Here is a 55,770-nt window from a genome sequence, read left to right on the forward strand (position 1 = left end):
AACCTCGGGGTGATGGTCTCCAGCTGCGGGACGGTCTTGGTGGCATTGGCAAGCTGCCGGGCGGCAAGCGCGCCAAGTGCCTGCGATTCGTTCTCGGCCGACGTCATCCAGGTCTCCTCCACTTCTCGGGGTGGGGCCAATCATCGTTGCTCTCTCGCGGGCGTGCACAGGTTTGGAAGTCAGCGTGATGCGAACTCGGTTACAAGTTTGTCTCCGCCGTGCCGTATGGTATTGGCATGCAACACCACGCACAGCCGCGCTTTGGTTTCACGCGCTGCCTCGACGTGCGTTTCTGTTGTTGTTGATTCTTCTGACGCCGTAATTCCTTGCGCTCAGCCCGCCGCCTTCTTGGCGCGATGGCCTGCGCTCTTCGACGCACTCAGAGAGATCAACCCGATGCCAACCGTGTCATTGCTCACATCTGCACCCTCGCGTGTGGCCGCCCGCCGGCGCACCCAGCCGGTCGCGGCCACCAACCTTTCGCGGATGACCCGTTACCGCGCCGGCACGTACTCGCACACCGTCGACACCATCGTTTTCACCGACGGCACGTCCGCGCGTACTGACCTGATCCGCCTCAATCCCAACATCGAGGCCTACTCGCTGGACTTTGCCGGGGTCGCGCCGACCAGGCCGTCGCACTACCGCGCCGACACCTGGTCGGCGGTGCCACATCTGCAGGCCCGTGCCTATGAGGCCGAGGTCGCCTGGATCCTGCGTAACTCCTTCCCGGCGCTCTCGACCACCGAACTCAGCCGTGACCTGCGCGCCGCCGGATATGCACTGGGGTCCCGCAACATCAACGAGCACGAGGCGATCGCCGGAACCCAGGCCGCCATCTGGTACCTGACCAACGGGCTCGAGCTCGACAACCGTCCGCTGAACATCCCGGCCCGGACCATCGAGCGCGCTGGGGAGCTGCGCGTCGAGTTCGACGGGGAGCGCCAGCTGGGGGGCTACTCGGCGGATGTCGTCACGCTCGCCGGCGCGGTGCTCACGTTGCAGAAGTCCCGCGACGGCAAGGTATGGCAGGACGTGGCGGCCTCCAGGGTCACGGTGCCTGCCGGCGGTGGCCGGGTCAGCAAGTCACTGGGTGTGGGCAGCACGGTCGCCCATCACCGCTACGGCCGCACGGGCGGCGGCTACCCCCACTACCGACTGCTCGTCGACGGTGACGCCACCATCGCCGACGTGAGCTTCCGGCTTGCCGGCTCGGGTCTGTACCGCAACACCGCACCCGTTGTGCACCTCTACGACTATCTGTTGGCCGGCGCCCGCGCGGCGCGACGCGCTGCCGTCGCCCCGGCGCTGATCGCATCCGAGGCGGTGGTGGCCCACGGAGACATCGTCGGGCCGTTCCAGCTGGTCACCGCGGACGCCGCGAAGGTCGTGGCCGGCGACGGGTACGCGATTGTCGATGCCGACGGCGCCACGATCACGAAAGCGGTTGCGCCGCATCAGCAGTTCTTCCTGCGAGTGGCCTCCGGCGCCGGTGTCACCACGCTGACCGTCGAGATCCCTGGCGATCCACGGGGTTTCGGTGGGCGAGTAGTGACCGGGGTGGCCCGCGACGAGGTTGCCGGCACGTTCACCCCACTGGCCCTGGCGGTTCCGGTCGCCCAGGTGGTCGAATTCGAGATCGAGTGGGCCGGCTCAGATAGCTGATTTCAGGGTGTGAGTCCTGGCGGTCATGTCGCTTCGGTCGCCGCGGCTTTGACGGCCCGGCTGACTTCCTGGCGCAGCCGGGTGTATTCGGTGCTGCGACGCAGCTCGTCGGCGTCGACGCCGGTGCGGGGCAGGTCGACGGAGAGGTCCAGGGCGACCGTGCCGGGCCGGTGGGTCAGCACCACGATGCGCGATCCGAGGAAAGCCGCCTCGTCGGCACTGTGGGTGACGAACACCGTGGTCCGTCCCGACTCCGCACTGACTTCGCGGATATCCTCCTGCAGCCGCTCCATGGTCAGCGCGTCCAGCGCGGCGAACGGCTCGTCGAGCAGCAGCAGCGATGTCTCCGGGCGCTCGGATGCCAGGGCCCGCGCGATCGCAACGCGTTGCTGCTGACCGCCGCTGATCTCCCAGATCTTGCGGTGCGCAATATCTTTCAATCCGACACGGTGGAGCAGCTCGTCGCGGCGCCGGGCCCGGTGCTCACGGGGAGTGCCGGCGTACTTGAGCGCCAGTTCGACATTGCCACCGACGGACCGCCACGGGAACAGCCGGGGCTGCTGGAACACCACACCCGCGGTCTGTCCGGGAACAGGCTGTCGACCCGACACCCTGATCTCACCGTCGCTCGGCGACTCGAACCCGGCGATCAGGCGCAACAAGGTGCTCTTGCCGCACCCCGATGCGCCGACCAGGACCAGAAACGAGCCGGGTTCCACGTCGAGATCAACCGGTCCCAGTGCAGTCGTCGTACCGTAGCGGTGCTCGACACGGCGGATCTGGATGCCGCCGTCGTTGTGCGCCGCCGAGGACGGGGCCACTTCGGATGCGTCCGCCTTACTGGGTGATGACATCAGGCAAGCCCTGGGTGTAGATGGCGTCCTGGAACGTCTTCAACGGTGCGGCCGAGGGAATCTGCTTCTGGTCGGAGAGGAACTGCGACGCGCTTTGCAGGTTGATCGCGATGTTGCCGGGGCTGCCCTGGCTGCCCAGCCACTGCGGGGATGCCACCTCCTGCGGCGTCAGATACACGCCCTGCCTCAGCTGGCCCTCGACATCGGCTGGCGACAGACCGATTTCGGCGGCGATTGCCTTGGCCGCCGCAGCGGGGTCGTTGTGGATGACGGTCAGTGCCCTGGCTTCCTGCTTACGCCAGACGTCGACGACCTCGGGGTGGTCCTTGGCGAACGAGTTGGACACCGCGGCCAGATCCAGAGTCGGCTTGCCGTCCTTGGCCAGCTGCCGGCTGGTGATGAGGTCCTTGCCGGTCTTACGCAGCTGATCCAGGGTCGGCAACCAGGTATAGGCGGCCTCGATGTCACCGCGCTCCCAGGCCGCCAGGATAGCCTGTGGCTGCAGGTCGATCAGCTGAACGTCGCTGGGCGACAATCCATTCTGAGCCAAGGCGGCGAGCAGACTGTAATGCGCGGTCGAGGCGAACGGAGTGGCCACCCGCTTACCCCTGAGGTCGGCGATCGAGTTGATACCGCTGCCGTTGCGAGCCACCAGTGCCTCGTTGTCACCGGCCACGTCGAGCAGGAAGGCGACGCTGTAGGGAATGTTCAGCGGGGCCGAGAGTCCGCGGGCGACCGGGCTGGAGCCCAAGGACCCGAAGTCGAGTTCCTTGGCGATGAACGCGGTGTTGACGTCGGCACCGGAGTCGAACTTGACCCACTTGATGTTGTAGTCCGGCAACGCATCTTCCAGCCACCGATTGTTCTTCACGATCAGGTCGCCGCTGGGGAAGGTCTGGTACCCGATGCGAAGCGTGGGCTTGCCCGCCTCCGACTTGGAGTGATCAACCGAGCAGCCGGCCATGCCGATCACGGTGATGGCGGCGGCAGCCAGGGTTACGAGCTTCTTCAGGGTCATGCCTTTCCTCTCCAGGGGACGGTGCGACGCTCGACAGCGCGCAACAGACCGTCGATCACGAGCCCCGAGATACCGATCGCGAAAATGCCGACCAGCACCACGGGGGTGTTGTTGTAATTGCTGGCGTCCTTGACCAGGCCGCCGATACCGGGGACGCCGTTGAACAACTCGGCGGCGACCACCGAGGAGTACGCCATGCCGTCGGCCAGCCGGATCCCGGTGAACGTCTCGGGAAGTGCTGACGGAATCACGATGTCGCGCAAGGCATCACGCCGGGACGCGCCCAGTGCCCTGGCCGCCTCGACCAGGCTGACCGGCACGGCCACGACGGCCGCGGTGGTGGCTACCGCGGCAGGCGGCAGAGCCGCCAGTGCCAGCAGGGTCACCTTCGGTGCCTCGTCAATGCCCAGCCAGATCACCAGCAGGAAGAAGTACGCCAGCGGAGGCAGCGCCCGCAAAAAGGTCAGCCAGGGCTCCAGCACGCTGCGGACCCACGGGATCGAGCCCATCAATAAGCCGAGCGCGAGGCCGCCGGCCACACCGATGACAACGCCGGCGAAGACCCGGCGCAGTGTCATGTACAGGTGTTCCCACAACAGGTAGCCGGCGTAGCCGCGGACACCGTCATGGGTGGTCGACACGTCGATGAACGCTCGCCATACCGTGCTCGGGTAGGGCACGAAGGTCTGATTCCAGATCCCGCTCGCCGCCGCCAGCTGCCAGACGGTGAAGAACACCAGCAGAGACAACAGGGGAAGAGCGACGCGGGCCAACCACCCTGGAAATCTCGTCCCACCGGGCGGACGGGTGGCGTCGGGCGGCGCGACGTCGACGAATACAGACACGCGGAACACCTTTGCTTGCTGTTAACCAGCTGTGAATGTCTACGCTCAGTGCGAGTCGAATTCTCCGCAGGTAGTTGCGCTCACGCCGACGCTAAACCTATCTCCGCTGTGAGCCCGCGAGGGAGGGTGATGGCCACCCGTCCCAATTCTCACGCCCCAGGAGGCCCTCGCTGTGACGCAGGTGGAAGATCCCGAGTCCGAGCTGCTACGCCGCCTGCACGACGGCTCGCTGACCGAGATCGAGGTGGCCTGGAGCGACCCCTTCGGCCATGCGGCCGGGAAGCGAATACCCGCAAAGCAATTCATCGACCGCGCCAAGCACGGCTTCGCATTCTGCGAGGCGGCGCTGGGCTGGAACACCGACGGAACGGTGATCGACGGGCTGCGGCTGACCAACTGGGACGACGGATATCCCGATGTGCAGGCCATCCCGGACTTCTCGACGTACAAACCGCTGCCGTGGCGTGCCGGTGTGGGCCACGTGATTTCGGACATCGTGCGCCCGGATGGCTCGCCGTCGCTGCTCGACCCGCGTGGCGTGCTGCGGCGGGTCATTGCGCGGCTGGCGTCGCTGGGCTTCACCGCGAAGGTCGGCGTCGAGTTCGAGTTCTATCTGCTGCAGCCGGACGGCTCGCCGATCCAGGAGGAAATCCAGGCCTACTCGCTGCAGAACGCCAACGGCCTGGATCCGCTCCTGTCGGACCTGCACGACACCCTCGGCGCGTTCACCCGCCTGGAAGGAGTCCAGACCGAGTACGGGCCGGGTCAGGTGGAGACCAACCTGGTGTACACCGACGCGCTTGCCGCCGCTGACGACGGCGCACGGTTGAAGTACGCCGCCAAAGAGGTTGCGCGCAAGCACGGCAAGGTGGCCAGCTTCATGCCCAAGCCGTTCTCGGAACACTCGGGAAGCTCAGCGCACTTGCATATTTCGTTGTGGCGCGGCGACGATCCGGCCTTCGCCGCGGCCGGCGGCGAGGAGGGGGAGCTGACTCTGCTGGCGATCGCCGGTCTGCTCGAACACCTCTCAGCGATCACTGTGTTCGGGGCGCACTCGGTCAACGCCTATCGGCGCTACACCCCGGACTCGTTCGCCCCCGATACCGTGAACTGGAGCCGGGACAACCGCAGCGCGGCGATCCGGTCGCTGGTGGAGGAGTCGCCGAGTGCGTCGCGTATCGAATTGCGTTCGGGTGCTTCGGATGCCAACCCATACTGGCTGATCGCCTCGGCGCTGGCCGCGGTGGTGGCGGGGCTGGAAGCCGGACGCCCGCCTGCAGCCGCCGGAAAGGGCAACCTGTACGGCAAGGGCACACCGTTGCCGGACTCGCTGGGCACTGCGCTGGCGTTGACCGAGCAGGACGACACGATCCTGGAGATCCTGGGCCGGGACTCGGTGCTCGATTTCCTCGCGATCGCTCGCAGCGAGTGGCAGGCGTACACCGGTCACGTCAGCGACTGGGAGCGCCGACGCTACCTGACCACGTCGTGAGTGGGCCACGCTTCGGGGTGTGGGCCCCGGTGTACGGCAACCACGGTGCCCGTCTGCACCCCGACGATCTGCCGGACGCCAGCTACCGGCGCACCCGTGATCTGCTGGTGCACGCCGAGAACCGTGGTTACGACGCGACTTTGGTAGCCCAGCATGTGATCCATCCCAGCGACACCGAAAACGATGTCCTGGAAACCTGGTCCACCCTAGCAGGATTGGCTGAGGCGACCGAGCGTATCGAGCTGATCGGCGCTATCAAACCGCTGCTGTTCAATCCGCTGGTCTTCGCCAAGGTCGCCGCGAACATCGCCGACATCTCCGGCGGCCGGTTGTCGATCAACGTAGTCAGCGGCTGGTTCCTGCCCGAACTCGAAGCGCTGGGCATCGATCCGCTGGCCCATGACGATCGCTACGCCTACACCCAGGAGTGGTTGCAGACCGTTCTGGACCTCTGGAGCGGTCAGCACGTCGACATCGGTGGCCACGGCGGACCACCGGGCAGACAGCAGGCCTTGGTGCGGCCCGTCCCGAAGCACGTCCCACCGGTATACGTCGGCGGGGAGTCAGAGCCGGGCCGCGCGCTGGGCGCCTCGCACGGCGACGTGTACTTCATCAACGGCAGGCCCCTTGCCGATACCACCGCGCTGATCGAGGACCTACGGGCGCGGCCTCGCGACCGTGGGCCGTTGCGATTCGGTTTGTCGGCCTTCGTGATTGCGCGCGAGACCGAGGCCGAGGCCAAGGCGGAGGAAGCGCACCTGCAGGCGTTGATCGACGCGGAGTCGCGTCCCGAGATCTCCAGCGGTACCGATCCCAACACCGCCATGTACAAGGTGCTCGCGGGGACCCAGCGCATCGGCTCCAACGGTGGCACGCTGGCCGGCCTGGTCGGCAGCTACGACCAGGTGATCGAACGGATCGACGCCTTCCACGCGGCCGGGATCGAGTTGTTCATGCTGCAGTTCCAGCCGATCGAGTCGGAACTGGACCGCTTCGCCGACCACATCATCAGCCATTACCGCTGAAAGGCTTTCGTCACGTATGACCGCGCAAACTTCTGAAGCGTCCTCCCCGGTCGCTCCGCGCCCCGGGTTCACCAGTGAGCCCCTGGGCGGCACGGTAGCCGAGCGGCTCGACCGGCTGACCGCGGTCGTCGACGATCTGCGGCACAGCGATCCTGCCGCCGAACGCGGCCGGGTGCTGCAATACGACGCCGTCGAGGCCATCCGTCGCACCGGGGTGCTCACCCTTCGGGTGCCGGCTCAGTACGGGGGACCGGGCGGTTCGGTGCGTGACGTGCTGACCGCGGTCATCCGCATCGCACGCGGCAGTTCCAATGTGGCTCAAGCACTTCGGCCGCACTTCGGCTTCGCCGAGCGGTTGCTGAGCAACCGGGCCACCGAAGCGGAACGGGAGGAATGGTTCCCGCGGGTCAACACCGGAGTGATCATCGGCAACGCGATCACCGACGCGAAAGGCAAGACGCCTGCCGGAGCCGATACCACGCTGCTGGCCGACGGTGACGGCGTGCTGCGGCTCAATGGCTACAAGTTCTATTCCACCGGAACGCTTTTCGCCGACTTGATCGCGGTATCGGCGAGCGACTCCGAAGGTCGGGACCTTCAGGCGATAGTGCCTGCCGGGCGCGAGGGTGTGGAACTCTTCGACGACTGGGAGGGTTTCGGCCAGCGCACCACCGCCAGCGGTGGCACCCGCTTCACCAACGTGGAGGTCCAACCGCACGAGGTGACCACCGTGTCCGACGGTAAGCATCTGGGCCACAGCACCGCGTTTCTGCAGCTGTATCTGGCCGCGGTCGCTGCTGGGATCGCGGCGGCCGCCCGTGACGACGCTGTCTGGTACGTGCAGACCAAGGCGCGTCCCGCGTCGCACTCGCTGGCCGACACGGCCGCCCGTGATCCGTTCACTCTGCAGGCCGTCGGCGAGATCTCGGCGAATGCCTCCGCGGCCGAGGCGCTGGTGCTCGGTGCCGCTGACGCACTCGACGCGGTGGTGGACTCCGGTCGCATCGCCGACGCCGATGAACTGGCCCGGGTGGCGATCGTCGTCGCCGAAGCCCAGCTGATCGCCGAGCGGCTGACCCTGGCCGCCGCCGAGCGGCTCTTCGACACTGGTGGGGCCTCGGCCACAGCCCGTGCGCTCAACCTCGACCGGCACTGGCGCAACGTCCGCACGGTCGCCACCCACAACCCGCTGGCCTACAAGGCTCACGCCTCAGGCAACTACCTGGTCAACGGTGTCTGGCCGCCGGCGAACGGCTACTTCTGATCCAGGCTGCCCAGGTCGTCTGGCACGTCGACGGCATACTCCTGCAATGTCTCCAGGGGCACCACATCCAGCGTCCGTTCGTGGGTGCACGCCAGCACCACCGGTGCGGCATGCCCGTCGGTGTGGGCGCGTAGCCAGTTCAGCGCGGTGACGCACCACCGGTCGCCGGGCGTCAGGCCGGGAAACCTGTACTGCGGCATCGGGGTCGACAGGTCGTTGCCGATCGAACGCTGGTGCTCGAGGAACTCGGCGGTCACCACCGCGCAGATCGTATGCCTGCCGGCGTCTTCAGGCCCCGTCGAACAGCAGCCGTCGCGGTAGAAACCCGTCATCGGGTCAGTCCCGCACGGTTCGAGGGGACCGCCCAGCACGTTGCGATCAGCCATCGTGTCAGTATCGCGTGACGCGGGAAGCGACGCGGCCCCTCAGCCGTTATTAACGTCGATGGTTAATGTGCTGAGGGGCCGAGACGGCGAATTGGCCGGCGTGGCGACACTGCTGCGGCGGGCCAGCGGCGAGGGCCGAGGCGCGTTGATCTGCCTGCGCGGTGAAGCGGGCATGGGCAAGACTGCCTTGGTGCAGGCCATCGCCGCCGAGGCGGTCGACGCTGGTTTCGCCGTCGGATTGGGCAAGGCCGAGGAACTCCATCAGATCGCGGCGGGGGCGCCGCTGCTGGTCGCGCTGCGGTCAGGGCCGAACCCGCTACTCGACGCCGACAGCTTTGCCGCGCTCGCGCCCCTGCATCACCAGCCGTTGTGGCTCGTCGACCGCATCGCGTCGCTGCTGGCCGATCTCTCCGCACGCACACCCGTACTGATCGTGATCGACGACGCGCAGTGGGCCGACCCGGTGACCCGCTTTGCGCTCGACACACTGCCGAGCAGGCTGGCCGGATCCCCGGTGGTATGGCTCGTCGCGAGCCGCGACATTGCCGCCGACGTCATGGACACCGTCGACAACGTCGAGCGGCATCGGCTGGTGCTGGGCCCGCTGAGCGACGCCACCCTCGATGTGCTCGCCCGCGACTACCTCGGTGGCCCGGCCGAAGGGTTGACCCGTCGCCGCCTGTACGCCGTCGGCGGCAATCCCTTCCTGGCCGTACAGCTGCTGGCGGGTGCGGCTAAGGCCCGCGAGGCTGGGGACAGCGCCGACGACATTCCGGCCTCCTTCGCCGCCGCGATCGACGGTCGCCTGCGTTCGCTCAGTGCGCGCACGGGCGAGTTGGTCGAGCTCGCGGCGGTCTGGGGCCGGCCGCTCGACCTCTCCGATGCGGCCGAATTGCTCAGCGAACCCGCCGTCATGGTGATCGCGGCCTTACGCAGGGAGGCCCATGCACACGGCCTGCTGGCCGACGACCGCGACCACATCGTCTTCGCGCACGATCTGATCCGCGAAGCGGCCTACCAGAACGTGCCCGCCGCGGCGCGGCGTGAGTTGCATCTGCGCTGTGCCAAGTATCTGGTGGCATCGGGCAAGGGCGTGGTGGCCGCGGCGCCGCACGCGCGCGTCGGGGCGAGGTTCGGTGATCTCGAGGTGGTCGAGATTCTTCGCGGGGCCGCCGCCCAGACCTCGCTGACCATGCCCGCGGTGGCCGCGCCGCTGATCGTCGAGGCCTTCGGACTGCTCGGCCCGGACCACAGCCAGCGAGCGGAGATCGGCGAGCAGTGCGCCGAGATCCTGATCCGCGCTCAGCGCGGCAACGATGCGGTGGCGGTCATCGACACGCTGCTCGCCGCGACATCGGAGACCGACGACCGAGCCCATCTGCAATCACTTGCTGCCCAAGCGCTTTGGTTGACGGGTCAGCTGGGTGAGATCGACCGGCGCCTTGTCGATGCGCGGACCCGGCCTGACTTGTCGCCGCGTTTTCAGGCCCGTCTCGCCGCGGTCGAGGCCCTGGTGCTCACCCGTGCCGGGACCGCGCAGAGGGCCATCGAGGCCGCCGAGGCGGCGCTGTCGCGGGGGCGCGCGCTCGGTGACGAATGCACGCAACTTCTGGCCTTGCAGGCGCTGGCCGAGGCGGGCACCGCAGAGGGTAGGCATGCGTCGGCACGCGGGCACTACCGGGCGCTGCGCGCGTTGGGCGGCACCACGTATCTGGCCGGTGAGATCTTGGCGCTGCAGCAGTTGGACCGCTTCGCAGAAGCCGAAGAGCTGCTGACCCGGGCCCATCATGGGGACCAGGGGCGTCCCGGCGAGCACAGCCTGCCGTCGCTGGTGTTCGCTCAACTGTTGCAGGACTTCAAGCTCGGGCGGCTGGCCGAAGCGGAGGTCGGCGCGCTGACGGTGGTCCGCCTCTGCGACGAGATCGGCACCTACGTCCACAAATTCGAGGCGTGGCTGATCGCCAGCATCGTCGCGGTCATCCGCGGCGATCTGGCACTGGCCCGCGAACGGTTGCAGTCGGCCGAGGAGACGGGCCTCACCGACGATGCCGTGCGGCAGCCGCCGGTGCTGTTGATCAAGGGTCGAATCGCCGGTGCGGAAGGGCGATTCGACGAGAGTGTACGAATCTTCAAGCCGCTCATGGCATCACTGGCACAGTCCCGGTCGTGGTGGCCGAGGAACCCTGAGCTGCTGCGGGTGCAGGCCGGTATCGCCGTCGCGGCTGCCGACCACGAATTCGCCCGCGAGACAGTTGAACGCGCGAAGCTCGCGGCCGAACGCAACCCCGGTGTCGCCAGTTTCGAGGGGGTGGCGCTCCAGGTCGAAGGATTCGTCTCACGCGACGCGGCCACCCTGCGCAGCGCGGTCAAGATCCTGCGCGAGTCACCGCGATCCCTCCTGTTGGCCGGTGCGCTGGCCGATTACGGCGCCGTGCTGGTCGACAAGGGCGACCGGCACACCGGCGTCGGTGTGTTGTCCGAGGCACACGATTTGTTCGCCGGGCTCGGCGCGAACCACTACCTGCGCGGTGTGGAGCGGGATCTGCGCCGGGCGGGCGCGCCCGCCGACGAGCGCGAGGCCCTGACCAAGGCGGAAGAGCGGGTGGCACAGCTGGTGAGCGAGGGTCACACCAACCAATCCGTAGCCTCCGCTCTCGGCGTCTCGGTCCACACCGTCAACACCCATTTACGTGCGGTTTTCCGCAAAATGGGGGTCCGGTCGCGGGTCCAGCTCGCCAATGCGATGAGCACCAGAACGTCCCGACGCCACTGATTCCGTAGCCGCAAAGCGGCGGGGTAGCCCTGACGATCTCATCAATTTGTGCGATGGTCACCCAAACTTACTCAGCAGTAGGTTCCCGATTGTCAGTACATACCTCAACATTTCGGGACCCCTCATGCAACGTGCAGTTCGTTCTTCCGTCACGGCTGGTGTGGCGCTCCTCGGTGCCGGCGTCATCGCCGCCTCGCCGATCGCGCCACCGGTGCCTGATATCCACCTGCCGGCGATCCACGTCGACGCGACGACCCTCGCGGCGGCGGTAAGCCCGATCGACACCTACAAGCAGGTCTTCGAGACCGCGAGGGCCAACCTGCAGGCTTTGGTCGACGCCGCTGAACCCGGTGCGGTGCTCAAGCAGATCCTTGCCAACCAGGCAGCCAGCTTCACCGCACTGGGTGACGCGTTGGGCACGAGCGGCGGCGAGTTGTTCACCGCCCTCACCCGGACGGCGCCTGAGCAGCTGCAGAACGCACTGACCGCGCTTGCGGCAGGCAATGTTGAAGCGGCCACCAACGCCCTGCTGTTCGTCCCGCTGGCCGTCGGCCAGCCGCTCATCAACCTGCTGCCAGCGATTCAGACGTTCACTGCCCAGCCGATCCAGAGCCTGCTCAACGTGGGCAAGATCTTCGACGATCCGGTCTACGACGCCCTGGTGGTCGTCGGCCTGCTCGGTCCCGTGATCACCGGCCTCGGCGCCACCGGGGCCGCCATACAGAACGTGATCGACGCGGTGCACACGGGCGATCCACAGCAGGTCGTCAATGCCATCCTCACCGGCCCGGCGACGATCATCGACGGCGTGCTCAACGGCGGGTACGGCCCCGACCTCGACCCGCTGGTCGGTATCGGCGTCAAAGTGCAGGCTGGTGGTCTGTTCAGCCCCGGCGGGTTCGACTTCACGAACGGCACCGTGCTCAACATCGCCGGCCCGATCGGAACCCTGGAGACGCTGGCCCAACAGATCGTCAGGGCGCTGAAGCCTTCCGCGGCAGTCACCGCGGCGGTCCTCCCCAAGGCGCTGCCCGCCGCATCAACGACGACCGAGACCACGCCCAAGGCGTCGGCAAAGCCGGTGGGGCACACGCCGCCGGCGCCCTCGGCGACGAAGAACGGCAACGGCAACGGTGACTCGGCCAGCGGCTCGACGCACGAGCACAAGGCCACCGGCCGCGGCCACAGCGCGCGCTAGACGGCGGCCGGGTCCCTCCTCACTCGGTGGGGAGGGACCCGTCGTTGTTCCGGCCACGCCGACGCCATCCGCGATATCCACGGTGTGCGGCGAACGCTCCGATGATCGCGGTGATGCACCACACCGCGACCGCGGCGTAGGCCAGCGGTGAGGATAGATCTGAGATCGACGCTCCCAGTGCGGTGTACACGAACGCCCGGGGTGCGGATCCGATGAACGCTCCGATTGCCATCTGCCACAACGGTATTCCGAAAGCGCCGAATGCGTACGACGCCATGGCGTCGGAAATGCCCGGAACGAACCGCTGACCCACGACCGCCCACAACCCGCGGCGCTGGATCTGGGCGTCGATGCGCGCAGACCAGTCGGGCCCGAGTAGGACCCGGGCGCTGTCGCGTCCGGCTCGCCGGCCGAGCAGGGCGGCGATGATCGCCGTGGTCGCCGTCGAGCCCAGCGTCACGAACGTGCCGAGCAGCGGCCCGAACAACACGCCGCTGCCGGCGGCCAGCAGTGCACCGGGGACGAACACCGCGGCCAGCAGCGCCGAAACCGTCAGATAGACCAGGGGAGCCAGCGGGCCGGTCGCGGCTACCGCATCACGAATCTGCCCCACGTCGATCAGCCGGGACACCGCCACCAGATAGAACATGCCCAGCAGGAACGCGAGGAACAGCCCGAGTCGCAGGACATGCGGCCACCGGCGGGCTACCGGGGGATCGGTGTTGTCGGCCATTCACTCTTTGTAGTAGACGATCTGGTGACTGGTCGCCAACAGCGTCCCGTCCCGGCCCCAAATCTGTGCGGTCTGGTCGAAATAACCGCGGGCAAACCGCTGGGCGAGCGCACTCGCGAGGACGTAGTCCGTGCCTTGTTTTCCAAGTTCGGCACCGTCGACATGGAAGTACGTGGTCAGCGAGATCGTGCCGGCCGGCAGCATGCGTCCGCGGCGGAGAAACACCCGCGGATAGAACACGTCGCTGAGCGCAGTGAGCGCGGCGAAGTCGAGCTCGCGGGCCGGACGTTGACGTACCCACAGCGTTGTCGTGGACGACGCGCTTTCCGCCGGCTCGGTCGGCACACCGCCCTCGACGTAGTGCATATCGTAGTTGCGCATCCAGGGCACCGGCCCGGGAACCGTTGTGTGCAGCAGACTTTCGGGATCGGGTGCCTCCGGCATCGTGGCCTCGGTGTCGGACCAGACGTCGCGGCGGACACCGAAGACGGCGGTGGCGGTCGTCGTCAGACCATGCTCCTGACGCACTTCGGCGGTCCAGTGCTGATTGGTCCGGTTGGTCCGCGCCGCACGCACGACGACATCGAAGGGGCCGTCGTTGACCGGGGCGAGATAGTTGACCGTCAAGGCGACGGGTTCACCGATCCGGTCCGGGTGGGACTCGATCGCACGCACGATCGCGGCCGCCGTCACTCCGCCGAACGGGCCGACCATGTTGGCGAACTCCGGGGTGGTCTGGCCGGTGTAACGACCGGTGCCGTTGTCGGCCAGGCTGATTGCGCTGTCAAATGCGTGCAGGGTGGTGGTCATCGGATCGTCTTTCTGGTCTTGGCGGGACGGGCGCCGGGGCCCGGTCGCGGCTCGGTGTCGAAGGCGGTCAGCGGAGTCTGGTGGGAGCGGCATCGCAGGCTCAGTTCGACGGGGTGGCCGCAGTCCCGGTGCACGACCTCGACCGGCGGCCCGTCGGAGTCGGCCTCCCACTTGTCGCCCCACTGCATCAGTGCGATCACGGCGGGCAGCAGATCGCGGCCCTTCTCCGTCAGCCGATACTCGTGGCGTTCACGGTGACCGGGCTCCTGATACGGCACCCGTCGCAGCACTCCTGCCGCGACCAGGGTGCTCAGCCGGTCGGTCAACACCTGGCGGGGACAGCCGATACGGGCCTGGAACCGCTCGAAGCGCCGCGCACCGTAGAACGCTTCGCGCAGGACCAGAAGTGTCCACTTTTCGCCGACGACATCCAGAGCCCGCTTGACCGAACAGTTTTCGGTACTGATCGAGTCGCGGTCGACGGACATGATCGCCACCCTAGCAGAGTCTGAATAATGAACTCAGATCGTGCGGCGAATGTCACTCACGGGTCGGGATAGGAGCTTAGTCGGGATAGGAGCTACGTCGTGGTGGTCAGCGAGGCTTTCAACGAGGCCAGGTTTGTCGACATCAGGATGACGTTGTAGTTGCCCCAGATCGACATGTCCCAGTACAGGTTGCTGACGTCTGGATCGCCGTTGTTATCGACCAGTTGCCCGGTTCCCGACCACGGGTGGATCATCGGCGCATACAGACCCGGGTACTGCGCCGAGGTCGCCACCGTTATCGGCGCGGACCACTGGCCGTTGGGCTCGTCGGCATAGCGCAGCACCACGTTGTTCTGGCTGTTGGTGTACATCATCACGTACTTGCCCAGGTAATCGTTGTACTGGACCGACATCTCGCTGACGTTGCCGCCGGTCTTGGCGCCGAAGAGGCCGCCGAGGTAGCCGCCCAGCACCTTCGGGTTGTTGGCCCAGTCGATGATGGGGCCGAAAAGCCCTGTGGAATGGGTGGAATCGCCGATGATCGCCACAGCGGCAACGGGTTTGTCGGTGACCCAGTCGGTTCCGTTCCAGTACTGATATTGGGACAGGTCGGTGACGTCGCCGACCGGCACCCGCGACAGGTAGGCAGAGCCGGCCCGGCCCGACGGCGTGCCGAAGGCGTAGAGATACTGGGTGCCGCCGGGGGCGACCTGGTCAGCGGGTTCCAGCACGTAGGCCGCCTGCTGGAAGTTCTGGTCGCCCGGGACGTAGGGAGTCGACGAACCGAACCAGCTCGCGGATCGGATCGTCGAGGTCACCAGGTTCCATGTGTTGGTCGCCTGGTTGTACATCGAGATCGCGGAGTAGTTGGTGGTCCACCGGCCGGGGGAGTCCCAGGATTTGACCGACATGTAGTTCACGTACTGCTGATCCAGGACGGAGATGGCCGAGGTCGGGATGATCGTCACCTCGGAACCGATGAATGGGAACAGCGCGCTGGGAACACTCGCGATGAATTGATAGGCGTAGCCGGTCTGCAGCAGGGTCATACCGTTGCTCAGATTGTTGTCGATACTCAAGAGCAAGACGTTCGACCGCCAGGTACCGGTCTGATTGGGCCCACTGAAGGTGTCGCCGAACGCGATCTGGATCTTGCCGGTCAGCCCGTTCTCCCAGATGATCCCGAGGTCGGTGCCGTAGATACCGAAACCGCTGGTGTTGTTGGTCTGCGGCCAGGTGCCGTTGACCTGGCCGGTCACCCAGCCGATCGGGTTCGAGGTCAGGGAGCTCACCGAGGAGTTCACCGAGGCCGCGGCCCGTGTCATGGTGGTGGACGCGGCCGCCGCGAACGCGCGGATCGACGATGCGACGTGCTCGAGATCCCGCCGGGCTGTCGCCAGCAATGCGGTCGCGTCGGGAACGGGCAGTGCGGGGGAGTTGCTCGTACCGGTGCGGGCGACAGCGGTGGTGGCGGCAGTGGCGCTGGCCGTCGATCGGATGGTGCTGCTCACCGTTTCACTTGTCGCCGCGGGGCTGATTGCGGCCGCGCCGGTCGAGCTGGTCGAAGCGCCCCCCGACGTGGATGCCGCGGCGCGGTTGGAATTCGCCTTACCCGCGGCGCGCGCAGAGGAGGCCGCCGGCTTGCTGGCCTTGGCCGGCGAAGAGCCGGTGCCCGACGAGCTGTGCGTCGATGAGCCAGAATCGCCGGATCCGGCCGTCTCGGCCCAAGCCGCACCGGCGCCGGCGAGGATCGCCACGCCCACTCCGAGACCGACCGCCAGGCCGCCGATACGACCCACATACGCCGAGGCATTCATCGAAGGACCCATAACTTCTCCCCTTGCTCAGAGCAGACGGTACCGCACCTGGCAAACCTCATGGGCCACTCTGGACACGCGTCGCGCAAACAAATTCCCCGGTCAAACGATTGTGAGAAGCCAGTCAGCGTTGGCGATCACGATGCACGGAACAAATTGTTGGCGAACCTTGACGCGACCGTGACACCGCTGTGAGGAAACGTCGCGGCTGTCGGGGGTGCTCGCCCCTTCTCGAGTGGCAGGGTCCCGCGCTTGAACAGGCATTCAGACCTACCTGAGGCCCCTCCGACGATCATCGCGCCGCCCGCCCCGACCGAGTCGGGCGGCAACCACCATCACGGGCTCAACGGGATTTCGTAAGCTCCTTCGCGATCGCCGCGTGATAGCGATCGATGTTGGCCGGGTTGACGATTCGGAAGAAACCGTCAGGCATCGGCGCGTCTTTCGGTGCCTCGATGGTCATCGTCCGTGTGAACAACGTGATGCCCTCGCCGGGCGTCGTGAAGTGATACTGGACGGTGATCCGGCCATCCATCCCGCCGTTGCCCTCCCGGTCGTGGCCGAGGCGGCCCACCGAGTTGAACACCCACAGCTTGGGCCGCACGGCGATCGCCAGGTGCCAGGTGAATATGCGGTCACCGTCGGGGCCGCCCTCTTCCCAGGTGTCGCCGACGGCCAGCGGCAACGCGTCGAGCTTGCCCACGTAATTGCTGCCGGGATAGGTCTTCGTCCAGTTCGCCGGATTGGTGACGAAGTCGTAGAGCGTCTCCGGTGACTGGCTGAAGGCTGTCTCCGAACTCGTGGTCACGATGCCCAATTGCGTTGCCTTTCTTGAGTGCTATGCGCGCAGTTTACATTTTTACGTGAATTTGTAACTGTACCGCCCGTGCCGGCGGTATGGTCCAACGGTGCGTTCGGTTGTGCGCTTCGGCGCCCATGTTGGTCGCGGTGTGCGGCGCCTTGCCCTTGACAGTGCTCTCGGCGGCAGGAGGCCGTTCCCGCGGCGGATAGCCGATCTCACACCCGCGACGCTGTCGGAGATCCTCGGGCGACCCGTCGAGTCGGTGTCCCACCTGGACGGTGCGGCAGGCACTTCCAGCCGCGCTCGGCTCGGGCTCACCGGCGACGGCCTGCCGTCTTCGGTGTTCGTGAAGATGCCTGCTGTCGGCGCGGGCATCAGGATGCTGGGCGAGCTGGCCGGGCTGGGGGAGACCGAAGCACGCTTCTACCGCGAGCTGGCGCCGGAGCTCGGTGCCGGGGTTCCGCGCACGTACGGGTCGGCGTTCGACGGGCTGACCGGTCGGTACGTGGTCGTCCTCGAGGACATGTCCACCTCGCCGTGCCAGTTCCCGGACACTCTGCATCCGCTATCGACTGAACAGATGGCCCAACTGGTCGAGGTGCTGGCCGGCCTGCACGGCACGTTTTGGGGTCGGTTGCCGGAAAAGCCTGGCGGCGGTGGGAAATTCGGCTGGCTCGTGGCGCCCTCGGGCGACCCGGCCAACCTCATGACGCCGTCGGTGATGCGGATGTCGGCTCGCCGGCTCGCCGGGTCGACGTCGATACCGGTGTATGCGGGCCGCGACATCTGGGAAAACTTTCCCGCTGCCGTCGCCGCGATCGACAGCGGGCCGCACACCGTCTTGCACGGTGACTCCCATCCCGGCAATACCTACTTCCGGGACGGGCGAGCCGGACTGCTGGACTGGCAGGTTGTGCGGCGCGGCCATCCCTCCCGCGATCTTGCCTACGCGATCGTCCTCGGCACGCCCGTCAGTGAGCGGGCCGGGGTCGAACGCGACTTGCTGGACACCTATCGCAGCGCGCTGGCCACCCACGGCGGCCCGCAGCTCAACCGCGACGAGTTGTGGACGCGCTACCGGCAAGCCGTTGTGCACCCGTATTTTTCGGGTCTGGCGACCGCCGGCCTCGGTGGAATGCAGGACGACGGTATCGCCATGGAAGGCTTGCGGCGTGCAGTGACGGCGCTCGAGGAACTCGACACCGTCGGGGCGTTACGCCGAGCGCGCTGAGGCTACTTGGAGCAGTTGATGGTGACGTACGCGATGGCCTGGCTGCCCGCGGTCCCTTGGGTGTTGATGTCGGTCACGGTGCACGCCGACAGTCCACCGTTGGGGACGCCGTTTTCGTACTGCAGCGAGACGTCGTAGCCCGCGGCGTCGAGGTCACGAATAGTGGCGGCAGCCGACTCAGAGCCCGGCTCGGGGATGCTGGGTGGGTCAGCAACGGCCAACGGGGCCAGCACAATCGACGCGCCGACACCAAGCAGCAGCGGTGCGACGTAGCGCAGTTCGAGCGACATCAGAGTCCTTCCTGGACGGCCGGCCAACAGGGCTGCCGTCAAGGATGACAGCAAAGTCATGGCCGGACTTGCCACTGTGCGAACGGCAGCTGAACAGGTTTCTAACAGCCGACGACTCGTCAGATCAGACTAGCCGTACCGGTCACGCCGAGTCACTAGGCGCACTTGCGCCCACCGATGGCCGATCTGTCGATTCCTTGGGTGAGGGCCACGCTTCCGGCAGTGGTCGCTGACGCACCCGCTGCGGCCACCAGAACCACTTCCCGAGAAGTGCAGCGATAGACGGCGTCATGAAGGACCGGATCACCAGGGTGTCGAACAGCAGGCCCAGGGCGATCGTGGTACCGACCTGACCGCCGACCCTCAGTGGGCTGACCGCCATCGAGGCCATGGTGAACGCGAACACCAAACCGGCCGACGTCACCACCGAACCACTGCCGGCCATCGCCCGAATGATGCCGGTGTTCAGCCCGGCATGGATCTCTTCCTTGAAGCGCGCCACCAACAGCAGGTTGTAGTCCGAACCCACCGCGAGCAGGATGATCACCGCCATCGCGAGAACCAGCCAGTGCAAGGGCTGGCCCAGGATGTGTTGCCAGAGCAGCACCGAGAGTCCGAACGACGCGCCCAGTGACAGCACCACCGTGCCCACGATAACCCCGGCTGCCACCACGCTTCGCGTGATCACCAGCATGATGACGAAGATCAGGCACAGCGCCGCGACCCCGGCGATCAACAGGTCATAGTCGGCGCCGTGCTGCATGTCCTTGTAGACCGATGCGGTGCCGCCCAGATAGACCTTGGAGCCTTCCAGCGGGGTGCCCTTGATGGCCTCGAATGCGGCGTTCTTGATCTTGTCGATGTGCGAGATGCCTTCCGGCGTCGCGGGGTCCCCCTCGTGAGAGATGATGAACCGCACCGCTTTTCCGTCCGGAGAGACGAACATCTTCAGGCCGCGCTTGAAGTCCGGGTTGTCGAATACCTCCGGCGGCAGATAGAACGAGTCGTCGTTCTTCGATGCGTCGTAGGCCTGTCCCAGTGCGGTCGCGTTCTGTTGCATCGCGTCCATCTGGTTCTGCAGGCCGCTCATCGTCGACTGCATCGTCAGCATGGTTTGTTGCATGGCCTTCATGGTCGCAATCATCGGCGGCATGACCTGGATCATCTTCGGCATCAGGACGTCGAGTTTGTCCATGTCGACGACCAGCGAGCCGAGATCGTCACTGAGAGTGTCGATTCCGTCCAGCGCGTCGAAGATCGATCGCAGCGACTGGCAGACCGGGATGTCGTAGCAGTGCGGCTCCCAGTAGAGGTAATTGCGGATCGGCCGGAAGAAATCGTCGAAATTGGCGATCTGGTCCCGGATTTGGTTGGTGTCGGCCACCATCTGCTTGGTCTTGGTCACCATGCTGTGGGTGATGCCGACCATGTCCTTGGTCAGCGCCAGCATGCGCTCCATCGTGTCGATGGTGACCTGAAGCTCGTCACCCATCTTCAGCATGTCCTTCATGCGGTCCTGAAGATAGGACATGTTCATCGTCTGGTTGGTGCCCTGCATGCTGATGATGAACGGGATCGACGTGTGCTCGATCGGGGTGCCGAGCGGCCGGGTGATGGTTTGCACGCGCCCGATACCCGGTATGTGGAAGATCGACTTGGCGATCCGGTCGATGACAAGCATGTTGGCCGGGTTGCGCACATCGTGATCGGTTTCGATGAGCAGCAGCTCGGGATTCATCCGGGCTTGCGGGAAGTGCCGGTCGGCGGCCGCGTAGCCCTGGTTGGCGGGAATGCTGCCGGGCAGGTAGTAGCGGTCGTTGTAGTTGGTCTTGTACGAGGGCAGCGCGAGCAGTCCGACCAGGGACAGTGCGATCGACGCGACGAGAATCGGTCCGGGCCAGCGGACCACCGACGTGCCGACGCGGCGCCACATGCGGGTGTTCATCTTCCGCTTGGGCTCGAAGAGCCCGAACCTGCTGCCGATCGAGATGATGGCGGCGCCCAGCGTCAGAGCGGCGACCACCACGACGAGCATCCCGATGGCCAGCGGGAAGCCCAACGACTGGAAGTAGGGCATGCGCGTGAAGTGCAGACAGAAGGTCGCACCGGCGATGGTCAGGCCCGAGCCCAGAATCACGTGGGAAGTGCCGTGATACATCGTGTAATAGGCGGTCTCGCGGTCTTCGCCGGACTGTCTGGCCTCGTGATATCGCCCGATCAGGAATATCGCGTAATCGGTGGCGGCCGCAATCGCCAGGGTCGCCAGTAGGTTCACCGCGAATGTCGACAAGCCGATGAGCTCGAAGTGGCCGAGGAAGGCGATGACCTGCCTGGCGGCGGTGAGTTCGGTGAACACCATGACCAGCACCAGGATCACCGTGGTGATGGAGCGGTAGACCAACAGCAACATCACGAAGATAACCGCGATGGTCAGGGCCTCGATGAGCTTGACGGCGGAGTCGCCGGCGTTGTGCTGATCGTGACTCAACGCTGTCGGGCCGGTGACGTAGACCTTCATCCCGGCCGGGGGCGGATTGTCTTTGACGATCTTGCTGATCGCGTCGATCGACTCGTTGGCCAGGCTCTCGCCCTGGTTGCCGGCCAGATACAGCTGGACGTACGCGGCCTTGCCGTCGGCGCTCTGTGATCCGGCGGCGGTCAGGGGATCGCCCCAGAAGTCCTGGATGTGCTCGACGTGCTTTTTGTCCGCAGCGAGCTTCTTCATCAAGTCGTCGTAGTAGTGGTGCGCCTCGGCGCCCAGCTGCTGATCGCTTTCCAGCAGGACCATCGCGCTGCTGTTCGAGTCGAACTCCTGGAAGTCCTTGCCGACCCGCTTCATGGCCTGCATCGACGGCGCGTCCTCGGGCGCCAGCGACACCGTGTGCTCCTGGCTCACCTGTTCCAGCGACGGCACTGCGACGCTGAGGAGCACGACGAGCCCGATCCAGAACAGCACGATCGGCACCGAGAACATCCGGACGAACCGGGCGATGAACGGGCGCTTCTGAGTATGGAGGTCGGTCATGCGGACTTCACCAGGCAGAAGGTCTGGGCGTTGACACCGGTCGAGGTCTTCTCATCCTTGAGTTCGCCGTTGACCAGGATGCGGCAGCCGATGGTATCGGTGTCGCCCTGGGCCACGATATTGGCGCTGGCGGCTGGGGCGGTCGTGGTGAGTGTGAGCGTCCACGGCAGCGTGATGTCGCGGGCGATCTGCGGCTGCGCGTCGAGGTCGAGGTAGTTGATGGTTGCCACCGCGCCTTCTGGGCCGAAGATCTGATACGTCACCTGCTTGGGGTTGAACGGTTTGGTGTCGTTGGCCAGGCCGCTGCCGGGACGGGTGAGCTCGGTCTTTCCGAAGACGCCGTGCAGCCGGAAAACGCCGAACCCGGCGATGGCCACCACGATCAGAATGACGAGCGGGATCCATGCCCGCCTCAATGCTTTGACCATTGGAATCCCCGATGAGATTACGACACCCACACGGACAGCGCGGTGACTCCTTCTGCGCTGCTCGTGAGTGCGGCCGTCCGTCTCATCTCAACCCCGTATTTCTTCGCGTCGCGTCGCGACAGCTTAGCTGATTTAACTGAGAGATTAGCTCACTTAACTGTTCGGACGATACCCCCCGGCAGCTCCCGCGATCGATTCCCCTCGGCCATTCGTGCCCGAGGTCACATCATCGGCCAAATGAGATTCGGGTGTCGCTGTCGGCAATTGTGCGGGATGCCTCTTGCGACGGTGTTTAGCTGTCCTACAATCTTGCCCATGAACGTTACGAGGCTTGCCATGGCCGCCATTGCGGCCGTCGCGGCGCCGATCGTCTTGGCCGCGCCGTCGCACGCCGATCCCGACACCGACTTCGCGAACCAGCTGCACACCTTCGGGATCTACGGGCCTCGTGACTACAACGCGTGGATCGGCAAGATCACCTGCAAGCGTCTGGCCACCGGCGTCGACAAGGACGCGTACGCATCCGCCAAGTTCCTGCTGACCAACCTCCCGCTGGGCACCAACCAGGGTCAGGCGATTCAGTTCCTGGGCGCCGCGATCGGCACGTACTGCCCGGATCAGGTCGGCGTGTTGCAGGCAGTCGCTGTCCAGTAGGTCGCCATGGCCGGCCCTGTCGATCGGGTGGTCGGTGAGGACGTGCCCGGCGCGCCCGACGACGTCCGTGCCCACTACGTCGATCTCAACAACATCAAGCACGTCCACCCGTTGGTGGTCTCTGTCGAAAGCCTGTCGCGCACCGACACCGGCGACGGATACGTCCAGGTTTACCGCGTGCGCGATCGCATCCCGCTGGGTGCTCTGACCCTGCCGATCACCTATACGGCGAGGCTGGAGGTGCCATCGACCGGACCGGTGCTGACCCAGGCCCGTCAGTTCCCGGCGGTCCGGCTCGACTCGGAGGTCTCCTTCGAGGCGATACCGGGCGGAACCCGGTTGACCGAGCGGATCCGCTTCACCGCGCCGCGCCCGTTGCTGGCGATGACCGTCCGTCAGGCGGTGGAAGCCCACAAGGAGATGCTGGCCGGCATCCGCCGCCACTTCGAGGCGAAGAACCAAGAGGCGAAGAACTAACCGGCTGTCTTGCCGTTGTCGACGTTGTAGACGGCGCCGTGGACGGTGACCGCGTCGTCACTGGCCAGGAACGCGATCACCTTCGCCACGTCGACCGGCGCCATCATCCCGCGGGGAGCAGCGATCCGCATGATCAAGTTCCAGTCCGCGTCGTCGGGGGTCTTGAATTCGGTCACCTGCGGGGTGAGCATCCCACCCGGGCAGATCACGTTCACCCGCAACTGTTCCTTGGTGTATTCGATCGCCAGTGCCTTGGTCATGCCGACCAGTCCGTGTTTGGCCGCGCAGTACGCCGCCGAGTAGACCTCGCCCTCGATGCCGGCGATGGAGGCGACGTTGACGATGTTGCCGGCCACGCCGAGAAGGTGTGGCAGCGCCGCCCGGATCAGGTAGAACGGGCCGTTCAGGTTGACCGCGAGGTCGTAGTTCCAGTCTTCATCGGTGACCGACGTGGTATTCCGCATCTGATGAAATCCTGCCGCGTTCACCAGCACATCGAGCCGGCCGAACCGTTCGACGCACAGGGCAACCGCGTCCCGGCAGGCCTGCGCACTGGTGATGTCCACCGACGCGTAGGCGCCGCCGGGAACCGATTCGAACACCGTCGCCATCCGTTCGCTATCGCGCGCGATACCGAACACCGTGGCGCCCCGTTCGGCGAACAACTGCGCCGTCGCGGCCCCCAGGCCCGACGACGCACCCGTCACCAGTGCGACTTTCCCGTCCAGCTGCGTCATAGCCCGACCCTTTCTCAGGGCCTAGGCGTGTACGTCCCGGAGCCCTACCGCATTGCGTAGTCCCGAGCAGTTGTAGCACCCGACGCACCCGACGCAGTCTTTGCATCGGGCGCAGCCCACGCAGCCCGCGCACCGGCGGCACGCGAAGCAGGCAAGGCACGCCACACACCCACGCAACCGGACCGACAAGACGGTGAGTGCGCTACCCGCGATGAGGGCACTGCCCGCGGTGGCGACCGACCCGACGATCGCGGCGCTGCCGGCGGTGGCGATCGAGCCGACGATCGCGGCGCTGCCGGCGGTGGCGATCGAGCCGACGATCGCGGCGCTGCCGGCGGTGGCGATGGATCCGGCGACCGCCGCGCTGCTCACAGTGGCGATGGATCCGGCAACCACTGCGCTGCGCACGGTGGAGATCGAACCGGCCACCATTGGAGACTCCGGTGGGCTCATCACGGCAATTGTCTTCACCCGACGAGCATCTCAGTTCGCGCGCGGTCGCGCCGGTGGTACGGCGGCAAGCAGTGTGCGGGTGTAGTCCTGCGCGGGTGCGGCGAGTAGCTCAGCGGCGGGCCGGTATTCGACCACCGCACCGTCGCGCGGCACCGGTATATCGTGACTCACCTGCTCCACCACCGAGCTCACGCTGCAGATCCGCGAGCAGATCGAGGATGCGAGCCTGGACCGAGACGTCCAGCAACTCCGCCACCCCATCTTCTCGTGCCTGCCGCCCACGGCGGATGCGGTGCACCACAAGGAGTTCAGCCACCGCCGCGCCGACGCGAGATCGCGGCTCCCGCGCGGCGAACGGGACCTGGAGGACCAGGCTGATGCGCCGCCGCAGCGCCTTTTTGGCCGGGGTCACCAATCCGGTCCATCACCGCCGCCCCGAAATCGCGCGGTAGGTCCTTCATGAGTTCGACGATCTGGGCCTGTGTCGTCACACGCAGCGCCGTGGTCGGTTCTTCGGCGACCAGCAGTTCGGGGTTTCAGGCCGACGCAATCGCCACCATCACCCGTTGCCGTTGCCCGCCCGCCAGTTGATGGGGTTAGCTGTCCAGCCGTCGCTGGGCATCGGACAGCCCGACCGCCTCGAGTAGCTCACCGGACCGCTGCCTGGCCTGCCTACGCGTCAGGTTGCGTTGTGCCCGTAGCGATTCAGTGCGATCGCCGCGGTCAAATTGCCCGCCGACTGCCCGCCCAGGTCCACCCGATGACCGGTCGAGCATGCGACCAGCAGCATGGCGACCATGAGGACAGCGGTGAGTGCCGCTGGTCGTTTCATCGGCGAACGAGTTTCCCGAACCGTTGATAGGTAAACGCCGAGCTGCGATAATCGGCGCGGGTAAAGGAGCGGAGGGGACATGGTCACCGTTATTCGCTCGCTGGCGATCCCCGCAGCCGCTGATCAGCCCCGCGCTAAAACTCGTGCGACCAACCCGACATATCTCTTCTGATTGCAAAGGCGTCAGGTGGGGTAAGTGACGGGAGTGCTCGGCCTGGGCGAACAAAGCCCTTGCGGGGAGAGGAGCGACTGATGCGGACAGTGCCGGGCGCCACGAAGCACGTCGTGGTGGTCGGCGCGGGCCTGTCAGGGCTGTCGGCCGCGCTGCAACTGGCCGGTCGTGGACGCTCGGTCACCGTTGTCGAACGCCACCCGTCCCCGGGCGGGCGCATGGGCCAGGCCGATATCGCCGGGTACCGGATTGACACCGGCCCCACCGTGCTGACCATGCCGGACATCATCGACGAGTCATTCGCGGCGGTGGGCGCCTCGATGGCCGATCACCTCGAGCTCATGCCGGTCGGACCGGCCTACCGTGCGACGTTCGCCGACGGACACTCGCTGGACGTGCACACCGAGCCCACTGCGATGGCCGCCGCGATCGAAGAGTTCGCCGGACCCGAGCAAGCCGCGGGTTATCTGCGGCTGCGGGCCTGGCTCACCCGGCTCTATCAGCTGGAATTCGACGGCTTCATCGCCGCGAACTTCTCCTCGCCGTTGTCGCTGCTGACACCGCAGCTCGCCCGGCTCGCCGCGATCGGTGGCTTCCGCGGCTGGGAACGGATGGTCAGCAGCTTCATCACCGACGAACGTGTGCAGCGGATCTTCACCTTCCAGGCGCTCTACGCCGGTGTCCCGCCCCGGCAGGCGCTTGCTGCCTACGCGGTGATCGCCTACATGGATACCGTTGCCGGCGTGTACTTTCCGCGCGGCGGCATGCGCGCGGTGCCCGAGGCGATGGCCGCCGCCGCCACCGGAGCCGGGGTGCAGTTCCGCTATGGGTCCACGGTGACCGGGCTGGAACGCCGCGGTTCGCGGGTGACCGCCGTGCACACCGAGGATGGTGACCGAATCACCTGCGATGCAATCGTTCTGACCACCGAACTGCCCCTGACCTACGCGCTGCTCGCGCGCACCCCGCGGCGCCCCGTCCAGATCCGTCCGGCCCCCTCGGCAGTCGTCGTTCACGTCGGTGTCCCCGCGGTAGGGGAGCGTTTGGCGCATCACAACATCAGCTTCGGACAGAAATGGGCGGGCACGTTCGACGAGATCATCCGCGACGGGGTGCCGATGAGCGATCCGTCGCTGCTGGTGACCAGGCCTACCGCGGGGGACCCGAGCCTTGCCCCACCGGGACGCGATCTGCTCTACGTTTTGGCGCCGGCACCGAATCTTCAAGTAGGCAAGGTCGATTGGGACTCGATCGGACAGGATTACGCTCATCAGATGGTGGCCACCGCCGCGGCGCGGCTGATGCCGGGTCTCGACGATGACGCGCAGATCCTCGAAATCGTCACGCCCGCCGACTGGGGCCGCCAGGGTATGGCCGCGGGCACACCATTCGCATTGGCGCACACCTTCGCCCAGACCGGCCCGTTCCGGCCCGCCAACACGGTTCGCGGTATCGACAACGCCGTGCTGGCCGGCGGGTCGACCGTGCCGGGAGTTGGCGTGCCGACGGCCCTGTTGTCCGGGAGGCTGGCTGCCGATCGCATTACCGGAGCCGACAACGACCCTTCGAGAAAGCCCACCATCGTCAGTTCCGGAAGCAGGTAGTGATGATCCATGCCGAGTTGCACGCCGCTGGCATCGAGGACTCCCGACTGGCCGAGTCCTACCGTTACTGCCGGCGCCTCAACGCCGAGCACGGCCGGACCTACTTCCTGGCCACCCGGCTGCTGACGCCGTCTCAGCGGCCGGCGGTGCACGCACTGTACGGGTTTGCCCGGTACGCCGACGACATCCTCGACGACATGGACGACGACGCCAGTGCGGCCGAGCGTGAACAGCGACTGGATCGGTTGTCGGCCAAGTTCTTCAGTGGCACCGCCGACGAGTCGGAGCCGGTGCTGCCCGCCGTGCTGCACACCGCCCGCACCTATCGCATCCCGCTGGACCTGTTCGACGATTTCCTGACGTCGATGCGGATGGATCTGACCGTGACCGATTATCCGGACCGCGCAGCGCTGAACCGCTACATGCGCGGTTCGGCTGCCGTCATCGGCTTGGAGATGCTGCCGATCCTCGGCACCGTCGGGCCCCCCGGAGAAGCGGCGCCCTACGCCGAGGCCCTGGGCCGGGCATTTCAGCTGACCAACTTCCTGCGCGACGTCGACGAGGATCTGGAACGCAACCGCGTCTACCTGCCCGCCGACGAACTGGCGGAGTTCGGCGTGGACCGCGACGTATTGATGTGGTGCCATGAGCACCGGCAGACCGACCTGAAAGTCCGCCGGGCATTGTCGGCTCAACACGAGGTCACCCGCACGGTATACCGGGAGGCCCGCAAAGGGATCGCGTTGCTCGCGCCCCAGTCCAGACCCTGTGTGGCAACGGCGTTCACGCTGTACTCGGGGATCCTCGACCGCATCGAGGCCATCGATTTCGCGGTGTTCAGTCAGCGTGCCTCGGTGGGAACGGGGCGCCGGCTGCGGGTCTTCGTCTCCGGTTTGGTTCGGGCCCGGCGCGCCCGCGGATACGGCGCGGCGTGATGGATCGCTGGCAGTACCTGATCGTGCTGGGCGCGTGCTTGCTGATCACCTTGCCCCTGGAGGCATTCGGATCCGGGGTCTACCGGCAGCCCGTGCGATTGCTGCGGGCCGTTGTTCCGGTGGCGGCAGTGTTCGTGGTCTGGGACGCGATCGCGATCGCCGGGCACGTGTGGACCTACAACCCGCGCTATATTAGCGGCATCGACGTCGGATTCTCGGTCCCGCTCGAGGAATTGCTGTTCTTCATCGTGATACCGGTGTGCGGCCTGCTGACCTATTCGGCGGTGAGCGCGATCCTCGGCATCCTGCGGGGTCGCCGATGAGCGGGCTCGGATACACCCTGCCGGCGGTGGTCGCGGTGGTCGCGGTCGTCGCGCTGGAGTTGGCGGTCTTGCGCACCGGGCTGTTCGGCAAGATCGAATACTGGATTTCGATGGGCATCGTGGTGGCATTCCAGGTGATTGTCGATGGCTGGCTGACCAAGTTGTCGGCGCCGATCGTCGTCTACAACGAGCACCACAGCACTGGTGTGCGGTTCCCGTGGGACATCCCGGTGGAGGACTTCCTGTTCGGCTGGGCGATGGTGACTGCCGTGCTGCTCTTGTGGGAGAAGCAGCGCCCACGCCGTGATGGGGGAGGTGAGTGCCGATGATCGACGTTCCCGGCGCCTTCGATGTCGGAGCGCACGCCTACGACAGTCTGGTGGGTGCCAACCCCGGTTATCACGATCATCTGCGGATCTCCGCGCGGCGTATGCGAATTGCCGACGGTGGCCGTGGCCTGCGGCTGCTGGACGCCGGCTGCGGGACGGGCTTGTCGACGGCCGCACTGCTCACCGCGGCGCCGCACGCCGAGGTCATCGCCGTGGACGCGTCGGCGGGCATGCTGGCCGAGGCGGCCGCGAAGTCCTGGCCCGAGACGGTCCGGTTTGTGCACAGCCCGATCGAAGACATCGCCGATGCTGGGGTGCACGGGCCGTTCGACGGGATCTTCGCCGCATATCTGTTGCGGAACCTGACCGATCCGGACGCTCAGCTGCGGCGGTTTCGCGAGATGCTGCGGCCGGGCGCGACGCTGGCCGTGCACGAGTATTCGGTGCGTGATTCCCGCGCTGCCAAAGCGATCTGGAACGTCGTCTGCTGGGGGATCATCGTTCCGTCCGGCTGGCTACAGACCCGGGACAGCACTCTCTACCGTCACCTGTGGCGCAGCGTGAATGGCTTCGATGGCGCCGCGGCCTTCCAACGTCGTTTGGCCGCAGCGGGTTTCGCGGGCGTACACAGCGAGACGATGCCCGGCTGGCAACGCGATATCGTGCACACCTTTCTGGCGGACGTACCGCGATGATGGATCTGCGCCGCGTCACCCACCCGGCACCAGACGGGGCGCCGAACGTCAATGCGCTGCCAAGCAGGCCGCATGTTGTGGTCGTGGGGGCCGGCATCGCAGGTCTGGCCGCGGCTACCGGTCTTGCCGAACGCGGTGTCTCCGTGGAGGTTCTGGAACGTCAGGAGTATCTCGGTGGACGCGTCGGCGGCTGGACCGACCAGCTCGGTGACGGCACCGCGGTGTCGAACAATCGCGGCTTCCACGCCTTCTTCCGGCAGTACTACAACCTGCGCACGCTGCTACGCCGCGCCGACCCCGATCTCGAGCGGCTGCGGGAGGTCGAGGACTATCCGCTGGTCGACGGCGAGGGGCGTCGCGATACCTTCCGGGGACTGCCGAAGACTCCGCCGTGGAACGCGCTGGCGTTCGCTCTGCGCAGCCCGACGTTTCGAATCCGGGACCTGGTACGGCTCAACGCCGTTGCGGCCGCCCCGCTGGCCGCGGTTTCGGTTCCCGAGATATACGAACTGCTGGACGACCGCGACGCCGGAACGTTCCTGTCCGACATCAACTTTCCGATCGCCGCCCGCCACCTCGCCTTCGAGGTGTTCGCACGCAGTTTCTTCGCCCGGCCCGATCGATTGTCGGCGGCTGAACTGGCGACAATGTTCCACATCTACTTTCTGGGCTCCAGCGAGGGGCTGGTGTTCGACGTCGCGGAGTCCAACTTCGACACCGCGCTGTGGGAACCGCTGGGCCAGTATTTGATCGGCCAGCGGGTGCGGTTTCGCACCGAAGTGTCCGCTGAGTCGGTCAGCGTCGGCGGAACCAGGGTGCTGCAAGTCCATGACTCGACCGGCAGGACGATCGACGCCGACGGCGTCGTACTGGCCACCGATGTCGCCGCGCTGCAACAGATCGTGGCCGCCTCACCCGGGCTGGGCGACGACCGTTGGCGCGGTCAGGTCGATCAGTTGCGCACCGCACCGCCGTTCGCGGTGCTTCGGTTGTGGCTGAACCGACCTGTCGGCACGGACCGTCCGGCCTTCCTGGGCACTGGGGGGCTGGCGCCAATCGACAACATCAGCGTGGTCAGCCGCTATGAACTACAGGCTGCGGATTGGGCACGCGCACATCATGGTTCGGTGCTCGAAGTGCACTCCTATTCGGTGGCTGACCAGCCGGATACCTCCGGACTGCGTCAGCGCATGCTCGACCGGCTCCACCAGCTCTACCCGGAGACCGCCGGAGCCGGCATTGTGGGGGAGACGCTGCTGATTCGCGACGACTGTCCGCTGTTCTACCCAGGTGCCTTCGCCGACCGGCCGACGGTGAATACCCCGGTCAACGGTTTGATGCTGGCCGGCGACGGAATCCGCATCGACCTGCCGGTGGCGTTGATGGAGCGGGCCGCCACCACCGGATGGTCGGCGGCCAACGGATTGCTGGCCGGTTGGGGCGTCGGTGGGCATACGCTGCACACCGTCCCGGTGCGCGGCCGATCGCCGGTGCTGCGACGGCTGGCCGGTCGACAGAGGCGGGTTTCATGAGTCTGCGATCGCGGATGAAAAACATTCCGCTGCAAGTTATCCCGAAGGTAGACTGGGCGGGTCAACGGCCCACTTACCAGGATGCGGAGCCCGCGCTGATCAACGCGGCGCTCAAGCGTGCCGAGGCTCGTCCCAGCGGCAACTGGTACGTCTTCGCCGCCAGCACCGATATCCGCACCGACCGGCCGTTCGGCACCCGCGTAGGCGGCATCGAGATAGTGGCGTGGCGCGATCAGCAGCAGGCGTTGCACGTCGGGCCCGCTGCCTGCCCCCACCTGGGTGCGGACCTGAGTACCGGAAAAGTGATGTCCGGCGCCCTGATCTGCCCATGGCACGGCCTTCGTCTGGACGGCCGGCGCGAATTCGGTTGGAAGCCATGGCCTGCCGTCGACGATGGCGTGCTCGCTTGGGTCCGGCTCGACCGGCTCGGCGGAGAGCCCGCACTTGATGCACCGGTGATCCCGGGCCGCCCCATCGGAGCCCGGCTGGCGGCGGTCGCCCGGCTGGAAGGAGTGTGCGAGCCGTCGGACATCCTCGCCAATCGGCTCGACCCCTGGCACGGAGGATGGTTTCATCCGTATTCGTTCACCCAGCTGGAGGTGCTCAGCGCACCGCAGGTCGACGCCACCGACGAGGCTGACCGGTTCCTGGTCGCGGTGACGTTCCGGATGGGGCGCCTCGGCGTTCCGGTGGTCGCCGAATTCACCGCGCCTGAACCGCGAACCATCGTCATGCGGATCGTCGACGGCGAGGGCACCGGCAGCGTCGTCGAGACCCATGCGACCCCGGTGGGAGCCGGCCCTGACGGGCGGCCGCGGACCGCGGTGATCGAAGCCGTCGTCGCGCAGTCCGACCGCAGGGGCTTTCACCAGTCACTGCGGGTGGCACCGTTGATCACCCCGTTGATGCGCGTGGCCGCGGCTCGGTTGTGGCGTGACGACTTGGCCTACGCGGAACGCCGATTCGCTCTGCGCGCCGGCGGTTCCGGCTAATCGGTGGGTTTCAGGATCGTCTCACCGGGCAGGCGGCTCGAATCGGCGGCGTTGTGCACGGCAGCGATGTCAGACAGCGAACGCCGGTCTGCCAACCACTGAGACAACCGCTCTACCTCGAGCGACACCGCGCCTAGGCTGCAGCCATGGCGAAGCGAATCGTGATCTGGGGTACTGGTTTTGTCGGCCGCATGGTCATTCCCGAAGTCTTGAAGCACCCCGAGTTCGAGCTGGTCGGAGTCGGTGTCAGCAACCCCACCAAGGTCGGCGTCGACGTAGGGGAGATCTGCGGAATCCCCGCGGTCGGTCTTGCCGCCACCGACGACGTCGACGCGCTGATCGCGCTGAAGCCCGACGCGCTGGTGCACTACGGACCGACTGCAGCGCATGCCGATGCCAACATCGACCTGATCTCGCGGTTCCTTCGGGCCGGCATTGACGTGTGCTCTACGGCGATGACGCCATGGGTGTGGCCGAAGATGCATCTCAACCCGCCGAACTGGATCGACCCGATCACTCAGGCGTGTGAGGCCGGCCAGTCGTCCTGCTTCACCACCGGGATCGACCCCGGTTTTGCCAACGACCTGTTCCCGATGACGCTGATGGGCCTGGCCTCCGAGGTGCGTCAGGTCCGTGCCTCCGAGCTACTGGACTACACGAACTACGAGGGCGACTACGAGTTCGAGATGGGCATCGGGCGCGAGCCCGACTTCAAACCGCTGCTGGAGAACCCGGACATCCTGGTGTTCGCCTGGGGTGCGACGGTGCCGATGATCGCCTACGCCGCCGGCATCGAGCTCGACGAAATCACCACCACCTGGGAGAAGTGGGTGACTCCGACCGAGCGCAAGACCGTCAAGGGTGTCATCCCCGCCGGGAACGTCGCCGCCGTGCGGTTCACCATCAACGGCATCTACCAGGGCGAAACCCGCATCCAGCTGGAGCACGTCAACCGCATCGGTCAGGATGCTGCGCCGGACTGGCCCTCGGGCACTCAGGACGACGTCTACCGCGTCGATATCCAGGGCACGCCGAGCATCTTCCAGGAGACCGCGTTCCGGTTCACCGACGGCTCCGGGCGCGACGCCGCCACCGCCGGCTGCCTGTCGACAGGTTTGCGCGCCCTCAACGCGGTCCCGGCCGTGAATGACCTGCCTGCGGGCTGGGTAACCCCGTTGGATCTGCCCCTGATCCCGGGCCGGGGCACTATTCGCTGAGGTAACGTCGCGCTCGTCCTGACCGACAACTTTGGTGAATCCGAAGACGGCGCTGGGGCTACCCGCATGCCTCCTTTGTGAGCTGGGGCAGCCCGGATTGGACGAGATGACAGACCCCACGAGGCCGGCGATCGGCCTGGCGGTCGGCGCGACCACATTGGCCGCGGTGACCCCGGATCGTTCGGTCAGCAGTCCCTCCCTGATCACCTTGCCCGGCGGCGTGGTGATCACCGATTTCGTCGACCGTGTCGGCGACCCGGTCGGCATCGTGGCATCCGACAGCTCGGTGCACTACGCGGAGACTTTGCTGGCAGACGCGTTGCGCAGGCTCGCCTACGAGGCCACGTCGGGGCGGCAGCTGCCGCCGACCGCCGCGATCACGTACCCGGCGCACTGGCGGCCGGCCGCCGTCGAGGCGCTGCGGCGGGCGATCCGGCAGGTGCCCGAATGGTCGACCCACGAGCCGCTGCTCATCCCCGACACCACGGCGGCGCTGACCGCGCTGGCCGCCAATCCCGGGCTACCGACCCGTGGCGTGGTCGCCCTCTGCGATTTCGGTGGCAGCGGGACATCCCTCACGCTGGTCGACGGGAATCGTCCGATCGCGCCCACGCAGCGGCACCTCGATTTCTCCGGCGACCTGATCGACCAGGGGCTGCTGGCCTACGTGATCGCGGAACTGTCGGCAGGCGGAACTCTGGACGTCACCGGCACCTCGGCGATCGGGTCGCTGACCCGACTGCGATCCCAGTGCCGGGCCGCCAAGGAGCGACTGTCCACCGTCACGGTCACCGCCCTGCCGGCTGAACTGCCCAACTTCCGCGGTGACGTCCGGCTCACCCGGAACGAGCTGGACGATGCGATGGGACGCCCCCTGGCCGAGTTCGTCGCCGTTCTGCAGGACAGCTTGGCCAGGGCCGGGGTACGGCCCGCCGACCTGGCTGCCGTGGCGTCGATCGGTGGCGCCGCCGCCATCCCGGTGATCACCACCACGCTGTCCGAGCATCTGCGGGTTCCGGTCATCACCACGCCGCGCCCCGGTCTCACCGGCGCGATCGGCGCAGCGCTGCGGGCCGCTCGGGGACCGGTCGACGACAGCGCGACTGCACTCGCACCGGCACCCGTCGTACGCGCGGCTCCGGTTGCACCGATCGAACAGGCCCCCGCGACGGGTGTTGCGCTGGCCTGGTCCGCGGTGGATGACGTCCCCGACATCGCGCCGCCGGTGGCCGAAGAACCTGCGCCGCGACCGATTGCCCGCCCGGTCATGGACTTCGAGCGCGAGCCCGAGCCGCCGAACTCCAAGCCGGCCGCAGTGGCGTGGTACCGCCGCCCCATACCGGTGGTGGCGGCCGCTGTCGGTGTGATCGTTCTTGCCGGTGCCGGGACGGCCGTGGCGCTCAGCACCGACAGTTCCGTCGCCCCCGCCGCGCCGACGCCGAGCATCACCACCACGCCGCAAGCCGCGCCCGCTCCTGCCGCACCGACCGGTGAGCCGTCCTCGGCGCCCGTTCAGAACCAGGTGGTGCAGCAGGCGCCCCAGCAGGCACCCCAGGCACCCGCGCCGGTCACCCAAACCCAGATCGTCCAGGCACCGCCCCCGCCCACGGTCACCGCCGAGGCGCCACCGCCGGTCACCGAGACGCAGACGCAGACCGTCGTCAGCACCGAAGTGTCGACACCGCCGCCGGTGACCGAAACCCAAACGGTCGCACCGTCGTACACGCCGCCGGCTCAGCAGCCGCGGTTCATTCCGACGATCCCGCCGATTCCCGGACTCCCGCAGATCTTCCAGCCGCAGTCAGGCTGACCGGCGCCGCTTGGACAGGACCACCAGGGCCAGCGGGATGGACATTGGCTCAGGTGCCGCCGCCAGCTGATCGGCGACCGATGCCACCAGCTGCTCCACGAACTGCCGCCGCCGCGGGCTACGCCGATCCCGGCCCCGGGTTCCGTCGGCTTCGGAGTCCACCGCGGCGGCCAGTATGGGAAACATCGAAGCACGAAGGAATTCAGCCCAATTCGCGCCGAAGGCCTGCGCGTCCTTGTCGCTCTGAAACTGCGACCAGAACCGATCTTCGCCGCTGATCATCTCCAGGTGCTCGATTTCGAGGCCCTCGAACCGTCCTGACGGGGCGAACGGCGCCCGAAAGTCTTTCTCGCCGCGGCCCATCGACGGGATGGACATGTTCCGCACCTCGTTGGCGGTGATCAGGCCGTCGTCGACGAATTGAGCCAGTGCCGACATGATCGCGTCGAAGGCGGTCGCGAAGCCCGATCGTCCGTCGGGTTCCAGGCCGACGGTCAGCACCACCAGCCGGCCCCCGGGCGCCAGCTCGCGGCCACGGAAGGCGACGAAATCGCGCCAGTCCTCGGCGGCCTGGCGGGTATAACCGCGGCGCGCTTCCTCGTCGGCGCTGTAGGAGATCTCCACGTGATCGGGTATCGGCATCGGCATTCTGCGCAGCCATTGGGTGGCCCATGAGCTCCAGCCCAGCGCAATGCTGTCCGACGGCAGGATCTGGGTGTAGAACGAACGACCCACCGCCGAGGCGTAGGTAGCGGAGTCCTTCGTCAGATAGCTGTCCTGATCGTCGCTCAGAGTGGAGAACAGCGTGGAGAAGTCGTTGCTGGGCACATCGGTGTGGGCGACCAGGATTGCGTGGTCGGTGCGAGTGCGCTTGCGGATGATGGCGATTGCCGCGCTGATCGGCAGCAGTGAGTTGTAGCCGATCGCCGCACCGTAGTCGGCGATGGCGATGGGCTGCGGTGCTCGCGGGATGGGCACGTTGCGGGCGGCCTCTTCGAAAAGGCTTGTGGCATGACGCAAGCCAGCCGCCTGCAGGCGCGATGATTCGGTATAGGTGTGGCTGCCGATCGGTAGCGGGCGAACCACGATGCTGGACTCCCGCATGTCAGCTCCTGCGGCGGCGATGCACCAACAGCCCGACCACGATGCCGATGATCAGCATTGCGGTGAGCAAGAGCCACATCGGGTATTCCACGGTGATCCACAGAACGTGCACCCGCTGTCGCGCACGGTTCTGGGCGATGAATATCGCCGCCAGCACCACCAGGGCGATGGCTAGCCAGTAGCGCAGGGCGAAGCGCCGCACCGCGCCGCCGGTGGGCTTGAGGACTTCGTCTCCGGCCATGGCAACCTCCCGTTGTGTCTGGAGGTTGACGCTAGTCGTTGTCGGCTAATTCGTCGGATAACTGACACCGGTGAGCTGTTCGGACAATTGCCACAGCCGTCGGCAATCCTCGGAGTTGGCGGCCCGGTCGGGGATCTTCGCCTCGACGACCCCGCCGCCGGCCAGTTCCTGAAATCCGCGCGGGCCGTAGAACTCGGACCCATGGGCCTTCGGGTCGGCGGCGGCGTACAGCACGGGCACGATCCCGTCGTCGACCTCCTGCCACATGAACGGCATGTAGCGCCAGCTGAACTGGTAGAACCGGGCCATCGCTGTCGGCTTCTCCCGGCCGTGCGACGGCCCGCTGATCTGCAGGTTGGTCTTGCACAGGCCAGGATGGGCGGCGTTCGACATCAGCCCCCACCCGAGCCGACGGCTCAGCCGGTCGAGTTCGAGGGCGAACATCAGCGTCGCGATCTTGGACTGGCCGTAGGACAGGTTGGCCGAGTAGGTGCGCTCGAAGTTGGGATCGTCGAAGTTGATCCGGCCGAAGCGGGCGGCCAGGCTGCTCAGCGACACCACGCGGGGATTTTCGGCGGCGCGCAGCAGCGGCAGCAGATGTGCGGTCAGCGCGAAGTGGCCGAGGTGGTTGCTCCCGAATTGCAGCTCGAAGCCGTCGGATGTGATGTCGCGCTGGGGCGGCTGCATGACGCCGGCGTTGTTGACCAGCATGTCGATCGGCCTGCCCTCAGAGGTGAGTTCCTCACCGAGCGCGGCGACGCTGGCCAGCGACGACAGGTCGAGATTCTTGATGGTGAGCTTGGCGTCGGGGACCTGCGCGCGGATTTCGGCGATCGCCGTTTCGCCCTTGGTGCGGTTGCGGATCGCCATCACGACGTCAGCGCCGGCCGCGGACAGGCGCTTGGTGACACCGAGTCCCAGGCCACTGTTGGAGCCGGTGACGACGGCGAGTCTTCCGGAGAGGTCGGGGATGGCGAGGGCCAGATCTGTCATGGCGGCGACGTTAACAGAACGACGGTCTGATAACAAGAGAACGATGTTCTGCTAAATTGTGACCCGTGACCTCCACGTTCCGGCGCGCCCGACGGCCCGAACAGCTGGCCGAGCGACGCTCGGCGATTCTGGCGGCGGCCCGTGACGCGTTGTCCGAACGGGGCGTCGACGAGGTCACCCTGCGCGACATCAGCGAGCGGGTAGGCCTGGCGAAGTCCAATGTGCTGCGCTACTTCGACACCCGCGAAGCGATCTTCTTGGAGGTGCTGGCCCAGGAGAGCCAGGACTGGCTCGCTGACCTGGAGAACCGGCTGGGCCCACCGCGGGCACGAAAGGCCGGATTCACCAACGAGATTCGGTTCGCCGGCATCATCACCGATACCCTGGTGGAACGGCGGCTGCTGTGCGAGCTACTCGGCGCGATGGCCGGTGTGCTGGAGCGCAATATCTCGGGGGACTTCGCCCGCGACTTCAAGGTCCGGGCCATGCAGAGCATCGCGGCGGTGTCCGAGCTGGCCGGCAGGCAGCTGCCGTGGTTGTCCGAGGAGTTCGTGGCGTTCTTCGGCGAGGGCGCGTTGAGCCTGGTGGCGGGCATGTACCCGTTCTCGGTGCCCACCGAAGCAGTGCGCCAGGTGATCGGGGAGCTCGGCTTTCCCGATCCTCATGTGCGGTTCGTCGACGGTCTGCGGACCGGACTGGCGACCTGGCTTATAGGAGCCGCAGCGCAAAGCCCGGCGTGACACACTTTTGGCCATGGCCGCCGCCAAGACTGTCTCCCGCATACTGACGATCTCCGGGATTCTGATGATGGTGGTTGGCGGGGTCGGCTTCATCGTCGTGATGGCCCTCAACGCTTTCGTGCTCGACGAGTTCGACGCCTACGGCGAGGTGCCGATTCCGGGATCGGGTGAGCTGCAGTTGCCGGCCGGGCAGGCGCAGATCAGCTTCCACACCTCGGTGACCGGCTCGCCGTCGAGCGGGTTCCCGCTGCCGTCCCTCAAACTCAGCATCATCCCGCCGGAGGGCGTCGCTGATCCGGTGCTGACCGAAAACCACGGCACCCTAACGACTGTCAACAGCGACACCCACATCCGGGTGTGGACCGCCGAGATCCCCGCGGCCGGCACCTACAAGATCCGCGCGGACGGCCAGGTGAACGGCTACATCAACCCACAGATCGCATTCGGCCACGAGAGTGACTACGGCTACCTGCAGTGGGTCTTCGCGGCGGTGTTCGGGCTCGGACTGGTGGACCTGATCGGGTCGCTGGTTCTGCGCAAAGCGTCCCATGGCAACCAGCCGGTCGCACTCATCACGGCCCCGCCGCTCGATTCGGACGCGTCGCATCCGTCCTATGTGCCGACCGATCAGGGTGTGCGCCTCGAGCAGCTGAAAACCCTGTCCGCCCTGCGGGATTCCGGCGCGCTGACGCAAGCCGAATTCGATGCGGAGAAGCGCCGGATCCTCGGCGAGTAGGAGCAGACGTGAAGGCTGTGAGTTGCGCGCACGGAGCGCTGTCGGTCGTCGATGTTCCCGCACCAGAACCCGGCGACGGCCAGCTGGTGCTGAACGTCGCCTATTGCGGGATCTGCGGAACCGATCTGCACGCCAAGGATCATGCCGACGAACTCGCCGAGGTCTTCGACGAAGTCGGCTACCGCGACGGGATGCGCACCGCCACACCGACCGTGATGGGTCACGAATTCTCCGGGGAGGTGGCTGAGCCGGGTCGAAAGGTGCCCAAGGAATTCAAGGCCGGAACGCGCGTGGTGTCCTTCCCGATGGTGCGGTTGCACGGGGCGGTGCAGATGACGGGTTTGTCGCCGCTGGCCCCAGGCGGGTTCGCCGAGCAGGTCCTTACCGAGGCTGCCATGACCTTCGCGGTGCCCAATGGTCTGTCCCTGGACATCGCCGCGCTGACCGAACCGATGGCGGTCGGACTGCATGCCGTACGGCGCAGCGAGATCAAGAAGCGCGACACCGCGATCGTGATCGGCTGCGGGCCGGTCGGCCTCGCGGTGATCTGTCAGCTCAAGACGCTGGGCGTGAAAACCATTGTCGCCAGTGACTTTTCCCGGGCCGACGCGCCCTCGCCACGCGGTGCGGTGCCGATGTCGTGGTCGACCCCGCCGGGCCCAAACGGCCGGTGATCTTTGAATGCGTTGGTGTGCCGGGAATGATCGACGGCATCGTCTCTGCCGCGCCGCTGAATTCGCGGGTGGTGGTCGTCGGTGTATGCATGGGATCCGACCAGCTGCGGCCGTCGATGGCGCTCGGCAAAGAGATCGACATGCGATTCGTATTCGCTTACACACCATTGGAATTCCGCGACACCCTGTACATGCTGGCCGATGGCAAGCTCGATGCGTCGCCGGTGGTCACCGGCAAGGTCGGGCTCGCCGGGGTGGCGACGGCCTTCGAGGCGCTGGGCGATCCGGGACGACACGCGAAGATCCTCGTCGATCCGCTTAGCGCGGCAACCTCGCTGTAGCGGCGTTCAGTCAGCGGTGGGCAGATGCACGTACATCGACTGGATCCCGACACGTCCCGGACCGGTAAATCTGTTGAAGACCAAGCTGGTTCCGCCGAACGCGCCAGTCTTGAGGCCGTACATCTTGATCTCCATCTGGACGGATGCGTCCCGGTAGATCCAGCCGCCTGGCTCGACGTCGATTTGCTCACCCGGTGCAAGCACCTTCTCGAAGACGTTGCCGTACCCGTGCAGCCAGACCACCCCTTCGCTGGTGGTTGCGGCGAAGCGATCGACAAAGAAGCCACTGCCGCCGAACAGCATGTTGGCTACGCCGCGTTGCCGGGCGAAGCCGTAGTCGAGATTGCCGGTCGCGGCGAGGTATTGATGCTCGCGTACTTCAATCGCCATCCCAGGGGTCAGGTGCAGCGGGAAGACGTGGCCCGCGCCGTCGCGGGAGAAGGCGATCTCGCCGGCGCTCTGCGTTTCGGTCAGGAGGATGGGCATTCCCGCCACAACGCGCTTGAACGCGCCACGCAGCTGGTGGATACCGATCTGAAGATCCGGGTTCTTCCACAGAACGACGTGGTGCTCGAAAAATACTGGAACGCTGCCGTTCAGCCGGACGTGTAATACGGGCACCAGTTCGCCTTGAATGGCGTAGCCGACGCCCGGCGCCTGCCCACTGGTCACGGTTGTGGGCTGTAGCTGCGGCGGCGGGAAGGGCTGATTCATGAGGGGCAACATTGTCAGACAACACCGTTGACCTAGCTGCCAATCGGCTGTCAGTCAGCTCCCGATCGGTTGGCAACCGGGCCTGGCTGTGTCACGGTGTGGCGATGTGCCACACAGTCCTATGTCACCAGGGCGCGGAGTGGCTGCGCGCATATCCCGTGGCAGTCGGGGCCGTTGCGGTCTTCACTGTTTTGTTGATGATCAGGGAGGTTCGACGCGGCAGGGTGCTCCCTGTCGTTATGGTGCTCTTGATTTGGGCGATCGCCGTGCCCGCGGTCCTCTTTTTGGGCTGACCCATCGTCAGCTGCCGCGTGCCACCCAGTCGTCGTAGTTCACCAGCTCGTCGCCGATGCGGGTGGTGTCGCCATGGCCGGTGTAGACGACGGTGTCGGCGGGCAGCTTGCCGAGCTTGTCCTTGATCGACCCGAGGATCGTCGGGAAATCGGAGAACGAGCGGCCGGTCGCGCCGGGGCCGCCCTGGAACAGAGTGTCGCCGGAGAACACCGCGCCCAGCGCCGGGGCGTAGAGGCAGGTGGAGCCGGGGGAGTGACCCGGGGTGGCGATGGCGTGCAACTCGATCCCGTCGGCTTTGAGTACCTGGCCGTCCTCGATGGTGCGGAACTGCTTGTCGCCATGGGTCATTCGCCACAGCATGTCGTCGGCCGGATTCAGCAGGACCGGGGCGTCGAGGTCGGCCGACAGCTGCGGTGCGACCGTGATGTGGTCGTTGTGCCCGTGGGTGCACACCACCGCGACGACGTGGCGGTTGCCGACCGCGTCCTCGATGGCCTTGGCATCGTGGGCGGCGTCGATCACGATCACCTCGGACTCGTCGCCGACGATCCAGATGTTGTTGTCGACTTCCCAACTGCCGCCGTCGAGTTCGAAGGTACCGCTGGTGACCACCCGCTCGATGCCGCTCACAGGATCACGACCGAGCGGAGTACCTCGCCGGCGTGCATGCGATGGAATGCCGACTCGACGTCTTCTAACCCGATGCGTTCGGAGACGAACTTCTCCAGTGGCAGGCGGCCCTGGCGGTAGAGGCTGATCAGGGTGGGGAAATCCCGCTCGGGCAGGCAGTCGCCGTACCAGGAGGACTTCAGCGATCCGCCGCGGGAGAAGAAGTCCACCAGTGGCATGTCCAGGCGCATGTCCGGGGTCGGAACACCAACCAGCACAACGGTTCCGGCTAGGTCGCGGGCGTAGAAGGCCTGCTTCCAGGTTTCCGGGCGGCCCACCGCGTCGATCACCACGTCCGCACCGAACCCGTCGGTCAGGTCCTGAATGGTTGCGACGGCGTCGAATTCTTTGGCGTTCACGGTGTGGGTGGCCCCGAACTCGCGGGCCCAGTCGAGCTTCTTGTTGTCGGTGTCGACGGCGATGATCTTCTTCGCGCCGACCAGGGCGGCCCCGGCGATCGCCGCGTCACCGACACCGCCGCAGCCGATCACCGCGACGGTGTCGTCGCGGCCGACAGCGCCAGTGTTGACCGCGGCGCCGAGCCCGGCCATCACGCCGCAGCCGAGCAGTCCGGCCACGGCGGGGTCGGCCTCGGGATCGACCTTGGTGCACTGCCCTTCGTGGACCAGGGTCTTGTCGGCGAATGCACCGATGCCCAGTGCGGGCGTCAGCTCGGTGCCGTCGGTCAGCGTCATCTTCTGGGTGGCGTTGTGGGTGTCGAAGCAGTACCACGGGCGTCCGCGCTTGCAGGCCCGGCACTGACCACAGACCGCGCGCCAGTTGAGGATCACGAAGTCACCCGGCTCGACATTGGTGACGCCCGCGCCGACGGTTTCGACGGTGCCGGCGGCCTCGTGGCCGAGCAGGAAGGGGTACTCGTCGTTGATGCCGCCTTCGCGGTAGGTCAGGTCCGTGTGGCAGACCCCGCACGCGATGACCTTGACCACCACTTCGCCGGGACCGGGGTCGGGGATGACGATGTCGACCAATTCGACGGGTTGCTTCTTTGACCGAGAGATCACACCGCGCACTGTCTGGCTCATTTGCCAAACATTAGCGTGACCGTCGCGGAACGGCCGTGGCTGTCCCGGTCGAGCGATACGGTGGAGTCTTGCTTACCGCGAGAGTTGAAACCCAGACTGACCTGCTGGTCACGGCCCGTGCCGCCTACCGCGGCGGCGACTTCGAAACCAGCTACGCGGCGTTCTCGCGTGCGGGTGCGGTGGGGCCGCTGGCCGTCGACGATCTCGACGCGATGGCGACTGCCGCGGGGCGGCTTGGACACGGCCGGGAGGCCACCCGGGTCGGCGAGCTCGTGTACGTCCGGTTGACCCGCACCGACCCCAACGCCGCGGCGGGTAAGGCGGTCGAACTCGGTTCGGCCTGGCTCTCGCGCGGTGAGTGGGCTATCGGTCTGAGCTGGATCCGCCGGGCGCGGGGGTTGCTTGCCGGCGCCCCCGATGGGCCGGTGCTGGGGAGGCTGACCTACCTGGAAACCGTCGTGGCGGTGCTCAGCGACGAGGCCGATCTGGCTGCCGAACGGTCGGCGGTGCTGCGGGAGATGTCGTTGCGGGTAGCGCAACCGGCGGTGGCCGGCGAGGCGTACTACCAGCTGGGTGAGGTGCGTCGGCGCCGAGGTGACGTCGACGGAGCATTCGCGGCGTACGCCAGGGCGCAGGAGTTGGGCGTTGCGCCGCAGCCGGGTGAGGCGCTGTTGCGATGTGTGCTTGGCGATGTCGACACTGCCCGCGCCCAGGTGCGGGCCGCGATGGCCGTGGCCAACTCGAGGGACCTGCCGCGCCTGCTGCGCGGAGCGATCCAAATAGCCTTGGCAGCAGGCGATCTCGAAGAAGCCGAACATCACCTGCGCGAGCTGGAGTCCGCTGATGCCGACGACCTCGCGCTGCGTGGGGCAGTGCTGGTGCGGCGCGGTCGCTACCGCGAGGCCCTGACGGTGTTGCGTATCGCGCTGCGGGAGCGTCGGGAGTCAGCGTACGAATCCGCGCAACTGCATCAGTGGATCGACGAGGCTTACCGCGGTCTGGGAACCCGGTAGCCTGCTCTGGATGTCCATGCCACTCGACTTGATCGCCGACTGGCCTGTTCCGACCGCAGCCGCTGTGGTGGTGGGCAGTGCCGGGGTGATCGCCGAGTATGGAGACACCGGCCATCAGTTCCGGCTGGCGTCGGTGACCAAACCCCTCGCGGCGCGCGCCGCCCAGGTCGCGATCGAAGAGGGCGTGGTGGAACTGGACACCCCGGCGGGTCCGCCCGGCAGCACGGTCCGGCATCTGTTGGCGCACGCCTCGGGGCTGGCCATGCATTCCGCCGAGGTGATGGCCCAGCCGGGCAAGCGGCGGATCTACTCCAACTACGGGTTTCAGGTGCTGGCCGAGGCGGTCGAAGACGGCGCGGGGATTGAATTCGGCCAGTATCTGGCCGAGGCGGTGTTCGAGCCGTTGGGCATGACTGCCTCGCGGCTGGACGGTGGAGGGGCAGCAGCCGGCCACGGCGGGGTGTCCACCGTGGCTGACCTCGCGGTTTTCGCCGGCGACTTGCTGATCCCGCGGACGGTGTCAGGGCAGCTGCATGAGTGCGCGACCTCTGTGCAGTTCCCAGGCCTGAGCGGGGTATTGCCCGGTTTCGGGGTCCAGCGCCCGAATGACTGGGGCCTGGGGTTCGAGATTCGCGACGGAAAGTCGCCGCACTGGACCGGCTTTGCCAACTCTGCGCGCACCTTCGGTCATTTCGGCCAGACCGGCACCTTCTTGTGGGTGGACCCCGATCGGGCATTGTCGCTGGTAGTGCTCACGGACCGGGACTTTGACGAGTGGGCCAGGCCGTTGTGGCCGGCAATCTCTGATGAAGTTCTGAGAGTGTACGGAGCGAACTAGCGCAACATAGGCCTCACAAGGCACAATAGACACGCACGACACAATCGCAATCTTCGGAAACACCAGGTCGTTGGGGAAGACGTCCCTCGTGGAACCGAAGGAGCAAGGTGATGCGTGCGTCGAACCAGTTCGCCGATGCGACGACTGGCGTGGTGTACATCCACGCCTCTCCCGCAGCGGTGTGCCCACACGTTGAGTGGGCACTGTCGTCGACCCTGAATGCCAGGGCGAATTTGAAGTGGACCCCTCAGCCTGCCATGCCTGGGCAGCTGCGTGCGGTGACCAACTGGATTGGTCCCGTTGGCACTGGTGCCCGGCTGGCCAATGCGCTGCGCTCATGGTCGGTCCTGCGGTTCGAGGTCACCGAAGATCCAAGCGCGGGCGTGGATGGCGAGCGGTTCTGCCATACGCCGCAGCTGGGCCTGTGGAGCGGTGCCATGAGTGCCAACGGCGACATCATGGTCGGCGAGATGCGGTTGCGCACGCTGATGTCCTCGGGTGCCGACACGTTGGCCGCCGAACTCGACACGGTGCTCGGCACCGCGTGGGACGAGGCGCTCGAGCCGTACCGCGACGGCGGTGACAGCGGCGAGGTCAGCTGGCTGAGCCGAGGAGTCGGCTAAGCGGGTTTCGCGATGAGTTCGTCGGCGACCCAGCGAGCTACGCCGCCCCGATAGGGATCCGATAGTCCGAGCACAAGGTGTTCGAAGCCGGCCTCGATGGCTTGCCCGATCGCATCGCGGGTCGCCTCGGGCTGGTCGTAGGAAACCGGGATGTGCATCGAGCGGACGATGCTGCCGGGGTCCCGGCCGAGTTCGTCGCAATATCGGTCGAGCAGGGCGCTACGCGACTTCGCATCCTCGATATCGCCGCCCGGGATGTTCCACACGTCGGCGTGCTTGGCGGTAATCCGCAGCAGCCGCGCGGACCGGCCGCCGGTGACGATCGGCGGGCAGGGCCTCTGAACGGGCTTCGGATTGCCGAACGCGCCGGCGAGGTGAATGTGGTTGCCGTCGAAGTCGAACGGTTCGTCCGCAGTCCACAACCGGCGGATCACGGTCAGCGCTTCATCGAGGGCACCCATGGAGTCGGCGAAGTTGTCGTAGGGCAGCCCGTGAGCTTGGTACTCCCGGCGGGCGATCGGCAGGCTTGGGCGAGAGCCCGCGCCGATCCCGAAGTCCAGGCGCCCATTGGCGACGATGTCGACGGTGGTGGCGATCTTGGCGAGCATGGCCGGCGGGCGGAAGCGATTGCTGGTGACGAGTAGTCCCAGCCGCAGTCGATCGGTTTGGGCGGCCAATGCCGAAAGCAATGTCCAGCCTTCGAATATCGGACCGTCGCGGTCGCCGAAGATGGGCAGCAGGTGATCGAAGAGCCACGCATGTTCGATTTCGGGGATGGCGTCGGCTTCTCGCCAGAGCGTCACGATGTCGTCGTAGCTGACCTGCGATTGTGCCGTCATGATCCCGAACCGTGGCCGTGGTGTGCGCGTCATATGAACCCTTGGATCTACACTTCATTAACCGGAACAATGTTCCATCTCGACGTTACGGAACACTGTTCCGCTTTGCAACAGGAGGTGCGGCCTTGGCGGGATCTGGCGCGTCGTCGCCTCGCAAGCGTTCGGACGCGCGCCGCAATGAGGCGAACCTGCTTTCTGCTGCGGCCGCGAGCTTCGTCGATGCCGGGGTCGATGTGCCGGTGCGCGATATCGCTGCCCGCGCCGGCGTGGGGGTTGGGACGATCTACCGACACTTCCCGACCCGCGCCGACCTCCTCGTGGCGGTATACCGCCATCAGGTTGAGGCGTGTGCTGAGGCCGGACCCACTCTGCTCGACCAGAAGACTTCACCTCTTGCGGCACTGGCGGATTGGATCGACCTGTTTATCGATTTCCTGGTGACCAAGCATGGCCTTGCGGGCGCGATGCAGTCCGATGCGGCGGCCTTCGGAACGCTGCACGCCTATTTTCTGGATCGACTGGTGCCCGTGTGCGCACAGTTACTCGGCGCGGCCGCCAGCGCGGGCGAGATCGTTCCCGACGTCGACGCGTACGGATTCATGCGCGCCATCGGCAATCTGTGCATCGGTGCCGAGAGTGATCCGAACTACGACGCCCGCCGAATGGTCGGGCTGATGATGGCAGGTCTTCGCCCGCAATAGATTTCAGTCAAAACGGTGGTGGTTTGTTTCGTTCGGTGACGCGGTCGTCGTTGAGTTTGCGTTCGGTGGTGATGCGGTGGGCGCGTTGGGCGGCGCGGGTTTTTCGTCGGGTGGGCATCATGATGCCGAGGGTCGGTGGGGGTTGGCCTACCGGTGGGGGCAGGGTCGCGGTGGTGACGTTCCAGTGCGGGATCAGCAGTCGGCTACCCGGTTGAGTCGTATAGGTGTGGCCAGTCGGTGAGGTCCACACGATCGTGCCGTCGGGGTGTTGGCGGTCGCGCCAGCCGGCCCAGAAAGTCTTGAGCAGGTGGTGCTTTCGGCACACGCAGGCCAGGTTGGAGGCGTGGGTGGGTCCCCACGGCCAGGGGATGGTGTGGTCGATATCGCAGTACTCGGCGGGCTTATCGCAGTTGGGGAAGCGGCACGTCATGTCGCGCATCCGGACGAACTCATCCAAGGCCGTCGAGGGGCGATAGCCGGGTTCGGGCTCGTCACCCGGTCGACGCAGCTCGCGCACTTTCGCCCCGGACTCGATCAACTCGGCCAGGACTGGGGCCGGCACGATCCCTCGGTTGCCGGTGATGATCCCCGTCGCGGGCCGTGGGCTGCTCGGCTCGGCCTCGGCCACGACGTGCACAACCACATTGGCCGCACGGGAATCAGGCTCAGCGGCCGGGCAGTCCGGGCCGCCGCAGGTGCATGCCAGCCGATCCGACCCCGCACCGATCGCGCCCAGAGCGTCGGAGCGCAGTTCGCCGACAGAGCGCGGATCACCCTCACACACCCCACGCACCATCTCGGCCAACCGCCGATCCATGACGGTGGCGTCGGTGACCAGCAGTGTTCCCCGAATCTCGACGACTCCGTGCTGCGCATTACGCAGGTCGACGACCACATCGCGGCCCTGGGTCCGCGACCGGGTTCGGCGCACCGCACCAGGGTCGTAGCGGTCCACCCAGAAATCAATGGCGCGTTGCAGTTTCATCGTCGATAGCGGACCCCACGTCACCGCATCGTCCGCGATGGCGCGATCCACCAGCGCCAGTGTCGCGCGATCGCGGATCAGGTCGGTGCGGTCCACGATTGCCTCACAGACCCGATAGCCCAGGGTCCCTTGCGAGAACAGCGCCGCAACCTTGTGCAGCCGATGCCGCAGCGACAACGCCAAATGCATCTCACTGGAAGCCCGACCGTGTGTCACCCCCAGGATCGCCGACACCTCGGCAGCCGCGGCATCCCACTCATCACACGCCCAGTGGGCGTGCTCATCATCAGCACAGCGACGGGCCGCCAACTCCCCGATGGCCGCCACCCGCCGCGCCGCGTCCTGGTTCTCCGCACGAGCCGAGTCCCCGATCACGGCCACCACTGCCGCATCGCTCGAGAACCCCAATCCACCATCGAACACATGTTCGATTATGCCATCGCGGGGCGACACGTTTCGATGCCCGTTGATCCCTTGATCGTGACGAACGGCCTTCCCGCGGCGGATATCCCTGCCGGAACGGAGAACATGAGTGCCGTGCACGTGAAAAGCAAGCATAGACAACCCGGGAAGGCATTCGAATACTTCGCTGCGGCCACCGCCTAACCTGAAGCCATGGTCACTCTCCACGTCGAGAAGACGATCGCCGCGCCGCCCGACAAGGTCTTCGCCTGGCTCGCCGACCCGGTCAACCTGAAGTCCGCTCCGTTGATCGTCACCGCGGATTGGGCGAAGGATTCGCCGCCTCCCGGCCTCGGTGCCGTCCGCACCGGCTTCGCGATCGGCCTGTGGTTTCGGGAGAAGATCGTCGCCTACGACCCGCCCCACAGCTATACCTACCTGATCGTCGGATCGGTTCCGGCCTTCGACCACGAAGGCGGCACGCTGACCTTCACTCCGGACAGCGACGGCACCCGCGTCGACTGGGCCAGCACCTACACCCATCCGGTCCGTGGCGGCGGCAAGGCGATGGAGGCTCTCAGCGCCAAGCTGCTGCCGTGGAATTTCCGTGCGGTTCTCGACGGTTGCGCGAAGGCACTGGAACGCTAAACCGGCTTCGGGACAATAATTTTCAGTGCACCCGGAACTGCTGAGATCTCGGCGGGCAGCGGGCAGGCGTAGTCGCCGTCGGCGTAGGCATTGATGCCGGGGGAGTCGACGGTGACGGTCCGCGCCCGGGCGGTGCTGACCTGGGGCAGGTTCACGTGCGTGCCTTTGAAGACCGTCGGGAACAACCGGACCAGCTTCGTACGCGAGGACGAGTGCACCATGGTGATGTCGAGCATGCCGTCGCAGTGACTGGCCCCCGGCGTGATCAACATGCCGCCGCCGTAGCTGCGGGTGTTGCCGAATGCCGCCAGGGTGAGATCGGCGACGATCTCCCGCTCACCGTCGAGCACCAGCCGAAACGGCAACGGCCGCAACTGGGATATCTCGGCGACCAGTGCGACGTTGTAACGCATCCGTCCGTGTGGCCAGCTCATTCGGTTGACGCGATCGCTGACCAGCGAATCGAACCCAGTCGCAGCGACCGTGCCGAACCAGGTGCTGGTCCCGTCGGCGCCTTTGATGTTCCCGAGGTCGACGGTCTCGGTGTATCCGGCGGCGATCACGTCGACTGCGGCCACCGGATCGGCTTGGGGCAGTCCGTATTCGCGGGCATGGTCGTTGCCGGTGCCGGCCGGCACGATGCCCAGGGGAATGCCGGTGCGCGCCAGCGCCTGAAGCGCCAGTCGAATGACCCCGTCACCGCCCACGACGACCAGCGCATCGGTTTCCCGGGTCAAGGCCTCGTCGACCAGTTCACGGGCGTGGGCGGCATCGCGGCCGATGATCCCGGTCACGTTGATCCCGAGCTCCTGGAAGCGAGACACCGCCCGCTCGCCGGCGTGCGGCGCGTTGCCGTGACCCGACTTCGGGTTCGTCAGGACGGTGACGTGGGAAATCATGGAATCAGCTTGCCGGGGTTCAGGATTCCCGCAGGGTCGACAGTCTGCTTGACGGCCTGCAGCACCTTCACGCCGAGCTCGCCGATCTCCGCGCTCATCCACGGGCGGTGGTCAACCCCGACCGCGTGGTGGTGGGAGATGGTGCCACCGGTGCGCGAAATGGCATCGGAGGCAGCGACTTTGGCGGTGTGCCACTGCGTGGCGGCGTCGCCGCGTTGTCCTGCGACGACGGTGAAGTAGAGGGACGCCCCGGTGGGATACACATGCGAAATGTGGCACATCACCAATGCCGGTGTGCCGCTTTCGGCGAGCGAGTTCGTCAGCGCCTCGGTGACCGCCGCCTTCAGGGCCGGCAGGTTGGACCACGTCGTCGCCGTCTCCAGCGTCTCGCACAGTGCCCCGGCCGCCAGCAGCGAATCCCGCAGATAGGGCGCGTCGAAACGGCCGTGTTCCCAGGCCCGCGCCGGGGCCTCGCCCAGCGAGGTGCCGCCCTGAGCTTCCAGCACCGCGCGGGTTTCGGCGTGCCGGCTCTCGGTGTGCGCAGCGCTTCCCTCGAAGAGGGTGATCGCCAAGCAGCCGCCGGTGACGCTCTGCTCGCCGATGTTGCCGGTAGTGGCCAGGTTGACGCCGGTCTCGGCCTCGTCGGACAACCGCAACACGGTCGGTCCGGTGCCGATCTGGGTGACGGCGCGAAGTGCGGCAGCGCCGGTGGCGAAGTCGGGGAACGACCACGCTTCGTAGCGGACGGTTTCGGGGGTCGGATGTACGCGAAGGCGAACCCGGGTGATGACACCGAAGACGCCCTCAGACCCTGAGAACAGCTCGCGCAAATCGGGGCCTGCCGCGGTCTCCGGCGCCCGGCCAAGATCCAGCACGCCGACCGGGGTGACCACCGTCAGGCCCCTGATCATGTCGTTGAAGCGGCCGTAACCTGCGGAATCCTGCCCGGAGGAGCGGGTGGCCGCGTAACCGCCGATGGTGGCGAACATGAAGCTCTGCGGGAAGTGGCCCAATGAGAAGCCGTGTTCGCCCAGAAGTCGTTCGGCGTCCGGCCCGGTGACGCCGGCGCCCAGCTCGGCCTGCATCGACGTTTCGTCGAGCGAATGCAGTGCGTCGAGCCGGCGCAGGTCCAGCGAGATGACGGCGGCGAAATCGCCGCGGATGGGGTCGAGGCCGCCGACCACGCTGGTGCCACCGCCGAAGGGCACCACGGCGATGCCGTGTTGCGAGCAGTAACGCAATACGGTCGCGATCTCGTCCTCGCCGCCAGGAAGCAGTATCGCATCGGGTGCATTCTGATGAGTCTGTTTGCGGCGCAACAGGTCTGGGGTCGATTTGCCGCCCGCATACCGCAGCCGGTCGCGATCCTCGGTCCGGACGTAGTCGGCTCCCACGATCGCAACGAGCGCGTCGCGGTGGACATCGGCCAGCGCCGACGGTTGCACCTGAACTTCATCGATGGACGGGGCGGGGATCTCGGTCGCTTTCACGCCCAGCGCCTGCTCGAGCAGGGCGCGGATCCCGTCGGACAGCGGCTTGGCGGCCTCGGGATCACCCCAGGCATTCCAGGCCATCGGAGGAAGCAGAGTGCGGGCGTCATTGCTCATGCGTTACAGTATTACAGATGTTGTCAATCAGTAACGATGAATCGGTACACGTCGGCGACCGGATCATGGCCGCCGCGGCCAGCTGCGTCCGCGACTTCGGAGTCGAACGGGTCACGTTGGCCGAGATCGCCCGCCGCGCGGGCGTCAGCCGCCCGACGGTGTATCGCCGCTGGCCTGACACCCGCACGATCGTCGCCGCGCTGCTGACCGAGCGCATCACCGGCACCTGGCGCGCGGTCCCGGCGACCCAGCCCGGTCGCGCCGGCCTGGTCGAGCGCATCGTGGAGGTGGCTCGTCGCCTGCGCGACGACGACCTCATCACTTCGGTGCTGCGGTCCACCCCCGACCTGGCGATGGTCTACATCGCGGGGCGCCTCGGCACCAGCCAGCAGATCCTGATCGACCTGTTCGTGGACGCGCTGCGGGCGGCCCAAGCCGACGGCAGCGTCCGCGCCGGCGACGTCCGCCAGATGTCGGCGATGGTGCTGCTCATCGGGCAGTCCGCCATCCAGTCCGCCCAAATCGTCGAACCCATCCTCGACGGCGACGCCTTGAGCGCCGAGCTGTCCCGCGCCCTGAACGGATACCTAGCTCCATGAGTGACCTCACTGCTCTCAACGCCACCCGGCGATCCGCCGACCTCACCGAGCTCGGTGACGACGGCCGCGTCGACGTCGTCGTCATCGGCGGCGGTATCACCGGCACCGGCATCGCGCTCGATGCCGCCAGCCGCGGTCTGTCGGTGCTGCTTGTCGAGAAACACGACCTTGCCTTCGGCACCAGCCGCTGGAGCTCCAAGCTTGTCCACGGCGGCCTGCGCTACCTGGCCACCGGCAATGTCGGCATCGCCCGGCGCAGTGCTGTCGAGCGCGGCATCCTGATGACCCGCAACGCACCGCATCTGGTGAGCCCGATGCCGCAGCTGGTTCCGCTGCTGCCGTCCATGGGCCGCACCCAACGTGCTTTGGTGCGAACCGGTTTCGTCGCCGGTGACGCGCTGCGTATCTTGGCCGGCACCACATCCTCGACGCTGCCGCGGTCGCGGCGCATCGGTGTTCCGCAGTCCGTGGCGATGGTGCCGATCGTACGCCGCGAGGGCCTCGACGGCGGCCTGCTCGCCTACGATGGCCAGCTGATCGACGACGCCAGATTGGTTGCCGCCGTTGCCCGCACCGCCGCGCAGCACGGCGCGCGAATTCTTACCCGGGTGTCCGCGGTCGCCGCCACCGGAACGTCGGTGCGGCTGCACGACGAGCTGAGCGGCGAGACCCTTGAGGTGACGGCCCGCACCGTGATCAATGCGACCGGCGTGTGGGCAGGCGAAGTGGATACCGCCATCAAGCTTCGTCCCAGCCGTGGTACGCACCTGGTGTTCGACGCCGCGTCGTTCGGCAATCCGACTGCCGCGCTGACCATTCCGATCCCCGGCGAGATCAACCGGTTCGTTTTCGCGATGCCCGAACAGCTCGGCCGCGTCTATCTCGGGCTGACCGACGAGGACGCGCCCGGCCCGATCCCCGATGTGCCGGAACCGACTCCCGCCGAGGTCAGCTTCCTTCTCGACACGGTCAACACCGCGCTCGGGACCGCGTTGACGACCGCAGATGTCACGGGCGCCTACGCGGGACTGCGTCCGCTGATCGACACCGGCGAAGGCCGCACCTCGGACCTCTCTCGTGAGCACGCCGTCATTGAGTCGGACTCCGGGGTGTTCAGCATCGTCGGCGGCAAGCTCACCGAATATCGGCACATGGCCGAAGATGCGGTCGACCGCGCACTGGCCGCCCGGTTCATCACGGCCCAGCCTTGCCGCACCCGCAATCTGCCTCTGGTTGGCGCCCCCGCCAATCCCGTTGCCACCCTGCGCACTACGAGCCACCTGCCAAGCTCGCTGGTCGCCCGGTATGGCGCGGAGGCGCCCAATGTCATCGCCTCTGCGCGCTGCGACCGGCCGACTGACCGGGTTGCCGACGGAATCGACGTCACCCGAGCGGAATTCGAGTTCGCAGTGACCCACGAAGGCGCCTTGACGCCCGACGACATCGTTGATCGCCGCACCCGCATCGGGCTGGTCCAGGCCGACCGTGAGCGGGCGCTGACCGCGGCCGAGGAACTGCTGGCCCGCGCCTGACTCACGCCGCCGAGATCGTCAGTGCTACAGGGGGATGTTCTTGTGCCGTCCGCGCCGGGCCGGGGCCTCGGCCAGCGCCTGAGTCAGCTTGCTTCGGGTGTGCGCCGGATCGATCTTCTCGTCGACCACACCGATCTCCACCGCGCTGTCTACACCGCCGGCGATCCGCTCGTGCTCGGCGGCCAGCTCCTCGTGCAGCGCGTCGCGTTCATGATCCGCGGCGGCGGCCAGCTTCTTCTTGTGCAAAATGCCGACCGCGGCCTTCGCGCCCATGACCGCGACCTCGGCGTCCGGCCACGCGAACACCTTGGTTGCGCCCAGTGACCGCGAGTTCATCGCAATGTAGGCCCCGCCGTATATCTTTCGCGTCACCAGGGTGACCCGGGGAACGGTTGCCTCACCGAAGGCGTGCAGCAACTTGGCGCCCCGTCGCACGACACCGCCCCACTCCTGGTCCACGCCGGGCAGATACCCGGGCACGTCGACGACGACGACGAGCGGAATCCCGAAGGCATCGCACAACCGCACGAAACGTGCTGACTTCTCCGCACTTTCGGAGTTCAGGCAGCCGCCGAGTCGCAGCGGGTTGTTGGCGATGACGCCGACGGTGCGCCCCGACAGCCGGCCGAGGCCGACGACGATAGACGGCGCCCACTTGCCTTGGAATTCCTCGAACGGGGTGTCCGCATCCAACAGCGCCTCCACCAGCGGATGCACGTCATAGGCGCGACGGGGCGACTCGGGCAGCAGTGCGTGCAGGTCGGAGTCACCGGCCTCGGCCTTGCTGCGGTCGAAATGGCCCTGCTGGGAGAACAATCCGATCAACCGGCGACCGCGCGCGTAGGCGTCGAGCTCGTCGGTGGCAACGATGTGGCAGACACCGGACTTCTTGTGGTGGGTGTCCGGGCCGCCGAGGGACGCCATGTCGACGTCCTCGCCGGTCACGCTACGCACCACGTCGGGGCCGGTGACGAAGACGCGGCCCTCGGCCGCCATGATGACGATGTCGGTCAGGGCGGGACCGTAGGCGGCACCGCCCGCGGCAAAGCCGACCACGACCGAGATCTGCGGGATGTAACCCGATGCACGGATCATGGCCTCGAAAACCAGCCCCACGGCATGCAGCGCACGCACACCCTCGGCCAACCGGGCGCCGCCGGAGTGCCAGATACCCACAATCGGGCTCTGCTCCTCGATGGCGGTGTCGTAGGCGTCGACGATGTGCTGGCAGCCCTCGACTCCCATGGCGCCACCCATGACAGTGCCGTCGGTGCAGAAGGCGATGGTGCGCAGACCGTTGACGGTGCCGGCCGCGGCCAGCACACCCGACCGGTCACGCTCATGCAGCAGCTGAACGCTGCCGTCGTCGAAAAACGTGGAGAGCCGCAGAAGCGGGTCCCGTGGGTCGAGCGATTCACCGATTGACTCAGGGGCCATGGTTGTCATCTAAACCTCCTATGTGCGCGCTGGATATCAATCGGCACCGTCGACACGCGTCGTGTCTTCAGTACTTCCCGAAGGCGATCGCGACGTTGTGACCACCGAATCCGAACGAGTTGTTGATCGCGTACTGGTAGTTGCCTGGCCGGGGTTCGCCGGCCACCACGTCCAGATCGATCTCCGGATCGAGGTTGCGCAGGTTGAGCGTGGCCGGCACGACGCCGTCCCGCAGCGCCAGCACAGTGAGGATCGACTCCACCGCACCGACGGCGCCCACCGAGTGGCCCAGCGCCGATTTGGGCGCGTAGACCGCTGGCCGATGGGTGCCGAGCGCATTGTTGATCGCTTTGCCTTCCGCGACGTCGCCCACCTGGGTGCCTGTCGCATGGGCGTTGATGTGATCAATATCGGAAGGTTGCAGACCCGCGAGCTGGATTGCCCGCGTGATCGCGTGACCAGCTTGTTCACCGTTCGGGTCGGGCGCCACGATGTGGTACCCGTCCGAGGTGATGCCCGCCCCCATGATGCGGGCCAGGATGTTGGCCCCGCGGGCCTTGGCGTGCTCCTCGGTCTCGATGATCATCATCGCGCCACCCTCACCGAAGACGAACCCGTTGCGATCCTTGTCGAACGGGCGGCACGCACCTGCCGGGTCATCGTTGGTGGTGGACAAGACAATTCGCATCTGAGCGAAGCCTGCGATGGGCACGGCCTCGATCTTGGTTTCGACGCCGCCGCATATCGCCATGTCGGCTTCGCCGAGAACGATCTGACGCCATGCCTGCGCGATGGCCTCCGAGCCCGAGGCGCAAGCCGAGACCGGGGTGATGACCCCGGCTTTCGCCTTGAGCTCAAGCCCGACGGCCGCCGCGGCAGCGTTGGGCATGTACATCTGGACTGCCAGCGGTGACACCGCTCGCAGGCCTTTTGCGCGCATCGCCTCGTAGGCGTACAGCAATTCCTCGGACGAGCCGATCCCGGTGCCGAGCGCCACCATCAACCGTTTGGGATCCACTTCGGGTGAACCGGCGTTCTGCCAGGCCCGTCGCCCGATGACGGTGGCCATTTTCTGCAGATACGACATCCTGCGGAGCTCGACCCGCGTCAACTCACCGTCGAAGTCCTCGAGTAGGTGCCCGCCGATGCGGACCGGAAGGTCATACAGTTCGACGAACTCGTCGTTGAGAAG

At 66.6% G+C, this 55,770-nt stretch carries 55 protein-coding genes and 2 pseudogenes (1 of these 57 only partly in view); 29 read left to right on the top strand and 28 right to left on the bottom strand.

What is annotated here, in order from left to right; genetic code table 11:
• Positions 1 to 396 precede the first annotated feature (396 nt).
• A complete protein-coding gene (locus tag CG716_RS22075) occupies positions 397 to 1,665 on the top strand; it encodes a thioester domain-containing protein (protein ID WP_094483262.1) in 1,269 nt (422 codons plus the stop codon).
• Positions 1,666 to 1,688: 23 nt separating this feature from the next.
• On the opposite strand, the gene CG716_RS22080 is transcribed toward CG716_RS22075, so the two are convergent.
• Genes CG716_RS22080 through CG716_RS22090 form a run of 3 tightly spaced genes read right to left on the bottom strand, consistent with a single transcriptional unit; the run spans position 1,689 to position 4,382 of the window.
• Complete coding sequence (locus tag CG716_RS22080; protein WP_094483263.1) at positions 1,689 to 2,519, bottom strand: ABC transporter ATP-binding protein; 831 nt, start codon at positions 2,517 to 2,519, stop codon at positions 1,689 to 1,691.
• Complete coding sequence (locus tag CG716_RS22085; protein ID WP_094483264.1) at positions 2,503 to 3,537, bottom strand: taurine ABC transporter substrate-binding protein; 1,035 nt, start codon at positions 3,535 to 3,537, stop codon at positions 2,503 to 2,505. The genes CG716_RS22080 and CG716_RS22085 overlap by 17 nt, the downstream gene beginning before the upstream one ends.
• Complete coding sequence (locus tag CG716_RS22090; protein ID WP_094483350.1) at positions 3,534 to 4,382, bottom strand: ABC transporter permease; 849 nt, start codon at positions 4,380 to 4,382, stop codon at positions 3,534 to 3,536. The genes CG716_RS22085 and CG716_RS22090 overlap by 4 nt, the downstream gene beginning before the upstream one ends.
• A gap of 172 nt (positions 4,383 to 4,554) precedes the next feature.
• Between CG716_RS22090 and CG716_RS22095 the strand changes: the two genes are divergently transcribed.
• The 3 genes from CG716_RS22095 to CG716_RS22105 are packed head-to-tail and all read left to right on the top strand — an operon-like array spanning position 4,555 to position 8,163.
• Positions 4,555 to 5,874 (top strand): glutamine synthetase family protein, encoded by a 1,320-nt coding sequence (locus CG716_RS22095; RefSeq protein WP_094483265.1) that lies wholly within the window; start codon positions 4,555 to 4,557, stop codon positions 5,872 to 5,874.
• Positions 5,871 to 6,899, top strand: coding sequence for an LLM class flavin-dependent oxidoreductase (locus tag CG716_RS22100; protein ID WP_094483266.1), 1,029 nt, complete (start codon positions 5,871 to 5,873; stop codon positions 6,897 to 6,899). The genes CG716_RS22095 and CG716_RS22100 overlap by 4 nt, the downstream gene beginning before the upstream one ends.
• 16 nt (positions 6,900 to 6,915) lie before the next feature.
• A complete protein-coding gene (locus CG716_RS22105) occupies positions 6,916 to 8,163 on the top strand; it encodes an acyl-CoA dehydrogenase family protein (RefSeq protein ID WP_094483267.1) in 1,248 nt (415 codons plus the stop codon).
• Here the strand turns inward: CG716_RS22105 and CG716_RS22110 are convergent.
• Entirely contained in the window at positions 8,154 to 8,549 is a 396-nt protein-coding gene (locus tag CG716_RS22110; protein ID WP_094483268.1) for a DUF2237 family protein, read from the bottom strand. The genes CG716_RS22105 and CG716_RS22110 overlap by 10 nt on opposite strands.
• A 67-nt stretch (positions 8,550 to 8,616) precedes the next feature.
• On the opposite strand from CG716_RS22110, the gene CG716_RS22115 reads away from it, so the two are divergent.
• Together CG716_RS22115 and CG716_RS22120 are read left to right on the top strand one after the other, a co-directional pair.
• Positions 8,617 to 11,322 (top strand): ATP-binding protein, encoded by a 2,706-nt coding sequence (locus tag CG716_RS22115; RefSeq protein WP_165774245.1) that lies wholly within the window; start codon positions 8,617 to 8,619, stop codon positions 11,320 to 11,322.
• Between the two features lie 124 nt (positions 11,323 to 11,446).
• A complete protein-coding gene (locus CG716_RS22120; protein ID WP_133066998.1) occupies positions 11,447 to 12,520 on the top strand; it encodes a hypothetical protein in 1,074 nt (357 codons plus the stop codon).
• A gap of 19 nt (positions 12,521 to 12,539) precedes the next feature.
• Here CG716_RS22120 and CG716_RS22125 read toward each other — a convergent pair whose 3' ends face one another.
• From CG716_RS22125 to CG716_RS22145, 5 genes are all read right to left on the bottom strand, one after another.
• Entirely contained in the window at positions 12,540 to 13,253 is a 714-nt protein-coding gene (locus tag CG716_RS22125) for a TVP38/TMEM64 family protein (protein ID WP_094483271.1), read from the bottom strand.
• Entirely contained in the window at positions 13,254 to 14,063 is an 810-nt protein-coding gene (locus CG716_RS22130; RefSeq protein WP_094483272.1) for an acyl-CoA thioesterase, read from the bottom strand. It abuts the gene before it with no gap.
• Positions 14,060 to 14,551, bottom strand: a complete 492-nt coding sequence (locus tag CG716_RS22135) for a winged helix-turn-helix transcriptional regulator (protein WP_094483351.1) — start codon at positions 14,549 to 14,551, stop codon at positions 14,060 to 14,062. The genes CG716_RS22130 and CG716_RS22135 overlap by 4 nt, the downstream gene beginning before the upstream one ends.
• 92 nt (positions 14,552 to 14,643) lie before the next feature.
• Positions 14,644 to 16,380, bottom strand: a complete 1,737-nt coding sequence (locus tag CG716_RS22140) for a glycoside hydrolase family 183 protein (protein ID WP_094483273.1) — start codon at positions 16,378 to 16,380, stop codon at positions 14,644 to 14,646.
• 331 nt (positions 16,381 to 16,711) lie between these two features.
• The gene (locus tag CG716_RS22145) at positions 16,712 to 17,185 is read right to left on the bottom strand and encodes an SRPBCC family protein (protein WP_094483274.1); all 474 of its coding nucleotides are present in this window, start codon (positions 17,183 to 17,185) and stop codon (positions 16,712 to 16,714) included.
• A 91-nt stretch (positions 17,186 to 17,276) separates the two neighbouring features.
• On the opposite strand from CG716_RS22145, the gene CG716_RS22150 reads away from it, so the two are divergent.
• Positions 17,277 to 18,401, top strand: a complete 1,125-nt coding sequence (locus CG716_RS22150) for a phosphotransferase family protein (protein ID WP_094483275.1) — start codon at positions 17,277 to 17,279, stop codon at positions 18,399 to 18,401.
• A gap of 2 nt (positions 18,402 to 18,403) precedes the next feature.
• Here the strand turns inward: CG716_RS22150 and CG716_RS22155 are convergent, their stop codons facing one another.
• The 3 genes from CG716_RS22155 to CG716_RS22165 all read right to left on the bottom strand — a co-directional run bounded on the left by CG716_RS22155 (position 18,404) and on the right by CG716_RS22165 (position 22,144).
• Positions 18,404 to 18,691: a hypothetical protein gene (locus tag CG716_RS22155; protein WP_094483276.1), complete on the bottom strand. Its 288-nt coding sequence runs from the start codon at positions 18,689 to 18,691 to the stop codon at positions 18,404 to 18,406.
• A gap of 142 nt (positions 18,692 to 18,833) precedes the next feature.
• Positions 18,834 to 21,716, bottom strand: a complete 2,883-nt coding sequence (locus tag CG716_RS22160; protein WP_094483277.1) for an MMPL/RND family transporter — start codon at positions 21,714 to 21,716, stop codon at positions 18,834 to 18,836.
• Complete coding sequence (locus CG716_RS22165) at positions 21,713 to 22,144, bottom strand: MmpS family transport accessory protein (protein WP_094483278.1); 432 nt, start codon at positions 22,142 to 22,144, stop codon at positions 21,713 to 21,715. Before CG716_RS22165 ends, CG716_RS22160 begins: the two co-directional genes overlap by 4 nt.
• A 315-nt stretch (positions 22,145 to 22,459) precedes the next feature.
• On the opposite strand from CG716_RS22165, the gene CG716_RS22170 reads away from it, so the two are divergent.
• Both CG716_RS22170 and CG716_RS22175 read left to right on the top strand, forming a co-directional pair.
• Positions 22,460 to 22,798, top strand: a complete 339-nt coding sequence (locus CG716_RS22170; RefSeq protein ID WP_165774246.1) for a DUF732 domain-containing protein — start codon at positions 22,460 to 22,462, stop codon at positions 22,796 to 22,798.
• A gap of 6 nt (positions 22,799 to 22,804) precedes the next feature.
• Positions 22,805 to 23,275 (top strand): SRPBCC family protein, encoded by a 471-nt coding sequence (locus tag CG716_RS22175; protein WP_094483280.1) that lies wholly within the window; start codon positions 22,805 to 22,807, stop codon positions 23,273 to 23,275.
• On the opposite strand, the gene CG716_RS22180 is transcribed toward CG716_RS22175, so the two are convergent.
• Positions 23,272 to 24,012 carry an SDR family NAD(P)-dependent oxidoreductase gene (locus CG716_RS22180; RefSeq protein WP_094483281.1) on the bottom strand — a complete coding sequence of 247 codons (741 nt, stop codon included), beginning with the start codon at positions 24,010 to 24,012 and terminating at the stop codon, positions 23,272 to 23,274. The two genes, CG716_RS22175 and CG716_RS22180, sit on opposite strands and share 4 nt — an antisense overlap.
• A 211-nt stretch (positions 24,013 to 24,223) precedes the next feature.
• On the opposite strand from CG716_RS22180, the gene CG716_RS31375 reads away from it, so the two are divergent.
• Positions 24,224 to 24,550, top strand: coding sequence for a hypothetical protein (locus CG716_RS31375; protein WP_165774247.1), 327 nt, complete (start codon positions 24,224 to 24,226; stop codon positions 24,548 to 24,550).
• Here the strand turns inward: CG716_RS31375 and CG716_RS30860 are convergent.
• Together CG716_RS30860 and CG716_RS30310 are read right to left on the bottom strand one after the other, a co-directional pair.
• Positions 24,496 to 25,175, bottom strand: a pseudogene (locus tag CG716_RS30860) (ATP-binding cassette domain-containing protein); the annotation flags it as partial. The gene CG716_RS31375 and the pseudogene CG716_RS30860 sit on opposite strands and share 55 nt — an antisense overlap.
• The gene (locus tag CG716_RS30310; protein WP_165774248.1) at positions 25,145 to 25,297 is read right to left on the bottom strand and encodes a hypothetical protein; all 153 of its coding nucleotides are present in this window, start codon (positions 25,295 to 25,297) and stop codon (positions 25,145 to 25,147) included. The pseudogene CG716_RS30860 and the gene CG716_RS30310, both read right to left, overlap by 31 nt.
• 252 nt (positions 25,298 to 25,549) lie before the next feature.
• Between CG716_RS30310 and crtI the strand changes: the two genes are divergently transcribed.
• Genes crtI through CG716_RS22230 form a run of 7 tightly spaced genes read left to right on the top strand, consistent with a single transcriptional unit; the run spans position 25,550 to position 31,879 of the window.
• The gene (crtI, locus tag CG716_RS22200; RefSeq protein ID WP_094483283.1) at positions 25,550 to 27,073 is read left to right on the top strand and encodes a phytoene desaturase family protein; all 1,524 of its coding nucleotides are present in this window, start codon (positions 25,550 to 25,552) and stop codon (positions 27,071 to 27,073) included.
• Positions 27,074 to 27,075: 2 nt separating this feature from the next.
• Positions 27,076 to 28,008, top strand: a complete 933-nt coding sequence (locus CG716_RS22205) for a phytoene/squalene synthase family protein (RefSeq protein ID WP_094483352.1) — start codon at positions 27,076 to 27,078, stop codon at positions 28,006 to 28,008.
• Positions 28,005 to 28,331, top strand: a complete 327-nt coding sequence (locus CG716_RS22210; protein ID WP_207760742.1) for a lycopene cyclase domain-containing protein — start codon at positions 28,005 to 28,007, stop codon at positions 28,329 to 28,331. The genes CG716_RS22205 and CG716_RS22210 overlap by 4 nt, the downstream gene beginning before the upstream one ends.
• Entirely contained in the window at positions 28,328 to 28,660 is a 333-nt protein-coding gene (locus CG716_RS22215; RefSeq protein WP_094483284.1) for a lycopene cyclase domain-containing protein, read from the top strand. The genes CG716_RS22210 and CG716_RS22215 overlap by 4 nt, the downstream gene beginning before the upstream one ends.
• Positions 28,657 to 29,355 (top strand): class I SAM-dependent methyltransferase, encoded by a 699-nt coding sequence (locus CG716_RS22220; RefSeq protein WP_094483354.1) that lies wholly within the window; start codon positions 28,657 to 28,659, stop codon positions 29,353 to 29,355. The genes CG716_RS22215 and CG716_RS22220 overlap by 4 nt, the downstream gene beginning before the upstream one ends.
• Positions 29,352 to 30,887: an FAD-dependent oxidoreductase gene (locus CG716_RS22225; protein WP_094483285.1), complete on the top strand. Its 1,536-nt coding sequence runs from the start codon at positions 29,352 to 29,354 to the stop codon at positions 30,885 to 30,887. Before CG716_RS22220 ends, CG716_RS22225 begins: the two co-directional genes overlap by 4 nt.
• Positions 30,884 to 31,879: a DUF5914 domain-containing protein gene (locus tag CG716_RS22230; RefSeq protein ID WP_094483286.1), complete on the top strand. Its 996-nt coding sequence runs from the start codon at positions 30,884 to 30,886 to the stop codon at positions 31,877 to 31,879. Before CG716_RS22225 ends, CG716_RS22230 begins: the two co-directional genes overlap by 4 nt.
• Here CG716_RS22230 and CG716_RS31160 read toward each other — a convergent pair.
• Positions 31,876 to 32,007 carry a hypothetical protein gene (locus CG716_RS31160; protein WP_272938284.1) on the bottom strand — a complete coding sequence of 44 codons (132 nt, stop codon included), beginning with the start codon at positions 32,005 to 32,007 and terminating at the stop codon, positions 31,876 to 31,878. The two genes, CG716_RS22230 and CG716_RS31160, sit on opposite strands and share 4 nt — an antisense overlap.
• Before the next feature lie 18 nt (positions 32,008 to 32,025).
• Here CG716_RS31160 and CG716_RS22235 point away from each other — a divergent pair, with 18 nt between their 5' ends.
• The gene (locus CG716_RS22235) at positions 32,026 to 33,096 is read left to right on the top strand and encodes an NAD(P)H-dependent amine dehydrogenase family protein (RefSeq protein WP_094483287.1); all 1,071 of its coding nucleotides are present in this window, start codon (positions 32,026 to 32,028) and stop codon (positions 33,094 to 33,096) included.
• 106 nt (positions 33,097 to 33,202) lie between these two features.
• The gene (locus CG716_RS22240) at positions 33,203 to 34,906 is read left to right on the top strand and encodes an Hsp70 family protein (RefSeq protein WP_094483288.1); all 1,704 of its coding nucleotides are present in this window, start codon (positions 33,203 to 33,205) and stop codon (positions 34,904 to 34,906) included.
• Here CG716_RS22240 and CG716_RS22245 read toward each other — a convergent pair.
• Genes CG716_RS22245 through CG716_RS22255 form a run of 3 tightly spaced genes read right to left on the bottom strand, consistent with a single transcriptional unit; the run spans position 34,898 to position 37,244 of the window.
• The gene (locus CG716_RS22245) at positions 34,898 to 36,010 is read right to left on the bottom strand and encodes a class I SAM-dependent methyltransferase (protein ID WP_094483289.1); all 1,113 of its coding nucleotides are present in this window, start codon (positions 36,008 to 36,010) and stop codon (positions 34,898 to 34,900) included. The two genes, CG716_RS22240 and CG716_RS22245, sit on opposite strands and share 9 nt — an antisense overlap.
• A gap of 1 nt (position 36,011) precedes the next feature.
• A complete protein-coding gene (locus CG716_RS22250; RefSeq protein ID WP_094483290.1) occupies positions 36,012 to 36,251 on the bottom strand; it encodes a Loki-CTERM sorting domain-containing protein in 240 nt (79 codons plus the stop codon).
• A 45-nt stretch (positions 36,252 to 36,296) separates the two neighbouring features.
• Positions 36,297 to 37,244, bottom strand: a complete 948-nt coding sequence (locus tag CG716_RS22255; protein ID WP_094483291.1) for an SDR family oxidoreductase — start codon at positions 37,242 to 37,244, stop codon at positions 36,297 to 36,299.
• 65 nt (positions 37,245 to 37,309) lie between these two features.
• Here CG716_RS22255 and CG716_RS22260 point away from each other — a divergent pair, with 65 nt between their 5' ends.
• The 3 genes and pseudogenes from CG716_RS22260 to CG716_RS22270 all read left to right on the top strand — a co-directional run bounded on the left by CG716_RS22260 (position 37,310) and on the right by CG716_RS22270 (position 39,735).
• Positions 37,310 to 37,984: a TetR/AcrR family transcriptional regulator gene (locus CG716_RS22260; protein WP_094483292.1), complete on the top strand. Its 675-nt coding sequence runs from the start codon at positions 37,310 to 37,312 to the stop codon at positions 37,982 to 37,984.
• A 13-nt stretch (positions 37,985 to 37,997) separates the two neighbouring features.
• Positions 37,998 to 38,720 (top strand): SHOCT domain-containing protein, encoded by a 723-nt coding sequence (locus CG716_RS22265; RefSeq protein ID WP_094483293.1) that lies wholly within the window; start codon positions 37,998 to 38,000, stop codon positions 38,718 to 38,720.
• 8 nt (positions 38,721 to 38,728) lie between these two features.
• A pseudogene (locus tag CG716_RS22270) lies at positions 38,729 to 39,735 on the top strand (zinc-binding dehydrogenase).
• A 6-nt stretch (positions 39,736 to 39,741) separates the two neighbouring features.
• Here the strand turns inward: CG716_RS22270 and CG716_RS22275 are convergent.
• From CG716_RS22275 to CG716_RS22290, 3 genes are all read right to left on the bottom strand, one after another.
• On the bottom strand, positions 39,742 to 40,407 hold the full coding sequence (locus CG716_RS22275) for an AIM24 family protein (RefSeq protein ID WP_207760743.1): 666 nt from the start codon (positions 40,405 to 40,407) through the stop codon (positions 39,742 to 39,744).
• A 342-nt stretch (positions 40,408 to 40,749) separates the two neighbouring features.
• Positions 40,750 to 41,373 carry an MBL fold metallo-hydrolase gene (locus CG716_RS22285; protein ID WP_094483295.1) on the bottom strand — a complete coding sequence of 208 codons (624 nt, stop codon included), beginning with the start codon at positions 41,371 to 41,373 and terminating at the stop codon, positions 40,750 to 40,752.
• Positions 41,370 to 42,455 carry an S-(hydroxymethyl)mycothiol dehydrogenase gene (locus tag CG716_RS22290; RefSeq protein WP_094483296.1) on the bottom strand — a complete coding sequence of 362 codons (1,086 nt, stop codon included), beginning with the start codon at positions 42,453 to 42,455 and terminating at the stop codon, positions 41,370 to 41,372. Before CG716_RS22290 ends, CG716_RS22285 begins: the two co-directional genes overlap by 4 nt.
• A 68-nt stretch (positions 42,456 to 42,523) precedes the next feature.
• On the opposite strand from CG716_RS22290, the gene CG716_RS22295 reads away from it, so the two are divergent.
• The 3 genes from CG716_RS22295 to CG716_RS22305 all read left to right on the top strand — a co-directional run bounded on the left by CG716_RS22295 (position 42,524) and on the right by CG716_RS22305 (position 44,929).
• Complete coding sequence (locus CG716_RS22295) at positions 42,524 to 43,468, top strand: tetratricopeptide repeat protein (protein WP_133066999.1); 945 nt, start codon at positions 42,524 to 42,526, stop codon at positions 43,466 to 43,468.
• A gap of 16 nt (positions 43,469 to 43,484) precedes the next feature.
• Entirely contained in the window at positions 43,485 to 44,306 is an 822-nt protein-coding gene (locus CG716_RS22300; RefSeq protein WP_420093216.1) for a serine hydrolase domain-containing protein, read from the top strand.
• Positions 44,307 to 44,416: 110 nt separating this feature from the next.
• A complete protein-coding gene (locus CG716_RS22305; RefSeq protein WP_094483299.1) occupies positions 44,417 to 44,929 on the top strand; it encodes a DUF3145 domain-containing protein in 513 nt (170 codons plus the stop codon).
• On the opposite strand, the gene CG716_RS22310 is transcribed toward CG716_RS22305, so the two are convergent.
• On the bottom strand, positions 44,926 to 45,768 hold the full coding sequence (locus CG716_RS22310) for an LLM class flavin-dependent oxidoreductase (RefSeq protein ID WP_308210450.1): 843 nt from the start codon (positions 45,766 to 45,768) through the stop codon (positions 44,926 to 44,928). The two genes, CG716_RS22305 and CG716_RS22310, sit on opposite strands and share 4 nt — an antisense overlap.
• Positions 45,769 to 45,893: 125 nt before the next feature.
• Between CG716_RS22310 and CG716_RS22315 the strand changes: the two genes are divergently transcribed.
• A complete protein-coding gene (locus CG716_RS22315; protein WP_094483301.1) occupies positions 45,894 to 46,469 on the top strand; it encodes a TetR/AcrR family transcriptional regulator in 576 nt (191 codons plus the stop codon).
• A 7-nt stretch (positions 46,470 to 46,476) separates the two neighbouring features.
• Here the strand turns inward: CG716_RS22315 and CG716_RS22320 are convergent, their stop codons facing one another.
• Positions 46,477 to 47,877 (bottom strand): HNH endonuclease signature motif containing protein, encoded by a 1,401-nt coding sequence (locus CG716_RS22320; protein WP_234817958.1) that lies wholly within the window; start codon positions 47,875 to 47,877, stop codon positions 46,477 to 46,479.
• A 192-nt stretch (positions 47,878 to 48,069) separates the two neighbouring features.
• Here CG716_RS22320 and CG716_RS22325 point away from each other — a divergent pair, with 192 nt between their 5' ends.
• Positions 48,070 to 48,504: an SRPBCC family protein gene (locus tag CG716_RS22325; protein WP_094483303.1), complete on the top strand. Its 435-nt coding sequence runs from the start codon at positions 48,070 to 48,072 to the stop codon at positions 48,502 to 48,504.
• Here CG716_RS22325 and CG716_RS22330 read toward each other — a convergent pair.
• Entirely contained in the window at positions 48,501 to 49,403 is a 903-nt protein-coding gene (locus CG716_RS22330) for a diacylglycerol kinase (RefSeq protein WP_094483304.1), read from the bottom strand. The two genes, CG716_RS22325 and CG716_RS22330, sit on opposite strands and share 4 nt — an antisense overlap.
• Positions 49,400 to 50,977: an FAD-binding oxidoreductase gene (locus tag CG716_RS22335; RefSeq protein WP_094483356.1), complete on the bottom strand. Its 1,578-nt coding sequence runs from the start codon at positions 50,975 to 50,977 to the stop codon at positions 49,400 to 49,402. Before CG716_RS22335 ends, CG716_RS22330 begins: the two co-directional genes overlap by 4 nt.
• Positions 50,978 to 51,027: 50 nt before the next feature.
• On the opposite strand from CG716_RS22335, the gene CG716_RS22340 reads away from it, so the two are divergent.
• Positions 51,028 to 51,609: a TetR/AcrR family transcriptional regulator gene (locus CG716_RS22340; protein WP_207760744.1), complete on the top strand. Its 582-nt coding sequence runs from the start codon at positions 51,028 to 51,030 to the stop codon at positions 51,607 to 51,609.
• The gene (locus CG716_RS22345; protein WP_094483305.1) at positions 51,606 to 53,141 is read left to right on the top strand and encodes a glycerol-3-phosphate dehydrogenase/oxidase; all 1,536 of its coding nucleotides are present in this window, start codon (positions 51,606 to 51,608) and stop codon (positions 53,139 to 53,141) included. Before CG716_RS22340 ends, CG716_RS22345 begins: the two co-directional genes overlap by 4 nt.
• A gap of 24 nt (positions 53,142 to 53,165) precedes the next feature.
• On the opposite strand, the gene CG716_RS22350 is transcribed toward CG716_RS22345, so the two are convergent.
• Positions 53,166 to 54,587, bottom strand: coding sequence for an acyl-CoA carboxylase subunit beta (locus CG716_RS22350; RefSeq protein WP_094483306.1), 1,422 nt, complete (start codon positions 54,585 to 54,587; stop codon positions 53,166 to 53,168).
• A gap of 58 nt (positions 54,588 to 54,645) precedes the next feature.
• Positions 54,646 to 55,770: the 3' portion of a 3-oxoacyl-ACP synthase KasB gene (gene kasB / locus CG716_RS22355; protein ID WP_165774249.1), read on the bottom strand. It continues 138 nt past the right edge of the window; only the last 1,125 of its 1,263 coding nucleotides appear in the window; the start codon falls outside the window, past its right edge; it ends in the stop codon at positions 54,646 to 54,648.

The organism is Mycolicibacterium sphagni (assembly GCF_002250655.1).
Classification (GTDB): domain Bacteria; phylum Actinomycetota; class Actinomycetes; order Mycobacteriales; family Mycobacteriaceae; genus Mycobacterium; species Mycobacterium sphagni.

Coding starts and splice junctions, on each gene's coding strand:
- CG716_RS30310 (WP_165774248.1), bottom strand. CDS start 25,297: ATGAAACGACCAGCGGCACTCACCGCTGTCCTCATGGTCGCCATGCTG.
- CG716_RS22130 (WP_094483272.1), bottom strand. CDS start 14,063: ATGACCACCACCCTGCACGCATTTGACAGCGCAATCAGCCTGGCCGAC.
- CG716_RS22160 (WP_094483277.1), bottom strand. CDS start 21,716: ATGACCGACCTCCATACTCAGAAGCGCCCGTTCATCGCCCGGTTCGTC.
- CG716_RS22075 (WP_094483262.1), top strand. CDS start 397: ATGCCAACCGTGTCATTGCTCACATCTGCACCCTCGCGTGTGGCCGCC.
- CG716_RS22310 (WP_308210450.1), bottom strand. CDS start 45,768: ATGACGGCACAATCGCAGGTCAGCTACGACGACATCGTGACGCTCTGG.
- CG716_RS22340 (WP_207760744.1), top strand. CDS start 51,028: ATGTTGTCAATCAGTAACGATGAATCGGTACACGTCGGCGACCGGATC.
- CG716_RS22335 (WP_094483356.1), bottom strand. CDS start 50,977: ATGGCCTGGAATGCCTGGGGTGATCCCGAGGCCGCCAAGCCGCTGTCC.
- CG716_RS22180 (WP_094483281.1), bottom strand. CDS start 24,012: ATGACGCAGCTGGACGGGAAAGTCGCACTGGTGACGGGTGCGTCGTCG.
- CG716_RS22300 (WP_420093216.1), top strand. CDS start 43,485: ATGCCACTCGACTTGATCGCCGACTGGCCTGTTCCGACCGCAGCCGCT.
- CG716_RS22325 (WP_094483303.1), top strand. CDS start 48,070: ATGGTCACTCTCCACGTCGAGAAGACGATCGCCGCGCCGCCCGACAAG.
- CG716_RS22175 (WP_094483280.1), top strand. CDS start 22,805: ATGGCCGGCCCTGTCGATCGGGTGGTCGGTGAGGACGTGCCCGGCGCG.
- CG716_RS22255 (WP_094483291.1), bottom strand. CDS start 37,244: ATGACAGATCTGGCCCTCGCCATCCCCGACCTCTCCGGAAGACTCGCC.
- CG716_RS22165 (WP_094483278.1), bottom strand. CDS start 22,144: ATGGTCAAAGCATTGAGGCGGGCATGGATCCCGCTCGTCATTCTGATC.
- CG716_RS22220 (WP_094483354.1), top strand. CDS start 28,657: ATGATCGACGTTCCCGGCGCCTTCGATGTCGGAGCGCACGCCTACGAC.
- CG716_RS22250 (WP_094483290.1), bottom strand. CDS start 36,251: ATGGCCGGAGACGAAGTCCTCAAGCCCACCGGCGGCGCGGTGCGGCGC.
- CG716_RS22230 (WP_094483286.1), top strand. CDS start 30,884: ATGAGTCTGCGATCGCGGATGAAAAACATTCCGCTGCAAGTTATCCCG.
- CG716_RS22105 (WP_094483267.1), top strand. CDS start 6,916: ATGACCGCGCAAACTTCTGAAGCGTCCTCCCCGGTCGCTCCGCGCCCC.
- CG716_RS22345 (WP_094483305.1), top strand. CDS start 51,606: ATGAGTGACCTCACTGCTCTCAACGCCACCCGGCGATCCGCCGACCTC.
- CG716_RS22305 (WP_094483299.1), top strand. CDS start 44,417: ATGCGTGCGTCGAACCAGTTCGCCGATGCGACGACTGGCGTGGTGTAC.
- CG716_RS22135 (WP_094483351.1), bottom strand. CDS start 14,551: ATGTCCGTCGACCGCGACTCGATCAGTACCGAAAACTGTTCGGTCAAG.
- CG716_RS22120 (WP_133066998.1), top strand. CDS start 11,447: ATGCAACGTGCAGTTCGTTCTTCCGTCACGGCTGGTGTGGCGCTCCTC.
- CG716_RS31375 (WP_165774247.1), top strand. CDS start 24,224: ATGAGGGCACTGCCCGCGGTGGCGACCGACCCGACGATCGCGGCGCTG.
- CG716_RS22290 (WP_094483296.1), bottom strand. CDS start 42,455: ATGAGCCAGACAGTGCGCGGTGTGATCTCTCGGTCAAAGAAGCAACCC.
- CG716_RS22085 (WP_094483264.1), bottom strand. CDS start 3,537: ATGACCCTGAAGAAGCTCGTAACCCTGGCTGCCGCCGCCATCACCGTG.
- CG716_RS22170 (WP_165774246.1), top strand. CDS start 22,460: ATGAACGTTACGAGGCTTGCCATGGCCGCCATTGCGGCCGTCGCGGCG.
- CG716_RS22205 (WP_094483352.1), top strand. CDS start 27,076: ATGATCCATGCCGAGTTGCACGCCGCTGGCATCGAGGACTCCCGACTG.
- crtI (WP_094483283.1), top strand. CDS start 25,550: ATGCGGACAGTGCCGGGCGCCACGAAGCACGTCGTGGTGGTCGGCGCG.
- CG716_RS22140 (WP_094483273.1), bottom strand. CDS start 16,380: ATGGGTCCTTCGATGAATGCCTCGGCGTATGTGGGTCGTATCGGCGGC.
- CG716_RS22235 (WP_094483287.1), top strand. CDS start 32,026: ATGGCGAAGCGAATCGTGATCTGGGGTACTGGTTTTGTCGGCCGCATG.
- CG716_RS22330 (WP_094483304.1), bottom strand. CDS start 49,403: ATGATTTCCCACGTCACCGTCCTGACGAACCCGAAGTCGGGTCACGGC.
- CG716_RS22110 (WP_094483268.1), bottom strand. CDS start 8,549: ATGGCTGATCGCAACGTGCTGGGCGGTCCCCTCGAACCGTGCGGGACT.
- CG716_RS22245 (WP_094483289.1), bottom strand. CDS start 36,010: ATGCGGGAGTCCAGCATCGTGGTTCGCCCGCTACCGATCGGCAGCCAC.
- CG716_RS22350 (WP_094483306.1), bottom strand. CDS start 54,587: ATGACAACCATGGCCCCTGAGTCAATCGGTGAATCGCTCGACCCACGG.
- CG716_RS22265 (WP_094483293.1), top strand. CDS start 37,998: ATGGCCGCCGCCAAGACTGTCTCCCGCATACTGACGATCTCCGGGATT.
- CG716_RS22225 (WP_094483285.1), top strand. CDS start 29,352: ATGATGGATCTGCGCCGCGTCACCCACCCGGCACCAGACGGGGCGCCG.
- CG716_RS22080 (WP_094483263.1), bottom strand. CDS start 2,519: ATGTCATCACCCAGTAAGGCGGACGCATCCGAAGTGGCCCCGTCCTCG.
- CG716_RS22155 (WP_094483276.1), bottom strand. CDS start 18,691: ATGTCGCTCGAACTGCGCTACGTCGCACCGCTGCTGCTTGGTGTCGGC.
- CG716_RS22215 (WP_094483284.1), top strand. CDS start 28,328: ATGAGCGGGCTCGGATACACCCTGCCGGCGGTGGTCGCGGTGGTCGCG.
- CG716_RS22240 (WP_094483288.1), top strand. CDS start 33,203: ATGACAGACCCCACGAGGCCGGCGATCGGCCTGGCGGTCGGCGCGACC.
- CG716_RS22125 (WP_094483271.1), bottom strand. CDS start 13,253: ATGGCCGACAACACCGATCCCCCGGTAGCCCGCCGGTGGCCGCATGTC.